Here is a 56,687-nt window from a genome sequence, read left to right on the forward strand (position 1 = left end):
GCGCCGATGTCGAGGTCGCTGGCGGTGAATTCGATGCGGTAGAGGTAGGGTTGGCTGAGGTACTCATGGCCCTCGAAGGCGAGGACGTCGAGGTGGGTGTCGAGTTGGTCGATCTTGAGTTTGTGGCGGCTGTGGTCGTAAAAAGTGCGCAGCGGATTGCTCATGCTCAGTCCTTCCTTGTCTGCGGGGGACGGGCAGAAAAGGCAGTGCTTTCACCCGGGTCCGGGGGGATGAAAGCATTGAAAAATTGGAGAACAGTTGAAATAGGAAGCTTCTGAGGTGTGTGTAGGACGCGTCCAAAAAAGTTGCAGTGCTTGATCTGTAGGGATTTATTCGGCTCTGGGTTTTGTGGCGATGGCACTGGGGCTCTCGCCACAAGGTTCAGCGTTTAGTCCAGCGGCGCGACGTTATCCAGTGCGCGGTTGACGGCCAGGTCCGCCAGCATGATCACCTGCTGAATGCCCAGCAGCATGCTGCGCTGCGGGCCGTCGAGGAAGGTGGCGAAGTCGCTGGCCATCACGCTTGCCGAGGCCAGGGATTCGCAGGCGTGGGCCAGGAGGCTTTCGGTGTCGATGTTGGGGGCGATGACGAACATTGCGCTGGGGTTGTGGGGGATGCTGGGCTTGAGAATGGCGGGTTTGAGGTTGAGGGTATTGGATTCAGGGGGATTGGGGGTGGGTTTGACCATGATGGAGCTCCTTGATTGATGGAGCTGCCACGGTTCGCTGCGAAGCGGAGAAGGTGGCAGCCATACGCAGGTTCGCAGACCGGGAATCAAGGAACCCGGCAGACCGGAGGTCTCCCGCGCATAGCCGCCATAACGCATTACAGTGTGCAAACAAAAGCGCCAACTGAATGGAAACGGTGGCGCTGAGCGCCTTGATTGACCCAGGCTGCGAAACCCGATCGCTGAGTTTTCAGCGACCCGGCGACGATAGAGTCCGGGTCCAAGGCGCACAAGCCGGCGGATTCTGGCGTAGTTGTAGGCAATGGCGCAAGGCGGTGTAGTTACGGTTCTGGTCCTACAGACCGCTCTGATATTTGCCCAAGTGGCGGGAGCGTGCAGGCCGCCATCGCTGGCAAGCCACACACAGGTGAACGGGTCTGCTCACGGAATTCGCGCCCGGCGAAGAACAACTGTAGGAGCCGGCTTGCTGGCGAAGGTCGTCAACGATGACGCTGGGTCCCTGACACCCCGCAGCGCGCCAAGGTTTTTCGCGAGCCTGCTCGCTCCTACAGGGAGTCGGTGTCTGTTCGCGAGTTTTGCGCCTGGCGCTGATCAACTGTAGGAGCGAGCATGCTCCGGGCGGCGTTCCGACGAAGGAGGTTAACGATTACACGGGCATTCCGGGTGCCCTCGGCGCTCTCGGTTTTTTCGCGAGCCTGCTCGCTCCTACAGGGTATGGCGTCAGAAGATGGATTTGGCGTCTGGCGTAGAACAACTGTGGGAGCCTGCTCGCGAAGGATCCGGATTCGCCGCGTTTAGTCAGAATGTCTGCGCTGTGAATCAGCCAATCCCGATCTCTTCCTTGAACTGCTCCAGAAACCCCTTCAAACGATCATGGCGAACATATGCCAAACGTTGTCCCGTAGTGGTCTGGAAACCATCCGCCAAATGCAGCAGCTTGGTCTGAAAATGGTCAATGCAAAACCGTGTGTCGTCGTAGGCGCGGTCGTGGCCTTCGGGGTCCTGTGGGTCGTACAGGGCGCTGCCCATGCGCCCGGCAACATAGAAGGTGCGGGCGACTCCGAGCATGCCCAGGGAGTCGAGGCGATCGGCGTCCTGGATGACTTTCGCTTCCAGCGAGGTTGGAGTGATGTTGGCGGAAAAACTGTGGGCTTCAATGGCGTGGGCGACGGCTGCGATTTTGCTGTCGGACCAAGCCATCTCCGCTAACACCCTCGACGCTTTCTGGGCCGCCAGTTGTGATGCCTGGGAACGCAGCGGCGAGTTCTTTTCAACAGCCACGCAATCATGCAACAGCACTGCGGCCAGCAGCACCTCAAGATCGCCACCTTCTTGTGCCTGAATCAAACGCACGTTGTGCCATACCCGCTGCAGGTGCGACAGGTCGTGAGCACCGTCTCCCGAGGGTTCCAGGGCGTGGGGCAGCAAGGTAGCGGCTAGTGGTTGCATCGGTGCGAAAGCGCTGGTGGTCATCCGGTGTCCTATGGTCTGAACGTACTTTGCCGCGCATGTCGGCCAATCTTGTGAGGAGTCATTGTGGCATGCAAAACCTGGGCTCCCGAAGAAAGATCAAAAGATCGCAGCCTTCGGCAGCTCCTACAGATATCGATTTTTTCGGCATAACCCTTATTGCAAACCAGTCTCCACCCCAATGGCATTCCGTCCGCTCGCTTGCGTCCTATCTGGAGAACCGTGCTGATCGCAACTAGATTTCAATCAGCGCCATACACTCCACAAATGGAAGGACTCGGCCATGAACAGGTTGCTACGTGTTTTATTGGTATTGAAGGTGTTGGTGATGCTGTCCCTCGGCAGTGCTACGGCGTGGGCCGAGTGCGAGAAGCATGAAACCCAGGCTTCGAATGCTCAAGCTGGGCAGGGTGAATTGATGATCGCCGCGTCCGACTCGGAGCCGGGCGACATGGGGCAGGGTGGCAGCGCGGGCAATGATGACGCGACCACCGACGAACCGGATTCCGATGACCCCGACGAAGGTGATAGCCAGACGTAAATAGCTGACAAAAGAAAACCCCTTCTGCCGGATTGCCGTGCAATCGGGCTGGAAGGCGTCAGGACAACAACACAGTCCCTGTGGGAGCGGGCTTGCTCGCGAAGGCGGTCTGTCAGTCGCAGTAATATTGACTGAAATGACGCCTTCGCGAGCAAGCCCGCTCCCACATTTTTTTATGCCGCGCCGTCGAGGAACTGCTCGGCGTAGTGGCAAGCCACCTGGCGGTTGTCGAGCGGGCGCAAGGCCGGCTCTTCAGTGCTGCAGCGCTCGGTCGCGTACGGGCAGCGCTTGTGGAAAGCACAGCCGGGTGGCGGGTTCAGCGGGTTGGGCAATTCGCCGACGATCTTGATCTTCGGCTTGTTCGGGTCCGGGTGAATGGTCGGGGTGGCCGACAGCAACGCCTGGGTGTACGGATGCAGCGGACGCTCATAGATGTCGTTCTTCGGGCCCATTTCCACTGGGCGGCCGAGGTACATCACCATCACGTCATCGGCGACGTGTTGCACCACCGCGAGGTTGTGGGAGATGAACACGTAGGCGGTGTTGAACTCTTGCTGCAGATCCATGAACAGGTTCAGTACCTGCGCCTGAATCGACACGTCCAGGGCCGAGGTCGGTTCGTCCGCCACCAGCACTTTCGGTTGCAGCATCATCGCCCGCGCCAGGGCAATCCGCTGGCGCTGACCGCCGGAGAACATATGCGGATAACGCTGATAATGCTCAGGGCGCAGACCCACTTGCTTCATCATCGCCTGGACTTTTTCGCGACGTTCCGAGGCGCTCAGGTTGGTGTTGATCAATAAAGGCTCTGCCAGCTGATCACCGACTTTCTGCCGTGGGTTCAACGAGGCGTACGGGCTCTGGAACACCATCTGCACGTCTTTGCGCAGCTGTTTGCGCTGGGCTTTGTCGGCGCCGGAAACTTCCTGCCCGGCGATTTTCAAGGAGCCGGAGGACGGCTCTTCGATCAGCGTCAGGGCCCGGGCCAGGGTGGATTTGCCGCAACCCGACTCGCCCACGACGGCGAGGGTCTTGCCGGCTTCCAGTTCGAACGACACGCCGTTCAGGGCGCGTACGGTCGCATGACCCTTGAACATGCCACGGGACACTTCGTAGTGACGGGTGAGGTCGCGGGCGGTAAGTACGACGGCCATTACGCCACCTCCTGGTTCAGCGGGTAGAAGCATCGGGCGAGGCTGTTGCTTTTCGGGTCAAGGGTCGGACGCTGCGCGCGGCAGTTGTCCTGCACATACGGGCAGCGCGGCGACAGCAGGCAGCCTTGTGGACGGTCATAACGACCGGGAACGATGCCCGGCAGGGTCGACAGGCGCGAGGCCCCGAGGCTGTGTTCCGGAATCGCCTTGAGCAGTGCTTCGCTGTAAGGGTGCGCCGGAATGTCGAACAGTTGTGGTACCTGACCGACTTCTACGGCTTGCCCTGCGTACATCACGCACACGCGCTGGGCGGTTTCCGCCACGACGGCAAGGTCGTGGGTGATCAGCACCAGGCCCATGTTCTGCTCTTTCTGCAACGCCAGCAGCAGGTCCATGATCTGCGCCTGAATGGTTACGTCCAGTGCAGTGGTCGGTTCGTCGGCGATCAGCAGCTTTGGTTCGCCGGCAATCGCCATGGCGATCGCGACGCGCTGGCTCATGCCGCCGGACAGTTGATGCGGGTAGGCGTCCATGCGACTGGCCGCGCCCGGGATCTCAACTTTTTCCAGCAGTTCGATGGCGCGTTTGCGCGCAGCCTTGCCGGACATTTTCAGGTGCAGGCGCAGCACTTCTTCGATCTGGAAACCGACGGTGTAGCTCGGGTTCAGCGCGGTCATCGGGTCCTGGAAGACCATCGACAGGTCTTTGCCGACGATCTGCCGACGCTGACGGTTGCTCAGCTTGAGCATGTCCTTGCCGTCAAAGCTGAGGGAGTCGGCGGTGACGATGCCTGGGTGCTCGATCAAGCCCATCAGCGCCATCATGGTCACGGATTTACCCGAACCCGACTCGCCAACGATGGCCAGCACTTCGCCCTTGTCGACTTTCAGGTCGAGGCCGTCGACTACTGGCGTGGCGTTCTTGTCGCCGAAGCGCACATTGAGATTCTTGATTTCTAACAGTGACATTGGAATCTCCTCAGGCGGCGTTCTTGAGTTTCGGGTCCAGCGCGTCGCGCAGGCCGTCACCCATCAAGTTGATTGCCAGCACGCTGAGCAAAATGGTCAAACCAGGCAGGCTCACTACCCACCAGGCGCGTTCGATGTAGTCGCGAGCGGAAGCCAGCATGGTGCCCCACTCAGGGGTTGGCGGTTGTACGCCAAGGCCGAGGAAGCCCAGTGCCGCGGCATCGAGAATCGCCGAGGAGAAGCTCAGGGTGGCCTGAACGATCAGCGGCGCCATGCAGTTGGGCAGCACGGTGACGAACATCAGGCGTGGCAGGCCGGCACCGGCCAGGCGCGCGGCGGTCACGTAGTCGCGGTTCAGTTCGCCCATCACCGCGGCGCGGGTCAGACGAACGTAGGACGGCAGGGATACCACGGCGATCGCGATCACGGTGTTGATGAGGCCTGGGCCGAGGATGGCGACAATCGCCACGGCCAGCAGCAGGGACGGCAGGGCCAGCATGATGTCCATCAGACGCATGATGGTCGGACCGAGCAGGCGCGGGAAGAACCCGGCGAACAGACCCAGCAGGATGCCCGGGATCAACGACATTACCACCGACGACAGGCCGATCATCAAGGACAGACGCGAACCCTGGATCAGGCGCGACAGCAGGTCACGGCCCAGCTCGTCGGTGCCCAGCAGGAACTGCAGTTGCCCACCTTCCAGCCAGGCTGGCGGGGTCAGCAGGAAGTCACGGTATTGCTCGCTCGGGTCATGGGGCGCGACCCATGGAGCGAAGATGGCGCAGAAAATCACCAGCAACATGAACATCAGGCCGGCAACGGCACCCTTGTTGCGGGAAAACGCGTGCCAGAATTCTTTGTACGGAGACGGGTACAGCAGGCTTTGATCGACTGTTACCGCTTGATTTGGAGTTGTAGCTGGAGTGGTCATGGTCATGATCTCAGCGCTGATGACGGATGCGTGGGTTGGCAAAGCCGTAGAGGATGTCCACTACGAAGTTGACCACAATCACCAGGCAGGCGATTAACAGGATGCCGTTCTGCACAACCGGATAGTCCCTGGCGCCAATGGCTTCGATCAGCCATTTGCCGATGCCGGGCCAGGAGAAGATGGTTTCAGTCAGGACCGCACCGGCCAGCAGGGTACCGACTTGCAGGCCGACCACGGTGAGTACAGGGATCAGTGCGTTGCGCAGGCCATGCACGAACACCACGCGTGCCGGCGACAGGCCCTTGGCCTTGGCGGTGCGGATGTAGTCCTCGCGCAGCACTTCGAGCATCGAGGAACGGGTCATCCGCGCGATCACTGCCAGCGGAATGGTGCCGAGCACAATGGCCGGCAGGATCAGGTGGTGCAGGGCGTCGAAGAAGGCGTCCGGCTCGTCGGCCAGCAGCGTATCGATGAGCATGAAGCCGGTGCGTGGCTCGATGTCGTACAGCAGGTCGATCCGCCCGGAAACCGGAGTCCAGCCCAGGCTTACCGAGAAGAACATGATCAGGATCAGGCCCCACCAGAAGATCGGCATCGAGTATCCCGCCAGGGAGATGCCCATCACCCCATGGTCGAACAGGGATCCTCGCTTGAGTGCCGCGATCACCCCGGCCAGAAGGCCCAGGATGCCGGCGAACAACAGGGCGGCCATGGACAGTTCCAGGGTCGCGGGGAACAGGGAAGTGAACTCGCTCCACACGCTTTCACGGGTACGCAGGGACTCACCGAGATCGCCCTGGGCCAGCTTGCCGATGTAGTCCAGGTACTGGGCGTACAGGGGTTTGTTCAAACCTAGGCGTTCCATTGCCTGAGCGTGCATTTCAGGGTCAACCCTGCGTTCTCCCATCATGACTTCCACTGGGTCGCCGGGGATCATGCGAATCAACGCGAAAGTCAGCAAGGTGATGCCGAAGAACGTGGGGATCAGTAACCCCAGTCGGCGGGCAATAAAACTAAACATCGTGTGGTGTACCTCATCAGCCGGTTAGGCGTGCCCGGCATGCCTGGGTCAGCCATGCCGGGAGTTTCTTATCTACTTCACCTGGGTGGTGGCGAAGTTATTAGTGGTGAGTGGGCTAATGTGGTAGCCCTCTACGTTGTTGCGCATTGCGGTGAACATTCTAGTGTGTGCCATGCTGATCCATGGCTGGTCCTGGTTAAAAATAACCTGAGCCTGTTCGTAAAGCGCTGCACGTTCGGCCGGATCGGTTTTTTCCCGGGCCTGGTCGATCAGCGTCTGGAACTTGTCATTGCACCAGCGCGCGTAGTTTTCTCCGTTCTTCGCCGCTTCACAACTGAGCATAGGCGTAAGGAAATTATCCGGGTCGCCGTTGTCGCCCGCCCATCCGGCGGAAACCATATCGTGCTCACCGTTTTTCGCGCGCTTGAGCATTTCACCCCATTCCATCACGCGGATGTCGATCTTGATGCCGACCTTGGCCAGGTCGGCCTGCATCATCTGCGCGCCAAGCATCGGGTTGGGGTTGGTCGGGCCGCCACCGTTGCGAGTGAACAGGGTGAACGTGGTGCCCTCGGGAACGCCGGCTTCCTTGAGCAGGGCGCGGGCCTTGTCCAGATCGCGAGGCGGGTTCTTCAGGTTGTGGTTGTAGCCCAGCAGGGTGTCCGGGTACGGGTTCACCGCCACTGTCGCATTGCCTTTGCCGAACAGTGCGTTGACGTAGGCCACCTTGTCGAAGGCGATGTTGATGGCTTTGCGCACTCGCACGTCGCTCATGTACTTGTGCGTGGTGTTCATGCCGATGTACGAAACGGTCATCGCGTTCAACTCGTCGACCTTCAGGTTCGGGTCTTTCTTGATGCTCGGGATGTCATCCGGTTTCGGATACAGCGCGATCTGGCACTCGTTGGCCTTGAGTTTCTGCAGGCGCACGTTGTTGTCGGTAGCGATGGCCAGGATCAGCGCATCAGCCGGTGGCTTGCCACGGAAGTAATCCGGGTTGGCCTTGAAGCGAACCTGGGCGTCCTTGTTGTAACGCTGGAAAACGAACGGGCCGGTGCCGACAGGCTTGTTGTTCAGGTCGCCGGTCTTGTTGGCCTTGAGCAACTGGTCGGCGTACTCGGCGGAGTAGATCGAGGAGAACGCCATGGCGATGTCGGCCAGGAACGGCGCCTCGCGACGGGTCAGGATGAATTTGACCGTGTTGTCGTCGACCTTCTCGACGCTTTTGAGCAGTTCCTTGAAGCCCATGCTTTCAAAGTACGGGAAGCCCACGCTCGACAGTTTGTGCCATGGATGATTCGGGTCCAGCTGTCGCTGGAAGCTCCAGACCACGTCGTCGGCATTCATGTCGCGGGTCGGCTTGAAGTATTCGGTGGTGTGAAACTTGACGCCTTTGCGCAGGTGAAAGGTGTAGCTCAGGCCGTCCTCGCTGATGTCCCAGGATTCGGCCAGTGCCGGAATCACATCAGTGGTGCCGGGTTTGAAGTCCACCAAACGATTGAAGATGGTCTCGGCCACCGCATCGGCGGTGACTGCAGTCGTGTACTGGACCATGTCGAAGCCTTCCGGACTGGCTTCGGTGCAGACCACCAAAGGTTTGGCCGATACGCCAACCGCAACACTCAGCAACGCAGCCGCGAGGGCCGCACGTAGGGGAAGTATTTTCATCAAGAACCCTCTGCAATCGGTTAGAAGGACAAAAGCCGAACGGCCGATTCGTCACTGAATCAGCCGTTCGACCGGTGCATTACAGGATGTTGAACGGAACCGTGGTCACGAGACGGAACTCATTGATGCTGCCGTCATTCTGGTTTTCACTGGCACGGTGGGCGGTGTAGGTAGCGCGCACAGTGGTGGCCTTGAGCGGGCCACTCTGCACGGCGTAGGTCGCACCGATACCGTATTCATAGTGGTGTTCGCCATCCTGGGCCTGGATGCCGTCGTAACCCTTGCCGGCCACGCCGCCGTTGCCGGTGTAGTGCGTACCGTCGATGCCCCAGCCGCGAGCCTGGTAGATGTTGAATTTCAGGCCTGGCACGCCGTATTCGGCCATGTTCAGACCGTAGGCGACCTGGAAGGATTTCTCGTTCGGGCCGTTGAAGTCCGAGAGCAGGGAGTTGGCCAGGTAGATGCCGTTGGTTTCGTGCAGGTAGTCGAAGTACTCGTTACCGTTCACTTGCTGGTAGGAGAGTGTCAGGGTGTGGGCCAGGTGGGTCAGGCCGAACGACAGGGAGTAGGTGTCGTTGTCGATGTCGCCGATCAGGGCCTTGCCGGTGTCCTGAGTCTTGTAGTAGTTCAGGCCGGTGGTCAGGCTCAGCACCTGGCTGTCACCCATTACGTGGGTGGCGCCGAAGTAGTACTGGTTCCAGATGTCTTCAGCCTGGGTCGCCCAGAGGCTGGTGGTCAGGCTGGCGAGTGGGGTGTAGGTGATGCCGGCGGTGTTGACGTGATCGGTTTCAACGATGCCGTTGGCGTATTCAGTGCGGAATTTGCTCAGGCTTTCTTCGGTACGCGGTGAGTTGCGGTCGAAAGTGGCCAGGTCGAAGGCCAGGTTGTTCAGCTCTTCGCTGTGAATCGCCACACCCTGGAAGCTCGAAGGCAGCGCACGGTTGCCGATGACGTCGACCTGCGGGCTGCTGAAGTTCATGCGGCCGGCGGTCAGGGTGCTGTTGGACACACGGGCCTTGACGTTGGCCAGGCCCAGTTTGCTCCACTGGCCCTGGGCGTCACCGCCTTCTTTGGTCAGCGTACGGTTGTTGCCGGCGCCTGGACGAGTGCCGGGTGCGCCGCCATTGTTGGATGCCAGATCCTTGCGGTCCTGATCCAGGGCGATGGCGTTGTAGGCCGCCACTTCAGTGCTGAAACCAACGGTGCCTTCGGTGAAGCCCGAGTTGTACTTGACGATGGTGCCCTGGACCCAGTTGATCCGGCGATCGGTCGGGGTCGACACGCCGTCTTTCTTGTAGGAAAACTTGGCGCCGCGCTTGAGTTGTTCGTTGGCGTACCAGTTACGGGTAGTGCCGCTGATCGACTGCCCCTCGATGAAGCCGGTCGCTTCGCTCTGGGCGCTTTTATCTTTGACGGTAACCGGGGTGAATTCCTGGCTCTGGGTTTCTGCGTACGCCGTGGCGGTTATGCTGCTGATGGCCAAGGCCAATAACGCGGTGCTACTCAGTTTCATGGTGAAGCTCCTCACTTTCTTTTTGTATTCCGGTCTCTTCTTGTGATCCGGCTTTTTGGTTTAGAACTCATGCATGGCACTGCAAACGTTTGCTATTGGCCAAATTGGCGAATTACGGCAATACGCTTGCATGGGGGCGAAAAATTCGCCCCCCGGCGTTTCTGACAAAACGGTTATTTTTCCAGGCTGACACCCGAGAACACGTTGCGACCGAACGGGCTCACCTTGAACCCTTCGATTTTGGCACTCAACGGCTGGTTGACCGTCGAGTGAGCGACCGGCGTGATCGGCACTTGCTGCTTGAGCAACTGCTGCGCCTGTTTGTAGAGCACGGTGCGCTGGTCGCGGTCGGTGACGACCTTGGCCTGCTTGATCAGCTTGTCGTAAGCCGGATCACACCACATGGAGTAGTTGTTGCCGCCAATGGCATCGCAGCTGTACAGCGTGCCCAGCCAGTTGTCCGGGTCCCCATTGTCCCCGGTCCAGCCGATCAGGCTGACATCATGCTCGCCATTCTTGGTGCGCTTGATGTACTCGCCCCATTCGTAGCTGACGATCTTGACCTTGAGGCCGATTTTCGCCCAGTCGGCCTGGAGCATCTCGGCCATCAACTTGGCGTTGGGGTTGTACGGACGCTGAACCGGCATGGCCCAGAGGGTGATTTCGGTGCCTTCCTTGACGCCGGCGGCCTTGAGCAATTCCCGGGCTTTTTCCGGGTTGTAGGCGGCATCCTTGATGGTCTCGTCGTAGGACCATTGGGTTGGCGGCATGGCATTGACCGCCAATTGGCCCGCGCCCTGGTAAACGGCGTTGAGAATGCCTTGCTTGTTCACCGCCATGTCCAGCGCCTGGCGCACTTCGAGCTGGTCGAATGGTTTGTGGCGCACGTTGTAGGCGATGTAGCCAAGGTTGAAACCGGGCTTTTCGATGAGCTTCAGGGCCGGGTCGCTTTTCAACGCGGTCACGTCGGCAGGGCGCGGATGCAGGGTGATCTGGCACTCGTTGGCCTTGAGCTTCTGTACGCGTACCGACGCGTCGGTGTTGATGGCGAAAATCAGGTTGTCGAGCTTGACCCGGCTCGGGTCCCAGTACTGCTTGTTGCCGGTGTAGCGGATGTTCGAGTCTTTCTGGTAGCTCTTGAACACGAATGGCCCGGTGCCGATCGGTTTCTGGTTGATGTCGCTCGGCTTGCCCTCGGCCAGCAGTTTGTCGGCGTATTCGGCGGACAGGATGGCGGCGAAGCTCATGGCGATATTCTGGATGAACGCGGCATCGACGCTGTTGAGCGTCATGACCACGGTCAATGGCCCGGTCTTTTCGACCTTGGCGATGTTCTTGTTCAGGCTCATGCCGTTGAAGTACGGAAACTCGGTCGGATAAGCCTTGCGGAATGGTTGTTGCGGATCGAGCATGCGATTGAAGGTGAAGAGCACGTCGTCGGCGTTGAAGTCACGGGTCGGGGTGAAGTATTTGGTTGTGTGAAACTTCACGCCTTCGCGCAGGTGGAAGGTGTACTTGAGGCCGTCCTCGGAAATATCCCAGCTGGTAGCCAGGCCCGGTACGACGTTGGTCGCGCCTTTTTCAAACTCTGCCAGGCGGTTGTATAGCGGCTCGGCGGCATCATTATCGGTCGCCGTGGTGTACTGCGCCGTGTCGAAACCGGCGGGGCTGCCTTCGGAGCAGAATACCAGGCTGTTGCTCGCGGCCTGGCTGATGGAGGCGGTGGCCAACAGGCCGGTGCCCAGCAATGCGGATAAAATCAAGGTATGGCGCATAACGCTCCCTTTTTCTCTAAGTGATTAGCAATGAGCCGTCATCCCATCCCTGGACGTAGAGGCATCACTGATCTCAAGCCATACGCGCGGCAATGACCGATGATCCACGCAGTCGCTGGTCAGACCCCGACGGTATGAGTCGTGGGTCCGGCAGTAAATGCGAAAGGTCCTAAAGTCTTGTAGGAAATAGAAACATCGCTAACCCGGTGCCTGTAGCCAGCTGCGGATTGGGATGTAGGCAAATTCCTGCTTTATCGGCAGATATGCAACGGCGACGTCAAAAACGTCGCCGTTGCATAACCTTATTTGCTGACGCTGACGCCGTAGAAGGAGTTCAAGCCAAACGGGCTGATCTTGAAGTCCTGCACGTTGTCGCGCATAGGCTGGAACACCGTCGAGTGAGCGATAGGTGTCATTGGAACTGCATCTTTGAGGACGTGTTGCGCCTGCTTGTACAGTTCGGTGCGCTTGGCCTGGTCGGTTGTGCGCTTGGCTTCCTTGACGATGCCGTCAAATTTCTTGTCGCACCATTTGGAGAAGTTGTTGCCTTCCAGCGAGTCGCAGCCGAACAGCACGTTGAGCCAGTTGTCCGGGTCACCATTGTCACCGCTCCAGCCGATGATCATCGCCTGGTTCTCGCCACCCTTGGAGCGCTTGATGTACTCGCCCCATTCGTAGCTGACAATTTTAACTTTGAGACCGATTTTGGCCCAGTCGGACTGCAGCATTTCAGCCATCAGTTTGGCGTTCGGGTTGTATGGACGCTGCACCGGCATCGCCCACAGAACGATTTCGGTGCCTTCCTTGACGCCAGCTTCCTTGAGCAGCTCTTTGGCTTTCTCAGGGTCGTACTTGGCATCCTTGATGGTGGTGTCGTAGGACCACTGGGTCGGCGGCATGGCGTTTACGGCCAGTTGGCCCGCGCCCTGGTAAACCGAGTCGATGATCTGCTGTTTATTGACGGCCATGTCCAGTGCCTGACGCACTTTCAGCTGGGCCAGCGGGTTCGCCTCGTTGCTGCCCTTGACCTTGTCCATCACGTTATAGGCGATGTAACCCAGGTTGAAACCAGCCTGGTCAGGCACTTTCAGGGCCTTGTCTTCTTTCAGCGCCTTCAGGTCAGCCGGACGCGGGAACAGAGTGATCTGGCACTCGTTCTTCTTCAGCTTCTGTATACGTACCGACGGGTCGGTGGTGATGGCGAAGATCAGGTTGTCGATCTTCACGTCTTCAGGCTTCCAGTAGTCCTTGTTCCCGGTGTAGCGGATGTTGGAGTCTTTCTGGTAGCTCTTGAACACGAACGGACCAGTGCCAACCGGCTTCTGGTTGATGTCGGCGGCCTTGCCTTCTTTCAGCAGCTGGGCTGCATACTCGGCGGACTGCACCGAAGCGAAGCTCATGGCCATGTTCTGGATGAACGCGGCATCAACTTCCTTGAGGGTGAACTTGACGGTTTTGTCGTCGACTTTATCGATCTTGGTGATGTTGGTGTCCATCCCCATGTCGGTGAAGTACGGGAATTCGGTCGGGTACACCTTACGGAACGGATCATCCTTGTTGATCATTCGATTGAAGGTGAACAGCACGTCGTCGGCGTTGAACTCACGAGTCGGCTTGAAGTACGAGGTGGTGTGGAACTTGACGCCTTCGCGCAGGTGGAAGGTGTACGTCAACCCGTCCGGGGAAATGTCCCAGCTGGTGGCCAGACCAGGAACCACGGCGGTGCCGCCGCGCTCGAACTGGGTCAAGCGGTTGAACATGGTTTCTGCAGAGGCGTCGAAGTCGGTTCCGGTGGTGTATTGACCTGGATCGAAACCGGCCGGGCTCCCTTCGGAGCAGAACACCAGGTTAGTCGCAGCTTGAGCGAAAGGTGCGCTGGCCAATAGGCTGGCGCCGACTAAAAACGGAATGACCGCGTGTTTAAGCATGGTGGCCTCAGATTGTTGTCATTTTTCGAATTAGAGGACGACCTCGTGAGTCGTGCCTGCGGATACTTATGCAGGGGCCATACCCAATGCAAGATCCAGAGTGACTACAAGCCTTAAACGGTGGCACGAACGTACCTTAATGTCGCATATGTATAATTTTTGACGCATTTGAACGTTTGCGCGACGTTTTTGCGGTGCAACTCGCGCACTTTTGTCGTGCGTCGCACCCAACGGGATGCTCCCGGTTGGGGCGGGTGTTACTTATTTATACCCTTGGCACTGGGGTGGGTATGGCACAAGTGCGGCTGGTTATTGTTGCACCCGGGTTGCGCAGACAAGTCTGAGTGATACCGGGTACAACCACTGGCTTTGCCAGTACACCTATTCATTTATAGCTCACGGGAAAACCGCTGCAAAAAAAACGGCGATCATTTTCGATGATCGCCGTTTGGGTATTCGAGTCAGCGAATCAAGGCATCAGCACTTCAATAGAGCCGTCTGCGGTCATGCTGACCTGACTGGTACCGGCTTCAACTTCCGGAGTGACCGGTGCGGCATCCATGGCGGCGGCTTTCATCATCATCGGCCCGCGCATATAGGGTTGTGGATAACCGTTGCTGTTGAGGTTCAGGTTGACGATTTTGTAGCTCTTGCCGCCCAAGGCATCGGTGGCCAGTTGAGCACGGGCCTTGAAGGCGCTTACGGCCTCTTTGAGCAGGGCGTCTTCGCTGGCCTTGCGGGTCGGCGTCGCGATGGCGAAGTCCATGCCGCCCATTTTCAGATCGGTGAGCAGTTCGCCGGTCAGTTTCGACAGCGCGGCGAAGTCCGCACTTTCCAGGCGCAGTTCGGCGCGTTCACGCCAGCCGGTGATCTTCTGACCCTTGGTGTCGTAGATCGGGTAGCTGTTGCGGCTGCCCTGGCGCAGCGTGATGTCTTTGACTTGCTTGGCCTGGGCCAGCGCCTTGTTCATGGTGGTGCTGACGTCGGCGGCGAGTTTGGCCGGGTCGCTGTTCTGTTCTTCGGTGTAGAGGGTCACGATCATCAGGTCGCGGGCCACTTCCTGACTGACTTCGGCGCGCAGGGAAATCTGGTTGTAATGAAGCTCGTCGGCCGCCAGGGTCGGGAGGCTGGCGAGGGTGCCAACGCCCAGGGCGAGGAGGGCGGCGCTGCGGCGGAATGTGTACATGAAGGCTCCTTGAAAGGTGCGCAGGGGTATGGTCAGGGCCTGCGTGAAACCATCAGACTCTAGCTTTGATGGTCGGGTTCGCATAGTTACAACTTCTATACAGATGTAACTCAAGTGGCCCTGTGGCGAGGGGGCCGCTGTGGCGAGAGGGCTTGTTGTGGCGAGGGGGCTTGCCCCCGTTGGACTGCGAAGCAGTCCCCCCCCAACCCTGCCGCCGCATTCTATCTGCCGTACCAGGTGAGGCAATCCACGACCGCTTCGCAGCCGAACGGGGGCAAGCCCCCTCGCCACAGTTGTCATCGCCCGGGAAATCATGGGTAGCACTGTGGCCGTTTGCCGCACTTTTGCCTGCCAGCCCCCGCGCTTGGTTATACTCCCAGCGATCCGCCTGGAGCGCTCATCAGGAGAGCTCATGCTCGCCCCCGTTCAAATCACCTCCGCCACTCGCCAGAACCTCTGGCGGCTGACCTTCATCCGCACGTTGGTGCTGGCCGCTCAGGCCGGTTCCGTGGGGCTGGCCTACTGGCTCGAGTTGTTGCCGCTGCCCTGGTTTCAACTGGCCGCTACCCTTGCTTGCTCAATGCTGCTGTGCGCGTTCACGGCAATTCGCCTGCGCACTTCGTGGCCAGTGACCGAGCTTGAATACGCCGTACAACTGGCCTGCGATCTGTTTATCCACAGCGCCTTGCTGTACTTCTCCGGTGGTTCGACCAATCCCTTCGTCTCTTATTACCTGGTGCCGCTGACCATCGCCGCGGTGACGCTGCCGTGGCGCTATTCGGTGATCCTGTCGGGCATCGCGTTGACGATGTACACCCTGCTGCTGGCGCGGTTCTATCCACTGCAAACCTTTCCCATTGCCCGGGAAAACCTGCAGGTGTACGGCATGTGGCTGAGCTTCGCCCTCGCCGCAGCGGTGATCACCTTCTTCGCCGCACGCATGGCCGAGGAGTTGCGTCGCCAGGAGGAACTGCGCGCCATACGTCGTGAAGAAGGCCTGCGTGATCAGCAGTTGCTGGCGGTCGCAACCCAGGCGGCCGGTGCCGCTCATGAATTGGGCACGCCGTTGGCAACCATGAGCGTACTGCTCAAGGAAATGCGCCAGGACCATCACGACCCGATGTTGCAGGACGACCTCAGTGTGCTGCAGGATCAGGTCAAGCTATGCAAGGAAACCTTGCAGCATCTGGTGCGCGCCGCCGAGGCCAACCGGCGTCTTGCCGTGGAAATGCAAGACGTTACCGATTGGCTCGACGAGGCATTGAATCGCTGGCACCTGATGCGCCCCGAAGCCAGCTATCGCTTCCAGCGACTCGGCCAGGGCGCGGTTCCACGCATGGCGCCGCCGCCGGACCTGACCCAGGCCTTGTTAAACTTGCTCAATAACGCCGCCGATGCGTGTCCCGAGGGGCTGCAAGTGACGCTGGACTGGGACGCGGAAAACCTGACCATCAGCATTCGCGACCATGGCGCCGGTGTGCCATTGGCCATTGCCGAGCAAATCGGCAAGCCGTTTTTTACCACCAAGGGCAAAGGTTTCGGCCTGGGCCTGTTTTTGAGCAAGGCCAGCGTGACTCGCGCTGGCGGCTCAGTAAAACTCTACAGTCATGAGGAAGGCGGTACGCTCACCGAGCTGCGCCTGCCCCGTGTCGCCCGAGGAGACGAACATGAGTGACGATATCCAGGTTGAAGGCGAAGAACTGCCGCACTTGCTGCTGGTCGATGACGACGCCACGTTCACCCGCGTCATGGCCCGTGCCATGGCTCGCCGTGGGTTTCGTGTCAGTACGGCCGGCTCTGCCGAAGAAGGGCTGGAACTGGCCAAGGCCGATCTGCCGGACTACGCTGCGCTGGACCTGAAAATGGATGGCGATTCCGGCCTGGTGCTGCTGCCCAAGTTGCTGGAAATGGATCCGGAAATGCGCGTGGTGATTCTCACCGGCTATTCCAGCATTGCCACCGCTGTTGAAGCGATCAAGCGCGGGGCCTGCAACTACCTGTGCAAACCGGCCGATGCCGACGACGTGCTGGCAGCGCTGCTGTCCGAACACGCCGACCTGGACAGCCTGGTGCCGGAAAACCCGATGTCCGTGGACCGCCTGCAGTGGGAACACATTCAGCGCGTTCTGACCGAACACGAAGGCAACATCTCCGCCACCGCCCGCGCCCTGGGCATGCATCGGCGCACCTTGCAGCGCAAATTGCAGAAGCGTCCCGTTCGCCGCTGAACCTGCGCTGAACGAATGCCGGCCGCTGCTCGCGACAAACCGAACCGATCATCTATGATCGGTTCGTGCGTGTACTTTTCTCTATCGAGCCTTTTCCATGAATCAGAACGCTGAGTACTCCGCGGTCAACGATGCTGTGCGCGGGCAGTTTTTTCGCAAAGTGTGGGCGATGATCACGCCTTACTGGCGAAGTGAAGAAAAGGGCAAGGCCTGGACCTTGCTGATCGCTGTGATTGCGCTGTCGCTGATCAGCGTGGGGATCTCGGTGTGGTTCAACACCTGGTACAAGGATTTCTACAACGCCCTGCAGCAAAAAGACGAGGCGGCCTTCTGGCGGCTTATTCTGTATTTCTGCGGGATTGCCGCGGTGGCGATTGTCGGTGCGGTATACCGGCTCTACCTGACGCAGATGCTGACGATCCGCTGGCGGGCGTGGCTCACCGAAAAACACTTCACTCGCTGGCTCGACGACAAGAATTACTACCGGCTGGAGCAGGGCGGTTACACCGATAACCCCGATCAGCGGATTTCCGAAGACCTCAATAATTTCACCTCCGATACCTTGAGCCTGGGCATTGGCCTGCTGCGCAACGTCGTCAGCCTCGTGTCGTTCTCGATCATCCTCTGGGGGGTGTCGGGGAGCATCGAAGTGTTCGGTGTGACCATTCCCGGCTACATGTTCTGGTGCGTACTGGTTTACGCGGTGCTGGGCAGTTGGCTGACGCATTTGATCGGGCGCCGCTTGATCGGCCTGAACAACCGGCAACAACGCTTCGAAGCCGACCTGCGTTTCTCCCTGGTGCGGGTCCGCGAGAATGCCGAAAGCATCGCGTTGTACAACGGCGAGCCGAACGAGAATCGCCGATTGAGCAGCCGCTTCGGCATGGTCTGGCATAATTTCTGGGACATCATGAAAGTGTCCAAGCGTCTCACCTTCTTCACTTCCGGTTACGAACAGGCCGCAGTCATTTTCCCTTTCATGGTTGCCGCGCCACGCTACCTCGCCGGCAAGATCGAGCTCGGTGAACTGATGCAAATCAGCTCGGCGTTCGGCAATGTCCAGGACAGTTTCAGCTGGTTTATCACCGCCTACCAGAACCTCGCCTCGTGGCGTGCCACCTGCGATCGTCTGCTCAGCTTCCGTCAGGCCATGACCGACAACGAGCAGCGTGCACCGGCCATCGACGTGAAAAACACGGGCTCGGTGTTGAAGGTGCATGACTTGGGTCTTGATCTGGCTGACGGTCGTCACTTGCTGACCAGCGCCGACATGACCGTGCAAGAGGGCGAGCGCGTCATGCTCAGCGGCCGTTCCGGCAGCGGCAAGTCCACCTTGCTGCGCGCGATGGGGCACCTTTGGCCGACGGGGCACGGAAGCATTCGATTACCGGCGGCGCGCTACCTGTTCCTGCCGCAAAAACCCTATCTGCCCATTGGCACACTGCGAGAGGCGCTGAGTTATCCACAGCCCGGCGAAACCTACCCGCAAGAGCGTTACGTCCAAGTGCTGGAAACCTGCCGTTTGCCGCATCTGGTGGCACGCCTGGATGAAGCCAACCACTGGCAGCGCATGTTGTCGCCGGGTGAGCAGCAACGCCTGGCCTTTGCCCGGGCTCTGCTGTACGCGCCGCAGTGGCTATACATGGATGAAGCGACGTCGGCTATGGATGAAGAAGACGAGGCTTCGCTGTATCAGGCTCTGATTGATGAGTTGCCGGGGCTGAGTATTGTCAGCGTTGGTCATCGCAGCAGCCTCAAGCGTTTCCATCCAAGGCACATCCGCATCGAGAATGGCCATCTGGTGGATCAGGCCGTGACTGCGTAGCCACTCTTGTTCGCGATTTGTGGCGATGCGGCGTTCCCACAAGCCCCCTCACCACAAGCCAGCTCCTGCAAGGGACGGTGGTGATCGTACAACCCGCTTGAGCTATGATGCACTTTCAGCCGATTCTTTCGAGACAGATGTTCACCATGGAAAACCCGAACGCCGTACCACGCCTCCCTCGCAAGCGCCGCAGCCTCGCTCAGGAACTGGTGACGGTGCTGTCCGAGCAGATCCGCGACGGGCAGCTCAAACGTGGCGACAAATTGCCCACCGAATCGGCGATCATGGATGCCCATGGCGTCAGCCGGACGGTCGTGCGCGAAGCGATATCCCGTTTGCAGGCGGCCGGGCAGGTGGAAACCCGCCATGGCATCGGCACCTTTGTGCTCGACACCCCGAGCCCGAGCGGTTTCCGTATCGACCCGGCGACAGTGGTCACCTTGCGCGATGTGCTGGCGATTCTCGAGCTGCGTATCAGCCTCGAAGTGGAGTCTGCAGGTCTGGCAGCGCAACGCCGCGGCCCCGAGCAGCTGGCGTTGATGCGCGCGGCACTGGACGCGCTGAATGAAAGCGTTTCCCACGCCAGCGATGCCGTGGCTTCGGACTTCCAGTTCCACCTGCAAATTGCCCTGGCGACCGGCAACCGCTACTTCACCGACATCATGACCCACCTGGGCACCAGCATCATCCCGCGCACCCGCCTCAACTCTGCGCGACTGGCCCATGACGACCAGCAGCACTACATGAATCGCCTGAGTCGTGAGCACGAAGAGATCTACGACGCGATTGCCCGCCAAGACTCCGATGCTGCGCGTGCAGCCATGCGCCTGCACCTGACCAACAGCCGCGAGCGGCTGCGCCAAGCCCACGAAGAGGCTGAGGCGCAGCGCGGCTGATGCCAAAAAAGGGTCTGGCGGGGCGTCAGGGTTCGATCCGCACCTCGAGCTGAGCCGAGCTGATTGCCAAGTCCGACTCTCCGCTGGTTTGGTAGCTCAGGCTCACTGACCCGTTCAGGTACTTCTCCAGCTCTTTCTTGGGGATTGGTACGCTCAGGTTCCTCACTCTTTCAATGTCTTCAATTTCTTCGTTCCATTGTCCCACCTGAACCCTGGCGCCGCGCCAGTCCGGGGTTTCTTGACTTTTCCCCAGTATCGCAAAGACATCATTCATCGTTGGTATGTCAGCTTCATTCGGGATGCTGAGATCCACTGGATCCTTTAGTTTCGACAGCGATACAACATCGGTGAATCCTTTGATACTGGGGGCGGGAAGTGCCATGAGATGTCTCCTTAAGCGACGATTGAGCCGTAGTGTTTGCGGTTCACCAGAGCGTTATCGCGCCACATGGCCTTCGTCGAAACTGTAAGAAATAACAGTTTCGACGAGTGGTGCTGGGTGCCTCGTTCTCTCCTCAGGGCCTGGAGCTATCTGCTCTTAGGACAACGTATGTCCTGTGTAGGTTTGCGTCGAAGCAGCAGCCTCTCTCACGCCAATAGCATCCCCCTCGCAGCGGTCGGTCGACGGCCCCTTGTCCAAAATTTTCACCCCTGTCGATGAAATGCAGTTGACGGTTATTTTTTAAGTTGTACGATGACCTACAACTTCAGCGCAGGCTGAACGGTTTTCTCACACATAACGTCGCAACCCAGGGTGTTCGAATAATGAATCCACAAGAACTGAAGTCCATCCTCTCTTCCGGTCTGCTGTCTTTCCCGGTCACCGATTTCAATGCCCAGGGCGACTTCAATCGCGCGGGTTACATCAAGCGTCTCGAATGGCTGGCCCCATACGGCGCCTCGGCTCTGTTCGCCGCAGGCGGTACCGGCGAGTTCTTCTCTCTGGCGGCCAGCGAATATTCGGAAATCATCAAGACTGCGGTCGACACCTGCGCGACCAGCGTGCCGATTCTGGCCGGCGTTGGCGGTTCTACTCGCCAGGCCATCGAATATGCACAGGAAGCCGAGCGCCTGGGCGCCAAAGGCCTGTTGCTGCTGCCGCACTACCTGACCGAAGCCAGCCAGGACGGCGTTGCCGCCCACGTTGAAGCGGTGTGCAAGTCGGTCAGCATCGGCGTCGTGGTCTACAACCGTAACGTCTGCCGCCTGACCGCGCCGCTGCTGGAACGCCTGGCCGAGCGCTGCCCGAACCTGATCGGCTACAAGGATGGCCTGGGCGATATCGAATTGATGGTGTCGATCCGCCGCCGCCTCGGTGATCGCTTCAGCTACCTGGGTGGCCTGCCGACCGCCGAAGTCTACGCCGCTGCCTACAAGGCTTTGGGCGTACCGGTCTACTCCTCGGCGGTGTTCAACTTCATCCCGAAAACCGCGATGGATTTCTACCACGCCATCGCTCGCGAAGATCACGCCACCGTCGGCAAGATCATCGACGACTTCTTCCTGCCGTACCTGGACATCCGTAACCGCAAGGCCGGCTACGCCGTGAGCATCGTCAAGGCCGGGGCAAAAATTGCCGGCTATGACGCCGGTCCCGTGCGTGCGCCACTGACCGATCTGACCGGCGAAGAGTACGAAATGCTCGCCGCGCTGATCGACAAGCAGGGTGCGCAGTAACACACCGATTAATTAAGGCCGCTGAGTGATCAGCGGCCTTTTGCGTGAGGAGAAATTTCCGTGGCAGATGCAAAGCGTTTCGATAACTACATCAACGGCGAATGGGTTGCCGGTGGCGACTATTCGGCCAACATCAACCCGTCCGAACTGACTGACACCATTGGCGATTACGCCAAGGCTGACCTGGCTCAGGTCCACGCAGCCATCGACGCTGCCCGCGCCGCGTTCCCGGCATGGTCGACTTCCGGCATTCAGGCGCGTCATGATTCGCTGGATAAAGTCGGTACTGAAATCCTCGCCCGTCGCGAAGAACTCGGCACCCTGCTGGCCCGGGAAGAGGGCAAGACCCTGCCCGAAGCTATCGGCGAAGTAACCCGCGCCGGCAACATCTTCAAATTCTTCGCCGGTGAATGCCTGCGCCTGTCCGGCGATTACCTGCCGTCGGTGCGCCCGGGCGTCAACGTTGAAGTCACCCGCGAAGCCCTGGGCGTGGTCGGTCTGATCACCCCGTGGAACTTCCCGATTGCGATCCCGGCGTGGAAAATCGCCCCGGCCCTGGCCTACGGCAACTGCGTCGTGCTGAAACCCGCGGACCTGGTTCCAGGTTGTGCCTGGGCCCTGGCTGAAATCATCTCCCGCGCAGGCTTTCCGGCCGGTGTGTTCAACCTGGTGATGGGCAGCGGTCGCGTGGTGGGCGATGCCCTGGTCCAAAGCCCGAAAGTCGACGGCATCAGCTTCACCGGTTCCGTTGGCGTCGGTCGTCAGATCGCCATCAACTGCGTATCGCGCCAGGCCAAGGTCCAGCTGGAAATGGGCGGCAAGAACCCGCAGATCATTCTCGACGATGCCGACCTCAAGCAAGCGGTCGAGTTGTCGGTGCAGAGCGCGTTCTACTCCACCGGCCAGCGTTGCACCGCCTCGAGCCGCTTCATCGTCACCGCCGGGATTCACGACCAGTTCGTCGAAGCCATGGCCGAGCGCATGAAGTCGATCAAGGTTGGCCACGCGCTGAAAACCGGCACCGACATCGGCCCAGTGGTGTCCCAGGCCCAGCTTGAACAGGACATGAAGTACATCGACATCGGCCAGTCCGAAGGTGCTCGCCTGGTCAGTGGCGGTAGCCTGGTGACCTGCGATACCGAAGGCTACTTCCTCGCGCCGACCCTGTTTGCCGACAGTGAAGCTGCGATGCGTATCAGCCGCGAAGAAATCTTCGGCCCGGTGGCCAATGTGGTTCGCGTGGCTGACTACGAAGCCGCGCTGGCTATGGCCAACGACACCGAATTCGGTCTGTCGGCGGGCATTGCCACCACGTCGCTGAAATACGCCAACCACTTCAAGCGCCACTCCCAGGCCGGGATGGTGATGGTCAACCTGCCGACCGCCGGTGTGGATTACCACGTTCCGTTCGGTGGGCGTAAAGGTTCATCCTATGGATCACGTGAGCAAGGTCGCTATGCGCAAGAGTTCTACACGGTCGTGAAAACCAGCTACATCGGCTCGTAAACGCAAAACCCTGTAGGAGCGAGCGTGCTCGCGATGGTCTTGAGGTCGCGGCGGTAAACCTGATGCCCCGCGTCATCGTTGACCACCATCGCCAGCAGGCTCGCTCCTACAGGGAGCAGTAACAGATTCACCCGCGCATAAAAATAATTTGTGGGAGTACATCTACATGCAATCGACCCAAAAGCCGACTCACGTCCGCTATTTGATCCTGCTCATGCTTTTCCTGGTGACCACGATCAACTACGCCGACCGGGCGACCATCGCTATTGCGGGCTCCAGCCTGCAAAAAGACCTCGGCATCGACGCCGTTACCCTTGGCTACATCTTCTCCGCATTCGGCTGGGCCTACGTGGCCGGGCAGATTCCTGGTGGCTGGCTGCTGGACCGTTTCGGTTCGAAAAAAATCTACGCACTGAGCATTTTTACCTGGTCACTCTTCACCGTGTTGCAGGGCTATGTCGGTGAGTTCGGCATGTCCACAGCGGTGGTCGCACTGTTCATGCTGCGCTTCCTCGTGGGTCTGGCCGAAGCGCCATCCTTCCCCGGTAACGCACGCATTGTCGCGGCCTGGTTCCCGACCGCTGAACGCGGCACCGCCTCGGCGATTTTCAATTCGGCGCAATACTTCGCCACTGTATTGTTCGCACCGTTGATGGGCTGGATCGTCTACAGCTTCGGCTGGCAGCACGTGTTCATCGTCATGGGCGTGATCGGCATCATCTTCTCGGGTATCTGGCTGAAGGTGATCTACAGCCCGCGTCAGCACCCGATGATCAACGATGCCGAGTTCAAGCACATTGCCGACAACGGCGGCATGGTCGACATGGACCAGGACAAGGGCAAAGGCAAAAAGGGCGACGGTCCGAAGTGGGACTACATCCGCCAGTTGCTGACCAACCGCATGATGCTCGGCGTGTATCTGGGCCAGTACTGCATCAACGGTATCACTTACTTCTTCCTGACCTGGTTCCCGGTGTACCTGGTACAGGAACGCGGCATGACCATCCTCAAGGCCGGTTTCATCGCCTCTTTACCAGCGATCTGCGGTTTCATCGGCGGTGTGCTCGGCGGGGTGATTTCCGACTATCTGCTGCGCAAAGGCCATTCCCTGACTTTCGCCCGCAAGGCGCCGATCATCGCTGGTTTGCTGGTATCGAGCAGCATCGTGGCCTGCAACTACGTGGACGTTGAATGGATGGTCGTCGGCTTCATGGCCCTGGCGTTCTTCGGCAAAGGCGTGGGCGCATTGGGTTGGGCGGTGGTGTCCGACACTTCGCCAAAACAGATCGCCGGTCTCAGTGGTGGCCTGTTCAACACCTTTGGCAACATCGCTTCGATCACCACCCCGATCGTCATCGGCTACATCATCAGCTCCACGGGTTCGTTCAAATGGGCGCTGGTATTTGTCGGTTGCAACGCGCTGGTGGCAGTGTTCAGCTATCTGGTCATCGTAGGTCCGATCAAACGTGTGGTGCTTAAAGAGCCACCGGTGCGCGGTCCTGAAATCAACAACAAATTGTCTCAAGCGCATTCCTGAGGAGCGGCGTCATGCAGTTGATTGAACATTCCGACTCGCCGCGCTACATCCGCCTGCACGAACGGGACAACGTGGTGATCGTGGTCAACGACCAGGGCGTACCGGCCGGTACCGAGTTTTCCGATGGCCTGGTCACCGTTGACTTCGTGCCACAGAGCCATAAAGTCACCCTGCAAGACATTCCCGAAGGTGGCCAGGTGATTCGTTACGGTCAGGTCATTGGCTACGCTCTGCAGCCGATTCCCCGTGGCAGTTGGGTCAAGGAAGATCAACTGCGCATGCCGACCGCACCACCACTGGACAGCCTGCCGCTGTCCACCGAAGTGCCGGCCACGCAGGCAGCGCTTGAGGGCTTTACCTTCGAGGGGTATCGCAATGCCGATGGCACTGTCGGTACACGGAACATCCTCGGCATTACCACCACTGTGCAATGCGTGACCGGCGTACTGGATCATGCGGTCAAGCGCATCAAGGACGAGTTACTGCCCAGGTATCCGCACGTCGATGACGTGGTGGCGCTGACCCACAGCTACGGCTGTGGTGTGGCAATCACCGCCACCGATGCGTACATCCCGATCCGTACCGTGCGCAACCTGGCACGCAACCCGAACCTGGGCGGTGAAGCCCTGGTGATCAGCCTGGGCTGCGAAAAATTGCAGGCCGGGCAGGTGATGCACGAGAACGACAGTTCGGTGGATCTCAGCGAGCCATGGCTGTACCGCTTGCAGGATTCCAGCCACGGTTTCAGCGAAATGATCGAGCAGATCATGGAACTGGCCGAGACCCGTTTGAAGAAGCTCGATCAGCGTCGCCGGGAAACCGTGCCGGCGTCCGAGCTGATTCTCGGTATGCAGTGCGGCGGCAGCGATGCGTTCTCCGGAATTACCGCCAACCCGGCGCTCGGTTATGCCTCGGACCTGCTGCTGCGGGCTGGCGCGACAGTGATGTTTTCCGAAGTCACCGAAGTGCGCGATGCGATTTACCTGCTGACCTCCCGCGCTCAAACCGAGGAGGTTGCCCGGGAACTGGTGCGGGAAATGGACTGGTACGACCGTTACCTGGCCAAGGGTGAGGCCGATCGCAGCGCCAACACCACGCCAGGCAACAAGAAGGGCGGGTTGTCGAACATTGTCGAGAAGTCCCTGGGCTCGATCGTAAAGTCCGGCAGCAGCGCGATCAACGGCGTGCTCGGCCCTGGCGAGCGGTTCAAGGAAAAAGGCCTGATCTTTTGTGCGACCCCGGCCAGCGACTTTGTCTGCGGTACGTTGCAACTGGCGGCGGGGATGAACCTGCATGTGTTCACCACGGGGCGCGGTACGCCTTATGGACTGGCCATGGCGCCGGTGGTGAAAGTGTCGACCCGGACCGAACTGGCGCAGCGCTGGCCTGATCTGATTGATATCGACGCCGGGCGCATTGCCACCGGGCGCGCATCCATCGAAGAGCTTGGCTGGGAGCTGTTTCACTACTACCTGGATGTGGCCAGCGGCAAGCAGCAGACCTGGGCTGAAAAGCACAAGCTGCATAACGACATCACGTTGTTCAATCCGGCGCCGATTACCTGATACCGCGTCGTCTGCTTCGCGAGCAAGCCCGCTCCCACATTCGACCGCATGTAGCCTGCGCGAATGCGATCAAATGTGGGAGCGGGCTTGCTCGCGAAGGCGATCTCCCAGACGCCGAAGTCCTTGGTGGCTTATCATTAGCCAACTAACGACACCTTCAAGGTTCCCTCCGGCATGCTGGCAATTTTCCTCGAAACCCTGAACATCACCGCCCCGGTGTTCGCCATGCTGTTTCTCGGTGTGTTGCTCAAACGCATCGACTGGATCAACGACAACTTCATCCACACCGCGTCGTCCCTGGTGTTCAACGTCACCATGCCGGCGCTGCTGTTTCTGGGCATCCTGCATGCCGACCTGCACGCCGCGCTGCAACCGGCTCTGCTGATCTACTTCTCTCTGGCGACCCTGGTGTGCTTTGCCATCGCCTGGGGCTGGGCGATTTTCAAGTGCCCGCGGGAGGATCGGGGGATTTATACCCAGGGGGCCTTTCGCGGCAACAACGGTGTGATCGGCCTGGCGCTGGCAGCGAGCATGTACGGCGACTACGGTATTTCCCTCGGGGCGATTCTCGCGGCGCTGGTGATTCTGTTCTACAACACGCTTTCGACCATCGTCCTGGCGGTATACAGCCCGGTGATCAAGTCCGATCCCTGGAGCATCTGCAAAAGTGTTTTCAGCAATCCGCTGATCATCAGCGTGATTGCCGCTGCCCCGTTCGCCTATTTCCAGATCGGCTTGCCTGGGTGGCTGGAAACGTCCGGCCAATACCTGGCGCAAACCACTTTGCCGCTGGCGCTGATCTGCATCGGCGGCACGCTGTCACTGGCGGCGCTGCGCAAAAGCGGCAAGATGGCGCTCAGTTCCAGCCTGGTGAAAATGCTCGGATTGCCGATACTGGCGACGCTGGGCGCATGGTTATGGGGCTTTCGCGGGGCGGAACTGGGGATTCTGTTCCTGTACTTCGGCAGCCCGACCGCCGCAGCCAGTTTTGTCATGGCGCGGGCGGCGGATGGCAATCATGAGCTGGCGGCGGCGATTATCGTCATCACCACGTTGATGGCGGCGGTGACGACCAATATCGGGATCTTTTTGTTGCAGTGGGGTGGGTGGATCTGACTGGCAGTGTTGTGGTGTGCTCTCGGGCCTCTTCGCGGGCAAGCCCGCTCCCACAGGGTTCTTTTGTGTGAATTAAATTTCAGAACCACATAGGAACCTGTGGGAGCGGGCTTGCCCGCGAAGGCGTCAGATCAGGCAACCGGAATCCCAATGACTCACGTGGGTTGTTGGTAACTATCAATCACTTCCTGCGCCGCCCGAAACGCATCGATCGCCGCCGGCACGCCTGCATACACTGCGCAATGCAGCAGCGCCTCGCGAATCTCGTCCACGGTGCAACCGTTGTTCAGCGCACCGCGCACGTGACCTTTCAACTCTTGCGGGCATTTGAGTGCGGTCAAGGCGGCGAGGGTGATCAGGCTGCGGGTCTTCAGCGGCAGGCCTTCGCGATTCCACACGCCACCCCAGGCGTGTTCATTGACGAAATCCTGCAGCGGCTGGGTGAACTCGGTGGCATTGCCCAGTGCCCGGTCGACGAAGGCGTCGCCCATCACTTGGCGGCGGACTTCAACGCCGGGTTTTTTATGCTCGGTCATGGCGATTCCTTTTTATGGTGTTGGCGACGCCAGGCGCGCAGTGACGTGAATAGCAAAAACGCCACCAGCGCCGGCAAAACGAAAAACAGCATCAGGTGCTCAAGCTTGCCGGCCAGGGGCATGCCGGTGGTGAACGACACCACGTGCAGCCCATAGGCCATATACAGGCCCAGAAACAGCAGGCCTTCGGCGCGGGTCACCCGATAGCCGGAATAAAATAACGGCAGGCACAGCACTGCCACGCCGAGCATCACTGGCAGGTCGAAATCCAGGGCATTGGGCGACACCGACAATGGCGACGGCGCCACGAGCGCCGTGAAACCGAGTACTCCCAGAAGATTGAACAGGTTACTGCCAATCACGTTGCCCACGGCGATATCGCGCTGACCACGTAGTGCGGCGATCAATGAAGTGGCCAGCTCGGGCAACGAAGTACTGATTGCGACGATGGTCAGGCCAATGATGCGCTCCGACAACCCCAGATCGGTGGCGACCACCACTGCGGCCCCAAGCAGCAGGTGCCCGGCGTACACCAGCATCGCCAGTCCGGCAACGATCATCAGCAAGCTGCTGAACCAGGGTGCTTGCGTGTTGCGTCCCTGGCTCGATACCGGACGCGCCGAGTGCCGGGACTGGCGCAGCAACAGACCCAGATACAGCGCCAGTGCTATCAGCAGCACCACGCCGTCGGTCCGGGTCAGTTGTTCATTCCAGGCCAGTATGGACACCAGCAGGCTGGCGCCGATCATCAGTGGGATATCCAGGCGCACCAATTGCCGGGACACGCGCAAGGGAATGATCAGCGCAGACAACCCGAGCGTGACGAGGATGTTGAAAATGCTGCTGCCAATCACGCTGCCGACGGCGATGTCGGTGTTGTTGGCCAGGGTGGCTTGCAGGCTGACGGCCATCTGCGGGGCGCTGCTGCCGAGGGCGACGATGGTCAGGCCGATGATCAGCGGGCGCACATGCAAGCGTGCGGCCAGGCGTACGGCGGCGCGCACCATCAGTTCGGCGCCGGCTATCAGCAGGCATAGCCCGCTGAGCAATTCGATCACGCTGATCAGGGGTAGGTCGTCTAATCCGAAAATGGTTGTGGCTCCGTCTATCAGTCGAGGGCTTGCACACGAACCCGCGCGGTACCGCTCTTGACCATGCCCAGGCGTTCGGCGGCTTCGTGGGAAAGGTCGATCAGACGTCCACGGGTGTGCGGCCCACGATCATTGATGCGCACCACACAGGACTTGTCGTTTTTCAGATTAGTGACCTTCACCCGTGTACCGAAGGGTAGCTGGCGGTGGGCGGCGGTCATGGAATTCTTGTCAAAACGCTCGCCACTGGCGGTGCGCTTGCCTTGGTGTTTGGCGCCGTAGTACGAGGCTACGCCAGTTTTGTCGTAGCCATGCGGATCGACGGTGTCGGTGCTGGCGCAACCGGCCAGCAGCGAGAGGAGGGCGCAGGCGCCAAGCAGACGTTTCATTCAAGGTTTTCCCGAAGCTATTGTGGGACAGAGCCAATGTGGCGAGGGGGCTTGCCCCCGTTGGGTTGCGCAGCAGCCCCAATACCTGCATTCGGAGTCTATCTGACACACCGAGTTTTCAAGTATCGGGATTGCTGTGCAACCCAACGGGGGCAAGCCCCCTCGCCACAAAAGCCTGCTCCCACAGGGGGTTGGAGCCAGATTTTAGAGCTGGCTCCATTTGCATCAGCCTTCGAGCTTGCTTTTGAGCAGTTCGTTGACCTGTTGCGGGTTGGCCTTGCCTTTGGAGGCTTTCATGGCCTGGCCGACAAAGAAGCCGAACATTTTGCCGCGCTTGGCTTCATCTGCCGCGCGGTATTGTTCGACCTGCTCGGCGTTGGCCGCGAGCATTTCGTCCAGCACCGCCGAAATGGCGCCGGTGTCGGTAACCTGCTTGAGGCCGCGCTTGTCGATAATCTCGTCTGCGCTGCCTTCGCCGTTGGCCATCGCTTCAAACACGACCTTGGCGATCTTGCCGGAGATGGTGTTGTCCTTGATGCGCAACAGCATGCCGCCCAATTGCTCGGCCGAAACTGGCGACTCTTCAATGTCCAGGCCTTGCTTGTTGAGCAGGCTGCCCAACTCGACCATCACCCAGTTCGCCGCCAGCTTGGCGTCGCCGCCGATGCTCGCGACTTTCTCGAAGTAGTCGGCCTGTTCACGGCTGGTCGCCAGAACGCTGGCGTCGTAGACCGACAGGCCGAACTGCTCCTGGAAGCGCTCGCGCTTTTGCGGTGGCAATTCCGGCAGGGTGGCGCGCACGTCGTCGAGGAACGAGCTTTCGATCACGACTGGCAGCAGGTCCGGGTCAGGGAAGTAACGGTAGTCGTTGGCTTCCTCTTTGCTGCGCATCGGACGGGTTTCGTCCTTGTTAGGATCGTACAGACGGGTCTGCTGGATCACTTTGCCGCCGTCTTCGATCAGCTCGATCTGACGCTGAATCTCGGAGTTGATCGCCTTCTCGATGAAACGGAACGAGTTGACGTTCTTGATCTCGCAGCGGGTGCCAAACTCGACCTGGCCTTTTGGACGGATCGACACGTTGCAGTCGCAACGCAGCGAGCCTTCGGCCATGTTGCCATCGCAAATCCCCAGGTAACGCACCAGCGCGTGGATCGCCTTGACGTAAGCCACGGCTTCCTTGGCGCTGCGCATGTCCGGCTCGGAAACGATTTCCAGCAGCGGCGTGCCGGCACGGTTCAGATCGATGCCACTGGCACCGTTGAATTCTTCGTGCAGGCTCTTGCCGGCGTCTTCTTCCAGGTGCGCGCGGGTGATGCCGACACGTTTGACCGTGCCGTCTTCCAGGGCGATGTCCAGGTGGCCCTTGCCGACGATCGGCAATTCCATCTGGCTGATCTGGTAGCCCTTGGGCAGGTCCGGGTAGAAATAGTTTTTACGGGCGAACACGTTGTGCTGGCCGATCTCGGCGTCAATCGCCAGACCGAACATCACCGCCATGCGCACAGCTTCCTGGTTCAGCACCGGCAACACGCCGGGCATGCCCAGGTCGATCAGGCTGGCCTGGGTGTTCGGCTCGGAACCGAAGGTGGTGGAACTACCGGAAAAGATTTTCGACCGGGTGGTGAGCTGGGTATGAATCTCCAGCCCGATCACGACTTCCCATTGCATGTGTGTCTCCTCAGAAGCCGGTTGGGGTGCGGGTGTGCCAGTCAGTGTTCAGCTGATACTGGTGCGCAACGTTGAGCAAGCGGCCTTCCTGGAAATACGGAGCGAGCAACTGCACGCCGACCGGCAGACCGTCGACAAAACCTGCTGGCATCGACAGGCCCGGCAGGCCCGCGAGGTTGGCGGTGATGGTGTAGACGTCTTCCAGGTACGCAGCGACCGGGTCGCTGTTCTTGGCGCCGAGCTTCCAGGCCGGGTTCGGCGTGGTTGGGCCGAGGATGATGTCGACCTCATTGAAGGCAGCCATGAAGTCGTTCTTGATCAAGCGACGGATCTTCTGCGCCTTCAGGTAGTAGGCGTCGTAGTAACCGGCGGACAGTGCGTAGGCACCGACCATGATCCGACGCTGTACTTCCGGGCCGAAGCCTTCGCCACGGGAGCGTTTGTACAGGTCGATCAGGTTGACCGGGTTCTCGCAGCGGTAGCCGAAGCGCACCCCATCGAAACGCGACAGGTTGGAAGAAGCTTCCGCCGGGGCGATCACGTAGTACGCAGGAATCGCGTGCTGCATGTTCGGCAGGCTGATTTCCTTGATCACGGCGCCGAGCTTTTCCAGCTCCTTGACGCTGTTGTGGATCAGCTCGGCGATGCGCGGGTCGAGACCGGCGCTGAAATACTCTTTCGGCACGCCGATGCGCAGGCCTTGCAGCGAGCCGTTGAGGCTGGCGCTGTAGTCTGGCACCGGCTCATCGATGCTGGTGGAGTCGTTTGCATCGAAGCCTGCCATGCCTTGTAACAAAATCGCGCAGTCTTCGGCGGTGCGTGCCATCGGTCCGCCCTGATCCAGGCTTGAGGCGTAAGCGATCATGCCCCAGCGCGAAACACGACCGTACGTCGGTTTCAGGCCAGTCAGGTTGGTCAACGCAGCGGGCTGACGAATGGAGCCACCGGTGTCGGTGCCGGTAGCGGCAGGCAACAGACGAGCGGCAACCGCGGCGGCCGAACCGCCGGACGAACCGCCCGGAACGTGTTCCAGGTTCCACGGGTTTTTCACTGCGCCGTAGTAGCTCGACTCGTTGGCCGAACCCATGGCGAATTCGTCCATGTTGGTCTTGCCCAGGGTCACGGCCCCGGCAGCGGCCAGCTTGGCGACGACGGTGGCGTCGTACGGAGCCTTGAAGTTGTCGAGCATCTTCGAGCCGCAGCTGGTGCGAATGCCCTGGGTGCAGAACAGGTCTTTGTGGGCGATCGGCGCGCCGAGCAGGGCACCGCTCTCACCATTGGCCCGGCGGGCGTCAGCGGCTTTCGCCTGCGACAGCGCCAGGTCTTCGGTGAGGCTGATGAAACTGTTGAGCTGTGGATCGAGCTGGGCGATACGCGCCAGCAGGACCTTGGTCAGCTCTTCGGAAGAAAACTTTTTATCGGCGAGTCCGCGGGCGATCTCGGCCAGAGTCAATTGATGCATTGCAGGCTCTTTCCCTTTAGTCGATGACTTTCGGAACCAGGTACAGGCCGTTTTCGACCGCTGGTGCGATGGACTGGTAGGCCTCGCGGTTATTGGTCTCGGTCACGACGTCTGCGCGCAGGCGCTGGCTGGCTTCCAGTGGGTGGGCCAGCGGCTCGATACCGTCGGTATTGACCGCCTGCATTTCGTCGACCAGCCCGAGAATGCTGTTTAGGGCCGAAGTGATGTGTGGAAGATCGGCATCATTGAGGCCCAGACAGGCCAGATGAGCGATTTTTTCCACGTCGGAGCGTTCAAGCGCCATTGGGATTCTCCAGTGGAAAACAGAACGGACGGCGTCCGTGTGTTAGATTGTCGGAACACTACCGCACTTCTACGGTCATAAGGCCGCGATTGTGGGGCTTGGTGCACAGAAAAGCGGCCAATTTAACATATTGGCGCCTTGCCCAAAATCCCTGTCGTTGTTAGAGTTTGCCGCACTTTTTTACCCACGCGTTGCCTAGGGTCCCTTTCCCATGTTCAAGAAACTGCGTGGCATGTTTTCCAGCGATCTTTCCATTGACCTGGGCACTGCCAACACCCTTATTTACGTGCGCGAGCGCGGTATCGTCCTGAATGAGCCATCGGTTGTGGCTATTCGGACACACGGTAACCAGAAAAGTGTCGTAGCTGTCGGCACCGAAGCGAAGCGCATGTTGGGCCGAACGCCGGGCAACATTGCTGCCATTCGTCCGATGAAGGACGGCGTGATCGCCGACTTCAGTGTCTGCGAAAAGATGCTGCAGTACTTCATCAACAAGGTTCACGAAAACAGCTTCCTGCAGCCCAGCCCTCGTGTGCTGATCTGCGTTCCATGCAAATCCACCCAGGTTGAGCGTCGTGCCATCCGTGAATCGGCCCTCGGTGCCGGTGCCCGTGAAGTGTTCCTGATCGAAGAGCCAATGGCCGCTGCGATCGGTGCCGGCCTGCCGGTTGAGGAAGCTCGCGGTTCGATGGTCGTGGATATCGGTGGTGGTACCACTGAAATCGCGCTGATCTCCCTGAACGGTGTGGTTTACGCCGAATCCGTACGGGTTGGCGGCGACCGCTTCGACGAAGCGATCATCACCTATGTGCGTCGCAACTACGGCAGCCTGATCGGCGAATCCACCGCCGAGCGCATCAAGCAGGAAATCGGTACTGCCTACCCGGGCGGCGAAGTTCGTGAAGTCGACGTTCGTGGCCGTAACCTGGCTGAAGGCGTTCCACGCGCATTCACCCTGAACTCCAACGAAGTGCTGGAAGCTCTGCAAGAGTCCCTGGCCACTATCGTTCAAGCCGTGAAAAGCGCCCTGGAGCAATCGCCGCCGGAACTGGCTTCCGACATCGCCGAGCGTGGCCTGGTGCTGACCGGTGGTGGCGCCTTGCTGCGTGACCTCGACAAGTTGCTGGCCCAGGAAACCGGTCTGCCGGTGATCGTCGCCGAAGACCCACTGACCTGCGTTGCTCGCGGTGGTGGCCGTGCATTGGAAATGATGGATAAACACACCATGGATCTGCTCTCCAGCGAATAAGTCGCCGGATTGCCTCTATGCTGTTGAGCGCGCAGGCGGCACTTTGCAGTGCTGCCTGTTGGCGTTTATCTTCTGTCACTCTGCATCCAGGCCGGTTTGATGCCGTATGAATAAAGAAAATATTTGCCTGGGAGGAGCGGCTTATTAAACCGCTTTTCACCAAGGGTCCCTCACTGGGCGTGCGCTTGTTGGTGCTGGTCGTGCTGTCGGTCGCGCTGATGGTGTTCGATGCCCGCTTCACACTGCTCAAGCCAGTGCGTAGCCAAATGTCGCTGGTATTGATGCAGTCTTACTGGATCACCGACCTGCCGCAGAGGCTATGGCAAGGTGTCGCCAGCCAGTTTGGCAGCCGGACCGAACTCGTCGCCGAAAACGAAAAACTCAAGACCGAAAACCTGCTGTTGCAGGGGCGCATGCAGAAGCTTGCCGCCCTGACCGAGCAGAACGTTCGGCTGCGCGAGTTGCTCAACTCATCCGCGCTGGTCAACGAGAAGGTCGAAGTGGCCGAGTTGATCGGCATGGATCCCAACCCGTTCACCCATCGCATCATCATCAACAAGGGTGAGCGCGACGGCGTGATCCTCGGTCAGCCGGTGCTCGATGCCCGTGGCCTGATGGGGCAGGTGGTCGAGTTGATGCCGTATACCTCCCGTGTCCTGTTGCTGACCGATACCACCCACAGCATTCCGGTACAGGTAAACCGCAACGGTCTGCGCGCTATTGCCAGCGGCACCGGTAACCCGGAACGCCTGGAGTTGCGCCACGTGGCGGACACCGCTGACATCAAGGAAGGCGATCTGCTGGTCAGCTCGGGCCTGGGTCAACGTTTCCCGGCAGGTTACCCGGTCGCGACCGTCAAGGAAGTGATTCATGATTCCGGCCAGCCATTTGCCATCGTCCGAGCCGTACCGACCGCTGCTTTGAACCGCAGCCGTTACCTGCTGCTGGTGTTCAGCGACACCCGTACCCCGGAAGAACGTGCCAACGACGCCGCCCAGGCCCAGGAAAGTCTGGACGCGCAGGGCGGTGGTCCGGTCATTCCGGCGACCGTGCCGAAACTGGTCAGTCCGGCCGCTGCGGCTACGCCAGCCGCTCCGGCCGCTGCACCTGCTGCTACAGCCCCGGCAGTCACCCCGGCTAAACCGGCTGCCGCCGCTCCGGCGAAGCCACCCGCTGTCGTGAAGCCAGCTGTCAAACCGCCAGTCTCCGCGCCGGCCACTCCAGGGGGAAGAGAATAATGGCTGGTGTCAAAGCATCCCGTAACGGCTGGATAGTCTGGCTGACGTTCGCCGTCGGCCTGTTGCTCAGCGTTTCGCCGTTGCCACAATTCATGGAAGTCCTGCGCCCGCTGTGGCTGGCCTTGCTGCTGGCGTTCTGGGCACTGGCCCTGCCGCAGAAAGTCGGCATGGCGACCGCGTGGTGCCTGGGCCTGGCTGAAGACGTGCTGTACGGCACGCTGCTGGGGCAGAACGCATTGATCCTGACCCTTATCACTTACCTGGTGCTGGCGCTGCAGCAACGACTGCGCATGTTCCCGATGTGGCAACAGAGCCTGGTGATCCTGGTGATTTTCGGCCTCGCGCAGCTGGTTCAGCTATGGCTGAGCGCCTTGACCGGCAACCGTCAGCCAACCCTGGCGTTGGTGCTGCCGGCATTGGTCAGCGCATTGCTGTGGCCCTGGATCAGTTTCGGTTTGCGCGGATTAAGTCGACGCTACAAAATCAATTGATTCGGTCAGGCATTGGCCCGCACCGGTGACGCCGCCAAAAAGGAACAGTATTGGTGAGCAGGGCACTAAACAGGGAGATGTCTCGATGAAACAGCTGTACCTCGCCTCTGGCTCGCCGCGTCGGCGTGAACTGCTCACGCAGATCGGCGTGCCGTTCGCCGCTGTCAGTGCGGACATCGATGAAACCCCCTTGCATCAAGAATCCCCGCCGGCCTATGTCGAGCGTCTGGCGCGCGGCAAGGCCAGGGCCGGATACGATGCTGTGGTGTCTGAAAATCCGTTTTGTGTGCTCGGCGCCGATACCGCCGTGGTGCTCGACGGAAAAATTCTCGGCAAACCGCTGGATGAAGCCGACGCATGCGCCATGCTGATGATGCTGTCCGGTGGTGAGCATCAGGTCTTGACCGCGATTGCCGTACTCGATGGCGAGCGTTGCGAATCCCGGGTGATCACCAGTCAGGTGCGTTTTCGTGACATCAGTCGCGATGAAGCGGCGGCCTACTGGGCCAGCGGCGAGCCACGTGACAAGGCTGGAGGTTACGGTATTCAAGGCCTGGGTGCAGTGTTCGTCGCCGGGCTTGCAGGAAGTTATTCGGCGGTGGTCGGATTGCCGCTGTGCGAAACCTTCGAGTTGCTCGGCCATTTCGGCATACCCTGTTGGCAAACCCTTTAACGCGCGCTGAGCGTCGTACTGACAAGATGCGGCCATTATCGTGAACATGCCTGAGCGAGACCCTGCCATGAGTGAAGAGATCCTGATCAACATCACGCCGATGGAATCGCGTGTGGCGGTGGTCGAAAACGGTGTGCTGCAAGAGGTCCATGTCGAGCGAACGCAGAAACGCGGAATCGTCGGCAATATCTACAAAGGCAAAGTCGTGCGGGTATTGCCGGGTATGCAGGCGGCTTTTGTCGACATCGGCCTTGATCGGGCCGCGTTCATTCATGCTTCGGAAATTTCCCTGCGTGAAGGCCCGGCAGTCGAGAGCATCAGCGCGCTGGTACACGAAGGCCAGAGTCTGGTGGTGCAAGTCACCAAGGACCCAATTGGCTCCAAGGGCGCGCGCCTGACCACTCAGTTGTCGATCCCGTCGCGTTATCTGGTGTATATGCCGCGCACCGCCCACGTCGGCATTTCCCTGAAGATCGAAGACGAAGCCGAGCGCGAGCGCCTCAAGCAAGTGGTCACCGATTGCGTGGCCAAGGAAGGCATCAAGGAAGCCGGTGGTTTCATCCTGCGCACGGCGGCCGAAGGTGCCGGGGGCGATGAAATTCTCATGGACATCCGCTACCTGCGCCGCCTGTGGGACCAGATCAACGCCCAGATCAAAACCATCAGTGCACCGAGCGTGATTTACGAAGACCTCGGCCTGGCGCTCCGCACCCTGCGAGACCTGGTGAGCCCGAAGATCGAGAAGATCCGTATCGATTCGCGGGAAACCTTCCAGAAAACCACACAGTTCGTCGCCGAATTGATGCCGGAAATTGCCGATCGTCTGGAGCACTATCCGGGTGAGCGGCCTATTTTCGACCTGTACGGCGTCGAAGACGAAATCCAGAAAGCCCTCGAGCGCAAAGTCCCGCTCAAGTCCGGGGGCTATCTGGTAGTGGATCCGGCGGAGGCAATGACTACCATTGACGTGAACACCGGGGCATTCGTCGGTCATCGCAATCTCGAAGAAACCATCTTCAAGACCAATCTCGAAGCCGCCACCGCTATTGCCCGTCAGCTGCGCCTGCGCAACCTGGGCGGCATCATCATCATCGACTTCATCGACATGGAAGACGAAGAGCATCAGCGGCAGGTGCTGCGCACGCTCGAGAAGCAACTGGAGCGCGATCACGCCAAGACCAACATCATCGGTATCACCGAGTTGGGCCTGGTGCAGATGACCCGCAAGCGCACCCGCGAAAGCCTTGAGCAAGTGCTGTGCGAGCCATGCAGCTGTTGCCAGGGCCGCGGCAAGCTCAAGACCGCCGAAACCATATGCTACGAAATCTTCCGGGAAATCCTGCGGGAGGCTCGCGCCTATGAGGCGGAAGGCTATCGTGTATTGGCGAACCAGAAAGTCGTCGACCGCCTGCTTGATGAAGAGTCGGGCAATGTCGCCGAGCTGGAAGGATTTATCGGGCGCACCATTCGCTTCCAGGTAGAAACCATGTATTCCCAGGAACAATACGACGTGGTGTTGCTCTGAATCCCTACGTTGCAACCGTTCCACAAAGGCTGGCCTCAGCTTTTTGCAAATTTTTTTGCCATGGGAGCCATCCGACATGGACCGTCTGACACGCATTTTGGCCGCACTGATCCGCTGGGGTCTGGGCCTGTGCGCGTTGGTTTTGGTGGTGATGGCGCTCTATGTCAGCCTCGGGCGAGAGCTGACGCCGCTGGTGGCCGAATACCGTGGCGAAATCGAAACCAGAGCCACCCAAGCCTTGGGCATGCCGCTTCAGATTGGCGAGCTGGAAGGCAACTGGAGCGGGCTCGCCCCCATCCTTTCCGCTCATGATGTGACGGTCGGCGACGGCGCCAACGCACTGCACCTGGAAAAAGTGCGCGCCGTTCCGGACCTTTGGGGCAGCTTGCTGGCGCGTGAAGTGCGGATCGCTCATCTGGAGCTCAATGGCCTGAAAATCAGCCTCAAGCAAGGTGATGACGGTCGGTGGTCCCTGGAAGGCTTGCCGGTGAAGGACGACCAGCCCCTCGACCCGGAACAGTTGCTCAATCGTATGCAAATGATTCAGCGGTTGTCGGTACTCGATAGCCAGATCACTTTGCAGCCGTGGGGAGAATCGCCGCTGACCCTGAAGTACGTCGGCTTGAACCTGAAAACCGGTCCTTCCCGTCAACGCCTGGATGCCCGCTTGACCCTGCCCGATGGTCAGCCGGTAGCCATGAGCCTGCGTACGCGCATTCGTGCCAGCCATTGGAAAGACGGCGAAGCGCAGGTTTATGTGAGCCTGCCGCAAAGCGACTGGTCGAAATGGTTGCCTGAAACCCTGACCCAGCAATGGAATTTCTCCGAGTTCAAGGCTGGCGGCGAGCTGTGGCTGAACTGGAGCGAGGGTGCCATGCAGAGCGGCGCTGTGCGACTGAACGCGCCGCAACTCAAGGGGGCCTACGCCGAACGCAAACCGATCCAGATCCACAATCTGGCGCTCAACGGCTATTTCCAGCGCAGCAGCGAAGGTGTGTTGGTGACCCTCGACTCCCTGGCCATGAACTTTGGCGAGACCCGCTGGGAAACGCATCTGCAGCTCAAGCAAAGCGCCGCCACCGACAAGTCCTTGGAACTCTGGCACCTGCAAGCGGATCGACTCGACCTCACGCCACTCACGCCGTTGCTCAACGCCTTGGCGCCGTTACCAGAGGGGCTGGCCAAGACGGTCGAGCGTCTCAAAGTCATTGGCAGCCTGCGTAACGTGCTGATTGATGTTCGTCCCAATGCTACCGACGACAGCAAGTTCAGCTTTGCCGCCAACCTCGATCAGGTGGGCTTCGACGCCTATCACGGCGCCCCGGCGGCACGAAATGTCACGGGCAGCATCAGCGGTGACCTGGGGCACGGGGAATTGCGCATGGACAGCAAGGATTTCATGCTGCACCTGGACCCGATATTCGCTAAACCATGGCAATACATTCAGGCCAATGCACGGTTGACCTGGAAGCTCGACAAAGACAGTTTCACCCTCGTCGCGCCGTATCTGAAGGTGCTGGGTGAAGAAGGCAAGATTGCCGGCGACTTCCTGATCCGTCTGTTTTTCGATCCCGCCCAGGAAGACTACATGGACCTGCGTGTGGGCATGGTGGAGGGCGATGGTCGCTATACCGCCAAGTATCTGCCGGCAGTCCTCAGCCCGGCGCTGGATGGATGGTTGCGCACAGCGATTCTCAAGGGCGCGGTGGATGAAGGTTTCTTCCAGTACCAGGGATCGTTGAATCACGGCGCGGCGGAAACGGCGCGCAGTATCAGTCTGTTTTTCAAAGTGCACGATGCCGAGTTGGCGTTCCAGCCGGGCTGGCCGCACGTCAGCAAGGTCACAGGTGACGTGTTCGTTGAAGACAGCGGGGTGCGGGTGCTGGCTAGCAAGGGCCAACTGCTCGACACCCAGGTCAGCGACGTTTACGTCAACATTCCCCACGTGCCTGACGGGCAGAACGTTCATTTGTTCCTCGATGGCGGTTTTTCGGGTGGATTGGGCGACGGCCTGAAAATCCTCAAGGAAGCGCCGATCGGAACTGCCGACACCTTTGCCGGCTGGGAAGGCGAGGGTGAACTGCAAGGCAAGCTCAAGCTGGATATTCCATTGGCCAAAGGCGAGGAGCCGAAAATTCTCGTCGACTTCAAGACCGCCAAGGCGCGCTTGAAATTGGCCGAGCCGCCACTGGAATTGACCCAGCTCAAAGGTGATTTCCGTTTTGACAGCACCAAGGGTCTGAGCGGGCAGAACATCAGTGCGAGAGCCTTCGACAAACCGGTGACCGCGCAGATTTTTGCCGATGGCCGCGCCGGCAAGCTTAATACCCGTGTCACCGCTTCCGGTCAGGTCGAGGTGAAGAAACTCAGCGAATGGCTGAGTGTGACCCAGCCGCTGCCGGTCAGTGGCGTGATTCCCTATCAACTGCAACTGACCCTCGACGGTGCCGACAGCCAGTTGATGGTCAATTCCAGCCTCAAGGGGGTGGCGGTGGATCTGCCGGCGCCGTTCGGGCTGGCGGCCGATGCCGGGCGCGATACAACATTTCGCATGACATTGCAGGGCGAAGAGCGACGCTATTGGGTCAACTACGCCGATCTGGCGAACTTTACCTTTGCTGCCCCTGCCGGCAACTTCGGCGATGGTCGCGGGGAGCTTTTCCTGGGCGGTGGCAATGCGGTTTTACCCGGAACAAAGGGCCTGCGGATACGGGGCGAACTGTCTGAGCTGGATGTTGGCCCGTGGAAGGATCTGCTGGACAAGTACGCCGGCCAGGACCCCACCGGCAGTGCCAAGCAATTGCTCAGCGGCGCGGACATCAAGGTCGGCAAGCTCAGTGGCATCGGCACGACCCTCGATCAGGCATCGGTTCAACTGACACGTAAGCCGGCGTCCTGGGCGCTGCAACTCGACAGTCAGCAGGTCAAGGGCAGCGCGGCTGTTCCCGATGCGAGTGGCGCGCCGATTGTGATCAATCTGCAATACGTGCGCCTGCCGGCACCGGACCCGACCGTGCTGGCCGATGAAAACTCACCGGACCCGCTGGCCTCGGTGGACCCGACGAAAATCCCGGCGATGGACATCACCATCAAGCAGTTGTTACAGGGCCAGGACCTGGTGGGCGCCTGGTCACTGAAGATTCGTCCGACGGCCAAGGGCATCGTCCTGAATGCGCTGGACCTGGGCCTCAAGGGAATCATGCTGGCGGGCAGCGGTGGTTGGGAAGGCAAACCCGGAGCGAGTTCCAGCTGGTACAAGGGCCGGATCAGCGGCAAGAATCTCGCCGATGTGCTCAAGGGCTGGGGCTATGCACCGAGCGTCACCAGCCAGGAGTTCCATATGGATGTCGATGGGCGCTGGCCGGGTTCCCCGGCATGGCTGGCGACCAAGCGCTTCTCCGGTACCCTCGATGCTTCGCTCAACGAAGGTCAATTCGTCGAGGTAGAGGGTAGTGCTTCTGCGTTGCGAGTGTTTGGCCTGCTCAACTTCAACTCGATTGGCCGGCGCTTGCGCCTGGACTTCTCCGACCTGTTCGGCAAGGGCTTGAGCTATGACCGGGTCAAGGGCCTGCTGGTGGCGGACAACGGCGTGTACGTCACCCGTGAGCCAATCCGGATGACCGGTCCTTCGAGCAATATTGAACTCGATGGCACCCTGAACGCAGTGGCCGACCGGATCGACGCGAAACTGCTGGTGACCTTGCCGGTCACCAACAACTTGCCGATCGCCGCATTGATCGTCGGCGCACCGGCCATCGGCGGCGCGCTGTTCCTGATCGACAAGTTGATCGGTGATCGCGTGTCCCGTTTTGCCAGTGTGAAATACACCGTCAAGGGGCCCTGGAAAGAACCGCAGATCACCTTCGACAAACCTTTTTGAGAAACCATTTTCCGGACCTATGGAGTAGCATGGTCATAGTCCATCGCTTACCCCTGTAGGAGCGAGCCCGCTCGCGATGGACGTGAACGATTACGCGTGCTACCTGAAACAGCTCAGTTTCAATTTCATCGTCGGACTGCCACCGCGCAACAAGCTCGCTCCTACAGGTATGTAATGATCTCGATAAGGAACAGGCCATGTCGGTAGCGGTGATACAAATGGTCAGTCAGAGCGATGTGCTGGCCAATCTGGCCCAGGCCCGCCGCCTGCTGGAGCAAGCGGCGCAAGGCGGCGCGAAGCTGGCTGTCCTGCCGGAAAACTTCGCCGCCATGGGCCGGCGCGACATCGCCGACATCGGCCGGGCCGAAGCGCTGGGCGAAGGCCCGATCCTGCCCTGGTTGAAACAGACCGCGCGCGACCTCAAGTTATGGATAGTGGCCGGCACCTTGCCGTTGCCGCCGGTGGATCAACCGACGGCCAAGGTGCATGCCTGCTCGTTACTGGTCGATGATCAGGGCGAAATTGTTGCGCGCTATGACAAGTTGCACCTGTTCGACGTGGATGTGGCGGACAATCGTGGCCGTTATCGCGAATCCGATGACTATGCTTATGGCAGCGGGGTAGTGGTGGCGGACACGCCGGTCGGTCGCGTCGGCCTGACGGTTTGTTATGACCTGCGCTTCCCCGAGTTGTATAGCGAATTGCGTGCCGCCGGGGCGGAGTTGATTACTGCACCGTCGGCGTTTACCGCGGTAACCGGTGCGGCGCATTGGGACGTACTGATCCGTGCTCGGGCCATCGAGACTCAATGTTATGTCCTCGCGGCTGCCCAGGGTGGAACACACCCGGGGCCGCGGGAAACCTTCGGGCATGCCGCCATCATCGACCCTTGGGGGCGAGTGCTGGCGCAACAGGACCAAGGTGAAGCCGTGCTGCTGGCCGAGCGTGACAGCAGCGAACAGGCGTCCATCCGGGCGCGGATGCCGGTGTCCAGTCACCGGCGCTTTTTCTCGCAGGGCGCCCGGCGACCTGCATCAGAACGACGAATTTAAGGCGTAAAGCATATGAGCGAGTTGTTGTCCTCAGTCAGTGAACACCTCCTGGCGCCCGGCGGCGTGACGATCGAGAGCTTGCAAGGCGTGCTCGGCGATCTGGCCGGCCCGGGCATCGATGCCGCCGACCTGTATTTCCAGGGGCAGATATCCGAGTCCTGGGCCCTCGAAGACGGCATCGTCAAGGAAGGCAGCTTCAACCTTGACCAAGGGGTCGGCGTGCGCGCGCAATCGGGTGAGAAAACCGGTTTCGCCTACAGCAATGCCATCACGCTGGAAGCCCTCGGGGCGGCAGCGCGAGCGGCCCGTTCGATCTCCCGCGCCGGACAAAGCGGTACCGTCCAGGCCTTCACCACCCAGGATGTGGCCCAGCTGTACGGTCCGGCTAATCCGCTGGAAGTCCTGACCCGCGCTGAAAAAGTCGATTTGCTCAAGCGCGTCGACGCCGCAACCCGCGCCCTGGATCCACGCATCCAGCAGGTTACCGTGAGCATGGCCGGTGTCTGGGAACGGATTCTGGTGGCCTCCACCGACGGCGGCCTGGCGGCGGATGTGCGGCCATTGGTGCGCTTCAACGTCAGTGTGATCGTCGAACAGAACGGCCGCCGCGAACGCGGCGGCCATGGCGGTGGCGGGCGGACCGATTACCGTTATTTCCTCGGCGAAGACCGCGCCATGAGCTACGCCCGCGAAGCGTTGCGCCAGGCACTGGTCAACCTCGAAGCCATCCCGGCACCGGCGGGTACCTTGCCGGTGGTGCTTGGGTCCGGTTGGTCGGGCGTGCTGCTGCATGAAGCCGTCGGCCATGGTCTGGAAGGCGACTTTAACCGCAAGGGCAGTTCCGCCTATAGCGGGCGCATGGGTGAAATGGTTGCGTCGAAACTCTGCACCATCGTCGATGACGGCACTCTGGCCGGTCGTCGCGGATCACTGAGCGTGGACGATGAAGGCACCCCGACCGAGTGCACCACGCTGATCGAAAACGGCGTACTCAAAGGCTATATGCAGGACAAACTCAACGCGCGCCTGATGGGCGTGGCCCGTACCGGCAACGGTCGGCGTGAATCCTACGCGCATCTGCCGATGCCGCGCATGACCAACACCTACATGCTCGGTGGTGAAAGTGACCCGGCGGAAATCATCGCCTCGGTGAAGCGTGGCATCTACTGCGCCAACCTCGGCGGCGGTCAGGTGGACATCACCAGCGGCAAGTTCGTGTTCTCCACCAGCGAGGCTTATCTGATCGAGGACGGCAAGATTACCGCTCCGGTCAAAGGCGCGACCCTGATCGGCAACGGTCCTGAAGCCATGAGCAAAGTGTCGATGGTCGGTAACGACCTGGCGCTGGACAGCGGTGTGGGGACGTGTGGCAAGGACGGGCAGTCGGTGCCGGTGGGTGTCGGTCAGCCAACGCTGAAGATTGATGCGATTACCGTGGGTGGCACGGGCGCATAAGGGGATACCCCTGTAGGAGCGAGCATGCTCGCGATGGACGTCAACGATAACGCTGGCATCCTGACACCCAGCGGTGTCATTGAGTTCATCGCGAGCATGCTCGCTCCTACAGAGGGCGGGGCTCAGCGCAGACCGCGTTGAGTCTCGTCCAGTTCACGGATGTACTTGAAGATTTTACGGCTGGAAGCAGGAGGCTTGTTTTGCGCAACCTCGTGCTGGGCCTGACGGACCAGGGAACGCAATTGCTGGCGATCCGCGTCCGGGTATTCGACGACGAATTTTTCCAGTACCGCGTCGTCGCCGGCAATCAATCGATCGCGCCAGCGCTCCAGGTTATGGAAACGTTCGTTGTATTGGCGAGTGGAGGCATCAAGTTGGTCGAGCAGAACCAGAATGGCGTCAATGTCCTGATCGCGCATCAGTTTGCCGATGAACTGAAGGTGCCGTTTACGCGCGATATTCGCGGTGTGCTTGGGCGCATCGGCCAGAGCCCGGCGCAATGCCTCGGTCAGGGGCAGTTTTGCCAGCAAGTCAGGCTTGAGTGTTGTAAGGCGCTCGCCGAGGTCAACCAGAGCATGCAGCTCGCGTTTAACCTGGGATTTGCTTTTTTCTCCCGTATCGAGGGAGTCATCGTAAGAATCAACCATGGTGGCCGTCCGCAAAGAAACGCCGCCATGATAACCAGTCGGGGGCCGCTTGTCCGGCCCGGTCGCTCGATGACCGTTACCGAAAGCAGAATTTGAGTGGAGAACAGCATGAGTGCAGTTGAAAGCGTCGGCCCACAAGCGTTGCCGGCACTGCAGGAACAAGTCGAGCAGATCATCGCTGAAGCCAAGCGCCAGGGCGCCAGTGCCTGTGAAGTCGCGGTGTCCCTGGAGCAAGGCCTGTCGACCACGGTGCGCCAGCGTGAAGTCGAAACGGTCGAGTTCAATCGCGACCAGGGCTTTGGTATCACCCTGTACGTCGGCCAGCGTAAAGGCTCGGCCAGCACCTCGGCCAGCGGTCCGGACGCGATTCGCGAAACCGTCGCCGCCGCCCTGGCCATCGCCAAACACACCTCGGAAGACGAGGCCTCGGGCCTGGCAGATGCCGCGCTGATGGCCAAGGACCTGGCGGATTTCGACCTGTTCCACCAATGGGATATCACCCCGGAACAGGCCATCGAGCAGGCCCTGGCCTGTGAAGCGGCGGCGTTTGCGGCCGATAGCCGGATCAAGAATGCCGACGGCACCACGCTCAATACCCATCAGGGCTGCCGTGTCTATGGCAACAGCCACGGGTTTGTCGGTGGCTATGCGTCGACCCGGCACAGCCTGAGCTGCGTGATGATTGCCGAGGCCGACGGTCAGATGCAGCGCGACTACTGGTACGACGTCAATCGCCAGGGCAACTTGCTGGCTGACCCGGTGAGCATCGGCCAGCGTGCCGCGCAACGCGCAGCCAGTCGTCTGGGCGCGCGTCCGGTGCCGACCTGCGAAGTACCGGTGCTGTTTTCCGCTGAATTGGCCGGTGGTCTGTTTGGCAGTTTCCTGTCGGCGATTTCCGGTGGCAGCCTGTATCGCAAGTCATCCTTCCTCGAAGGCACCCTGGGCCAGAAGCTGTTTCCGGAGTGGCTGACCATCGATGAGCGTCCACACCTGATGCGTGCCATGGGCAGCGCCGCGTTCGACGGTGATGGCCTGGCGACCTATGCCAAGCCGTTCGTCGAAAAAGGCGAGTTGGTGTCCTACATCCTTGGCACCTACTCCGGCCGCAAGCTCGGCATGCCGAGCACCGCTAACGCTGGCGGCGTGCACAACCTGTTCGTCACCCATGGCGATGAAGACCAGGCGGCCTTGCTGCGCCGTATGGGGCGCGGCCTGCTGGTCACCGAGTTGATGGGGCAGGGACTGAACATGGTCACCGGCGATTATTCCCGTGGAGCGGCGGGTTACTGGGTCGAGAACGGCGAAATCCAGTTCGCGGTGCAGGAAGTGACCATCGCCGGCAACATGCGCGACATGTTCAAGCAGATTGTCGCGGTCGGTAATGATCTGGAGCTGCGCAGCAACATTCGCACGGGTTCGGTGTTGATCGAGCGGATGATGGTGGCGGGTAGCTGATTCCCGGTCGCAACACAAAAGGCGCGTCACCCATCGGGTGGCGCTTTTTTTTAGATCAAAAAATCGCGGCCTTCGTCAGTTCCTGCAAGTAATCCAATGCAGGAGCTGCCGAAGACTGCGATCTTTTGATCTTGATCCTGACTGTTACTCGCCTTCGTCGAAGAAGTTGTTGATCAACGCCACCAGCGCGGCCAGCGCTTCATCTTCCTGCTCGCCTTCAGTACTCAAATGAATCGTTGTGCCTTTGCCAGCCGCGAGCATCATCATGGCCATGATGCTTTTGCCATCGACCATCGATGTGGGTGTGCGACCGGCCCGGATCTGGCACGGGTACTGACCTGCCACCCCAACAAATTTCGCAGAAGCGCGGGCGTGCAGCCCCAGCTTGTTGATGATTTCGATTTCCAGAGCAGGCATCGCGGTGTGAATCCTTTAGCTGAGGTCGCGGTGGCGAACCTGGACGTTCTTCAGAGATTGTTGCAGGACCTGGCCAAGACGTTCGGTCAGGTACACGGAGCGGTGATGCCCGCCGGTGCAGCCAATGGCAATGGTGACGTACGCGCGGTTGCTGGCGGCAAAACGCGGCAGCCACTTTAGCAGATATGTGGAAATATCCTGGAACATCTCTTCGACATCCGGCTGCGCTGCCAGGTATTCGGCAACCGGCTGATCGAGACCGGACTGCTCGCGCAATTCCGGTTTCCAATAGGGGTTTGGCAGACAGCGCACATCGAACACCAGGTCGGCATCCACCGGCATGCCGCGCTTGAATCCGAAAGACTCCACCAGAAACGCGGTGCCGGGTTCCGGCTGGTTCAGCAGGCGCAGCTTGATGGCATCGCGCAGCTGATACAGGTTCAGGCTGGTGGTGTTGATTTTCAGGTCGGCGAGGTCAGCGATGGGCCCGAGCAGAAGGCTCTCGACGCTGATGGCTTCGGCCAGCGAACGGTTGGCATTGCTCAGTGGGTGGCGCCGGCGGGTTTCCGAGAAGCGCTTGAGCAGGGTCTCTTCGTCAGCGTCCAGGTACAGGACATCGCAATGGATATGGCGACTGCGAACTTCCTCGAGCAGGTCGGGAAAGCGCGACAGGTGGCTTGGCAGGTTGCGCGCGTCGATGGATACGGCCACCAGCGGCTGAGTCAGTTCAGTGTGGATCAGCGCTGTTTGCGCGAGTTCCGGCAGCAGCCCGGCAGGCAGGTTGTCGATACAGTAATAGCCGTTGTCCTCGAGTACATCGAGGGCGGTACTTTTACCTGAGCCGGAACGGCCACTGACGATGATCAAGCGCATGATTACTGACCGTTCTGCTCGTCCAGGACAACCTGATACAAGGCTTCGTTGCTTGGGGCGCTACGCAGCTTTTCCCGTACTTCCTTGCGGTCGAGCATGCTGGCGATCTGCCGCAGCAACTCAAGGTGCGCATCGGTAGCGGCTTGCGGGACCAGCAGTACGAACAGCAGGTCAACCGGTGCGCCGTCGATGGCGTCGAAATCGATGGGTGCGTCCAGGTGCATCAAGGCACTGATGGGCGAATTGCAGCCCTTGAGGCGGCAATGGGGAATGGCGATGCCGTTGCCAAACCCGGTGGAACCGAGTTTTTCACGGGCAATCAATGCCTCGAAGACATCTTGCATCTCCATGCCCGGCACTTCGCGGGCGATCAGATTGGCAATTTGTTCGAGGGCTTTCTTTTTACTGCCGCCCGGCACGTTCACCAGGGAACGGCCGGGGGTCAGGATACTTTCAAGTCGGATCATGGGTTGGGAGTGTTAACGACCGGTTGCGCCCTGAAGGAGGCTCTGGGTCTTTTCCTTATGCTTTTTGAGTTGGCGATCCAGCTTGTCGGTGAGTGAGTCGATAGCCGCATACATGTCGTCATGTTCTGCGTTTGCGACTACTTCACTACCGGGAATATGCAAGGTGGCTTCGATTTTCTGCTTCAGCTTTTCGACTGTCATCGTGACCTGCACGTTGGTGATCTTGTCGAAATGCCTTTCCAATCGTTCGAGTTTTTCGCCGATGTAGGTGCGAAGAGGTTCGGTCACTTCCAGTTGGTGTCCACTGATATTGACTTGCATACAGCTTCTCCTTCGTTGCCAGTGCATAAAGCGGTAGATCAGATGATCTACCACTGGAACGCTGTGGCGTGGCTCTACATCAACCGCTTACGTTCGCTCGAAGGCGCGATCCCGAGGGATTCGCGGTATTTGGCGACGGTGCGGCGAGCCACCTGAATGCCTTGTGCTTCCAGTAAACCAGCGATCTTGCTGTCACTCAATGGCTTTTTCTGATTTTCCGCGGCAACCAGTTTTTTGATGATCGCGCGGATCGCCGTAGACGAGCATTCACCGCCTTCGGAGGTGCTGACGTGGCTGGAGAAAAAGTATTTCAGTTCATAGATTCCCCGAGGGGTGTGCATGAACTTCTGGGTGGTGACCCGGGAAATCGTCGATTCGTGCATGCCCACCGCTTCGGCGATGTCATGCAGGACCAGCGGCTTCATGGCTTCATCGCCGTACTCGAGAAAACCGCGCTGGTGCTCGACGATCTGGGTCGCCACTTTCATCAGGGTCTCGTTGCGGCTTTGCAGGCTCTTGATGAACCAGCGGGCTTCCTGCAACTGGTTACGCATGAAGGTGTTGTCGGCGCTGGTGTCGGCGCGGCGCACGAAACCGGCGTACTGGGCGTTGACGCGCAGGCGTGGCACCGACTCCTGATTCAGTTCGACCAGCCAGCGCTCGTTGTCCTTGCGCACGATGACGTCCGGTACGACGTACTCGGCTTCGGTGGACTCGATCTGCGAGCCAGGCCGAGGGTTGAGGCTCTGAACCAGTTCGATCACCTGGCGCAGCTCATCTTCCTTGAGTTTCATGCGGCGCATCAGCTGGCTGTAGTCGCGGCTGCCCAGCAGGTCGATGTAGTCGCTGACCAGGCGCTTGGCCTCGGCCAGCCAAGGGGTCTTGGCCGGCAACTGGCGCAATTGCAGCAGCAGGCACTCGCTCAGGTTGCGGGCGCCGATGCCAGCGGGCTCGAATTGCTGGATGCGGTGCAGGACGGCTTCGATTTCGTCCAGTTCAATGTCCAGCTCCGGATCGAAGGCTTCGAGGATTTCCTCGAGTGTCTCGTCCAGGTAGCCCTGATTGTTGATGCAGTCGATCAGGGTGACGGCTATCAGCCGATCGGTGTCGGACATCGGGGCCAGATTCAACTGCCACAGCAGGTGGCTTTGCAGGCTTTCGCCAGCCGATGTGCGGGTGGTGAAATCCCATTCGTCGTCATCGTTGCTTGGCAGGCTGCTGGCGCTGGTCTGATAAACGTCTTCCCACGCTGTATCGACGGGGAGCTCGTTGGGAATGCGCTCGTTCCAGTCGCCTTCCTCCAGGTTATCCACCGTGGGGGCGCTTTCCTGGTAGGAAGGCTCCTGAATGTCGGTATTGGGCTTCTGTTCGGCACTGTCGGCCAGGGGGTCGGAATTGTCGAAGTCGTCGCCTTCTTCCTGGCGTTCGAGCATCGGATTGGACTCCAGGGCCTCCTGGATTTCCTGTTGCAGGTCCAGGGTCGACAATTGGAGCAGGCGGATGGCCTGTTGCAGCTGCGGTGTCATCGTCAGCTGCTGGCCCATTCTCAAGACTAGCGATGGTTTCATGGCAGGGGCTTAACACCTTATTCGCCGGCGCACATGCGCCATCCACTACAGGGCGCCGAAGCGCCAAACATAAGCAAATTATATGCCCGAAACTGCAGTGTTTGCCTAGAGCGCTGTAACAATAAAAAAGTGTTGATTTTTTATTGAGATAAGCACTCTGGCGACCTGCCAGACACCTCAGCGCTTACAGGCGGAACTCATGGCCCAGGTAAACTTCCTTCACCAGGTCGTTGGCCAGGATGGTCTCGGCGTCGCCCTCGGCGATCAATTGGCCATCGTTGACGATGTAGGCGGTTTCGCAGATATCCAGGGTTTCACGGACGTTGTGGTCAGTGATCAGCACGCCAATGCCCTTGGCCTTGAGGTGGTAGATGATCTGTTTGATGTCGCCCACCGAAATCGGGTCGACGCCGGCGAAAGGTTCATCCAGGAGGATGAATTTCGGGTTGGTGGCCAGTGCCCGGGCGATCTCCACGCGGCGGCGCTCACCGCCGGACAGGCTCATGCCGAGGTTGTCGCGGATGTGGCTGATGTGGAATTCCTGCAGCAGGCTTTCCAGCTCCTTGCGGCGACCGGCCTTGTCGAGTTCCTTGCGGGTCTCGAGGATCGCCATGATGTTGTCGGCCACCGAGAGTTTGCGAAAGATCGATGCTTCCTGCGGCAGATAGCCGATGCCGGCCTTTGCACGGCCGTGCATTGGCTGGTGGCTGACGTCCAGGTCGTCGATCAGCACGCGACCCTGATCAGCCTGCACCAGGCCTACGATCATGTAGAAACAGGTGGTCTTGCCGGCGCCGTTGGGGCCGAGCAGGCCGACGATCTGACCGCTGTCGATGGACAGGCTGACGTCACGTACGACCTGGCGGCTCTTGTAGCTCTTGGCCAGATGCTGAGCTTTCAGAGTTGCCATTACTGGGCCTTTTTCTCGTCGGTTTTCTTCTTCGGCTGGATAACCATGTCGATGCGCGGGCGCGACTCGGTCACCTTGCTGCCGGTAGCGCGACCGGCGCTGGCGAGCTTCTTCTCGGTGTCGTAGACGATTTTCTCGCCCTGGGTGATGTTGTTGTCCTTGTCGACAACTTTGGCCTTGTCGATCAGCACGACGCGATTTTGCGCGGCGTGGTACTGGATCGTCACGCCCCAGCCCTGCACAGGCTTGGTGTCACCAGCCGTTTGCAACTGCTCGAAGTAGGCCAGATTGCCCACCGAGGTCACCACGTCGATGTCACCATTGGGGGTGCGGGTCATGGTTACCTTGTTGCCGGTAACCTTCATCGAGCCCTGGGTGATGATTACGTCGCCGGTGTAGGTGGCAACACCGTTCTTGTCGTCCAGTTGGGCGTCGTCGGCCTGAATGCGAATAGGCTGTTGTTGATCGTCCGGCAGAGCCCAGGCGCTCACGCTTCCCAGTGCTGCGCCCAGACTGAGCAAAATCGGAAGGGTTTTAACGAGCCTCATACTGTCCTCTTACGTTCGATAGCAGGTGTATCCTGCTTTCTTTCAAATACGCTTTCATTCCCTTGCCAGTCGATACACCGCCAGCGCCGTCGATTCTAACGTCTTGCTCGGTCTGCGCATATTCTTGCTGCGGGAACACCGTCATGCGGGTGCTGGTGATCAGGGTTCTTCGGTTTTTCTCGTCGAAGCGGGTGATGCGCACGTCATCGATCAATTCGACTTCCGTGCCGTCCGGGTTTACTTCAGCGCGCAAACTCTGGACATGCCATGGAAACTCCGTACCGCGAAACATATTCAGGTCGGGGTTGGTCAGCAGTGTCACTTCGGTCGCCTTGAGGTGTTCGACCTTGTCCGACGTCATTTCGTATTGCAATCCGCCGTCCGGCAGGAACTGAACACTGTGCGCATTGATGGCGTAATAGTCGATGGCACTTTCATCGACAGGCACAACCGGCTTGTCGAGGAAACGTTCAGGGCTGATGTTCCAATAGCCGACCGCGGCGAATATCGCAGCGATGCAACCGAACAGTAGTGTGTTGCGAAACTTTTTGCTCAGCATAGTGGGCTCACAGGTACGCAGCGTTGGCCGCATCGAGGCGGCCCTGGGCGCGCAGGATCAATTCGCAGAATTCGCGTGCGGCACCTTCGCCGCCACGGGCAACGGTAATGCCGTGGGCGTGTTCGCGCACGAAGCTGGCGGCGTTGGCCACCGCCATGCCCAGGCCTACGCGGCGAATCACCGGCAGGTCCGGCAGGTCGTCGCCAAGATAGGCGACCTGTTCATAGCTTAGATTGAGTTGGGCGAGAAGTTCGTCCAGTACCACCAGTTTATCCTCTCGTCCCTGATAAAGGTGCGGGATGCCGAGGTTCTTGGCCCGTCGCTCGACCACCGGGGTCTTGCGGCCACTGATGATAGCTGTCTGTACGCCGGCTGCCATCAACATCTTGATGCCCTGGCCGTCGAGGGTGTTGAAGGTCTTGAACTCGCTGCCGTCTTCGAGGAAGTACAGGCGCCCGTCGGTGAGGACGCCGTCGACGTCGAAAACCGCCAGTTTGATCTGCTTGCCACGTTGCATCAGGTCAATGGTCATTACATTACTCCTGCGCGCAGCAAGTCGTGCATGTTCAAGGCACCGACCGGGCGGTCGTCGCCGTCGACCACGACCAGCGCGTTGATCTTGTGGTCTTCCATGATTTTCAGTGCTTCGGCCGCGAGCATCTCGGCCCGGGCAGTCTTGCCATGGGCGGTCATGACCTGGTCGATGGTGGCACTGTGGATGTCGATGCTGCGGTCCAGGGTGCGGCGCAAATCACCGTCGGTGAAGATCCCCGCCAGTTTGCCGTCGGCTTCCAGGATCACGGTCATGCCCAGGCCCTTGCGGGTCATTTCCATCAGCGCGTCCTTGAGCAGGGTGCCGCGTTGCACCTGTGGCAGCTCCTGGCCGGCGTGCATGACGTTTTCCACTTTCAGCAGCAGCCGTCGACCCAGTGCACCACCGGGGTGGGAAAAGGCGAAGTCTTCGGCGGTAAAGCCGCGGGCTTCCAGCAGCGCAACAGCCAGGGCATCGCCCATGACCAGTGCTGCGGTGGTCGACGAGGTGGGCGCCAGGTTCAATGGGCAGGCTTCATGCTCGACGTGAACATTGAGGTTGACCTCGGCAGCCTTGGCCAGCGCCGACTCGGGGTTGCCGGTCACGCTGATCAGCTTGATGCCAAGGCGCTTGATCAGTGGCAGCAGGGTGACGATTTCATTGGTGGAGCCGGAGTTCGAGAGCGCCAGAATGATGTCGTCACGGGTGATCATGCCCATGTCACCATGGCTGGCTTCGGCCGGGTGCACGAAAAAAGCCGTTGTGCCGGTGCTGGCCAGGGTGGCGGCGATCTTGTTGCCGACGTGCCCGGATTTGCCCATGCCGACCACCACCACGCGGCCTTTGCTGGCCAGAATCATCTCGCAAGCGCGTACGAAATCCGCGTCGATATGGGGCAGCAGGCCTTGTACGGCCTCTACCTCGAGGCGGATGGTGCGTTGTGCCGATTGAATCAGGTCGCTGGATTGGCTCATGTCTGAAATCGTATAGCCCGATGAAAAGGCGGCGATTATAGCGGTTATGATCGAATCCCTCACGCTAGTTCGTCGCGCATTGTCACTCCTTGTTACCACGAAGCCTCTATAAAGAAGCTTTCAGTCATTCATGTTGTTGCACATGGCCCGGCTTTAGCCTTGGGCGCGTGGCCTTTGCAGTGATATAGTTCGCCGCCTGTTCGGCCTGCCCGGGAGGTATGTGCTTTCGCTGGAAAGCCAGGCGCCCGAGCAAGAGGCTGCATCGCAAGGAGTTTAGATGAGTGCCGATAACGCCTACGCGGTCGAGCTGAAGGGACTGACCTTCAAGCGCGGTGCGCGGAGCATTTTCAATAACGTTGATATTCGCATACCGCGCGGCAAGGTCACCGGCATCATGGGGCCTTCCGGGTGCGGCAAGACCACGCTCCTGCGTTTGATGGGCGCCCAGTTGCGGCCTACCAGCGGCGAAGTCTGGGTCAATGGGCAGAATTTGCCGGAGCTTTCGCGCAGCGACCTGTTCGATGCGCGCAAGCATATGGGCGTGCTGTTTCAGAGCGGCGCATTGTTTACCGACCTCGATGTGTTCGAGAACGTCGCCTTTCCGCTGCGGGTCCACACCCGGCTGCCGGAAGAAATGATCCGCGACATCGTTCTGCTCAAATTGCAGGCCGTGGGCCTGCGTGGCGCTATCGACCTGATGCCCGACGAACTGTCCGGTGGCATGAAGCGTCGTGTCGCGCTGGCCCGGGCGATTGCCCTGGATCCGCAGATCCTCATGTATGACGAGCCCTTTGTCGGCCAGGACCCTATCGCGATGGGCGTTCTGGTGCGCCTGATCCGCTTGCTCAACGATGCGCTGGGTATCACCAGCATCGTGGTTTCCCACGATCTGGCCGAGACCGCGAGCATTGCCGACTACATCTATGTGGTGGGCGATGGCCAGGTGCTGGGGCAGGGCACGCCAGACGAGTTGATGAACTCGGATGACCCACGGATTCGCCAGTTCATGACCGGTGAGCCTGATGGGCCGGTGCCGTATCACTTTCCAGCGACGGATTACCGCGCAGATCTTCTGGGGAAGCGCTGATGCGCAAAACTTCATTAATAGAACGTGTACGCCGGTTCGGCCACGCAGCCATTGATGCGCTGGCGGTGTTCGGGCGTGCGACGCTGTTCCTGTTTCATGCCCTGCTCGGTCGCGGTGGCATTGGCGGCGGTTTCGGGTTGCTGATCAAGCAGCTGCATTCGGTGGGCGTCATGTCCCTGGTGATCATCGTGGTCTCCGGGGTGTTCATCGGCATGGTGCTGGCCCTGCAAGGCTTCAACATCCTGTCCAGCTATGGTTCCGAGCAGGCTGTCGGGCAGATGGTTGCGCTGACGCTGTTGCGTGAACTGGGGCCGGTGGTGACGGCCTTGCTGTTCGCCGGGCGTGCCGGTTCGGCGTTGACAGCCGAAATCGGCAACATGAAATCCACCGAGCAGTTGTCCAGTCTTGAAATGATCGGGGTCGACCCGCTCAAGTACATCATTGCCCCGCGCCTGTGGGCCGGCTTCATTTCCCTGCCGGTGCTGGCGATGATTTTCAGCGTGGTGGGCATCTGGGGTGGTTCGTGGGTGGCGGTGGACTGGCTGGGCGTCTATGAGGGCTCCTACTGGTCGAACATGCAGAACAGCGTGACATTCGCCGATGATGTCCTGAACGGGATCGTCAAAAGTGTTGTCTTTGCCTTTGTCGTGACCTGGATCGCCGTATTCCAAGGCTATGATTGTGAACCCACTTCCGAAGGGATCAGTCGTGCCACTACCAAGACCGTTGTGTACGCCTCGTTGGCTGTACTCGGCCTGGACTTTATTCTGACCGCCTTGATGTTTGGAGATTTCTGATGCAAAACCGCACCCTGGAAATCGGTGTCGGCCTTTTCCTGCTGGCTGGCATCCTGGCTTTGTTGTTGCTGGCGTTGCGGGTCAGCGGCCTGTCGCCGAGCCCGAGCACTGACACTTATAAACTTTACGCATATTTTGACAATATCGCCGGTTTGACGGTCAGAGCGAAGGTGACCATGGCCGGTGTAACCATCGGCAAGGTGACCGCGATCGATCTGGATCGCGACAGCTTTACCGGTCGGGTGACCATGGAGCTGGAAAAACGCGTCGATAACCTGCCGTCTGACTCCACCGCCTCTATCCTGACTGCGGGCCTGTTGGGCGAGAAGTACATTGGCATCAGTGTCGGCGGGGAAGAAAGTCTGCTCGCGGATGGCGCAACCATCCACGACACCCAGTCGTCGCTTGTGCTGGAAGACCTGATCGGTAAATTCCTGCTCAACACCGTTAGCAAAGAAGCTAAATGAGGAACTGTTAAATGATCTCTATCTTGCGACGTGGCCTGTTGGTAATGCTCGCGGCGCTGCCGTTGGTGGCCAACGCAGTGGCGGCGCCTTCGGCACACGATCTGGTACAGGACACTACCAATCGTATGCTTGCCGATCTGGCGGCCAACAAAGAAAAGTACAAGCAGGATCCGCAGGACTTTTATGCGGCGCTCGACAGCATTGTCGGTCCTGTCGTGGATGCCGAGGGTATTTCCAAGAGCATCATGACGGTCAAGTACTCGCGCAAGGCCACGCCTGCGCAGATGAAAACCTTTGAAGAGAACTTCAAAAAAGGTCTGTTTCAGTTCTATGGCAATGCCTTGCTGGAGTACAACAATCAGGGCATCACCGTTGACCCGCCCAAGGACGAGTCGGGCGACCGCACCAGCGTCGGCATGACGGTCAAGGGCAGCAGCGGCGCGATCTACCCGGTTTCCTACACGCTGGAAAAGATCAATGGCGAATGGAAACTGCGCAACGTGATCATCAATGGCATCAACATTGGCAAACTGTTCCGTGACCAGTTCGCCGACGCGATGCAGCGCAATGGCAATGATCTGGACAAGACCATCAATGGTTGGGCCGGAGAAGTTGCCAAGGCCAAGCAGTCCACCGAGAAACAAAGCCAATGAGTGAGTCCGCCGTTCAAATGAACGAGGCTGGCGAGCTACAGCTCAGCGGTGTGCTGGATTATCGCAGCGGCCCGGGCCTGCGCGAGCAGGGCCAGGCGCTGATCAAGGCGAGCAAGGCTGCTGCGCTGGTGGTTGATTGTTCGGCGGTGACGAAGTCCAGTAGCATCGGCCTGTCGCTGCTGCTGTGCTTCATGCGCGAT

53 protein-coding genes (1 of these 53 running past the window's edge) are annotated in these 56,687 nt (G+C 59.7%); 24 read left to right on the top strand and 29 right to left on the bottom strand.

Going from position 1 to position 56,687, the window contains the following annotated elements; all coding sequences use genetic code 11:
- Window positions 1-388: 388 nt before the first annotated feature.
- Both ASE98_RS19360 and ASE98_RS19365 read right to left on the bottom strand, forming a co-directional pair.
- A complete protein-coding gene (locus tag ASE98_RS19360) occupies window positions 389-688 on the bottom strand; it encodes a DUF6124 family protein (protein WP_060542941.1) in 300 nt (99 codons plus the stop codon).
- An 819-nt stretch (window positions 689-1,507) separates the two neighbouring features.
- A complete protein-coding gene (locus tag ASE98_RS19365) occupies window positions 1,508-2,161 on the bottom strand; it encodes an HD domain-containing protein (RefSeq protein WP_060542942.1) in 654 nt (217 codons plus the stop codon).
- A gap of 280 nt (window positions 2,162-2,441) precedes the next feature.
- Here ASE98_RS19365 and ASE98_RS19370 point away from each other — a divergent pair, with 280 nt between their 5' ends.
- Window positions 2,442-2,699 carry a hypothetical protein gene (locus ASE98_RS19370; RefSeq protein ID WP_060542943.1) on the top strand — a complete coding sequence of 86 codons (258 nt, stop codon included), beginning with the start codon at window positions 2,442-2,444 and terminating at the stop codon, window positions 2,697-2,699.
- 173 nt (window positions 2,700-2,872) lie between these two features.
- Here ASE98_RS19370 and ASE98_RS19375 read toward each other — a convergent pair whose 3' ends face one another.
- The 9 genes from ASE98_RS19375 to ASE98_RS19415 form a co-directional block, all read right to left on the bottom strand.
- Complete coding sequence (locus ASE98_RS19375; RefSeq protein ID WP_060542944.1) at window positions 2,873-3,853, bottom strand: peptide ABC transporter ATP-binding protein; 981 nt, start codon at window positions 3,851-3,853, stop codon at window positions 2,873-2,875.
- The gene (locus ASE98_RS19380; RefSeq protein ID WP_060542945.1) at window positions 3,853-4,821 is read right to left on the bottom strand and encodes an ABC transporter ATP-binding protein; all 969 of its coding nucleotides are present in this window, start codon (window positions 4,819-4,821) and stop codon (window positions 3,853-3,855) included. Before ASE98_RS19380 ends, ASE98_RS19375 begins: the two co-directional genes overlap by 1 nt.
- 10 nt (window positions 4,822-4,831) lie before the next feature.
- Window positions 4,832-5,755: an ABC transporter permease subunit gene (locus ASE98_RS19385; RefSeq protein ID WP_060542946.1), complete on the bottom strand. Its 924-nt coding sequence runs from the start codon at window positions 5,753-5,755 to the stop codon at window positions 4,832-4,834.
- Between the two features lie 10 nt (window positions 5,756-5,765).
- Entirely contained in the window at window positions 5,766-6,776 is a 1,011-nt protein-coding gene (locus tag ASE98_RS19390) for an ABC transporter permease subunit (protein WP_060542947.1), read from the bottom strand.
- 72 nt (window positions 6,777-6,848) lie between these two features.
- Window positions 6,849-8,444 carry an ABC transporter substrate-binding protein gene (locus ASE98_RS19395; RefSeq protein ID WP_060542948.1) on the bottom strand — a complete coding sequence of 532 codons (1,596 nt, stop codon included), beginning with the start codon at window positions 8,442-8,444 and terminating at the stop codon, window positions 6,849-6,851.
- Between the two features lie 79 nt (window positions 8,445-8,523).
- Window positions 8,524-9,957, bottom strand: coding sequence for an OprD family porin (locus ASE98_RS19400; RefSeq protein WP_060542949.1), 1,434 nt, complete (start codon window positions 9,955-9,957; stop codon window positions 8,524-8,526).
- A gap of 173 nt (window positions 9,958-10,130) precedes the next feature.
- Window positions 10,131-11,732 (bottom strand): ABC transporter substrate-binding protein, encoded by a 1,602-nt coding sequence (locus tag ASE98_RS19405; protein ID WP_060542950.1) that lies wholly within the window; start codon window positions 11,730-11,732, stop codon window positions 10,131-10,133.
- A 302-nt stretch (window positions 11,733-12,034) separates the two neighbouring features.
- Window positions 12,035-13,660, bottom strand: coding sequence for an ABC transporter substrate-binding protein (locus tag ASE98_RS19410; protein ID WP_060542951.1), 1,626 nt, complete (start codon window positions 13,658-13,660; stop codon window positions 12,035-12,037).
- Window positions 13,661-14,129: 469 nt separating this feature from the next.
- Window positions 14,130-14,846: an SIMPL domain-containing protein gene (locus ASE98_RS19415; protein WP_060542952.1), complete on the bottom strand. Its 717-nt coding sequence runs from the start codon at window positions 14,844-14,846 to the stop codon at window positions 14,130-14,132.
- A gap of 412 nt (window positions 14,847-15,258) precedes the next feature.
- Between ASE98_RS19415 and ASE98_RS19420 the strand changes: the two genes are divergently transcribed.
- The 4 genes from ASE98_RS19420 (at window position 15,259) to ASE98_RS19435 (ending at window position 19,795) form a co-directional block, all read left to right on the top strand.
- Window positions 15,259-16,521 carry an ATP-binding protein gene (locus ASE98_RS19420; protein ID WP_060542953.1) on the top strand — a complete coding sequence of 421 codons (1,263 nt, stop codon included), beginning with the start codon at window positions 15,259-15,261 and terminating at the stop codon, window positions 16,519-16,521.
- Window positions 16,514-17,074: a response regulator transcription factor gene (locus ASE98_RS19425; RefSeq protein ID WP_060542954.1), complete on the top strand. Its 561-nt coding sequence runs from the start codon at window positions 16,514-16,516 to the stop codon at window positions 17,072-17,074. The genes ASE98_RS19420 and ASE98_RS19425 overlap by 8 nt, the downstream gene beginning before the upstream one ends.
- 97 nt (window positions 17,075-17,171) lie before the next feature.
- Window positions 17,172-18,899, top strand: a complete 1,728-nt coding sequence (locus ASE98_RS19430; RefSeq protein WP_060542955.1) for an ABC transporter ATP-binding protein/permease — start codon at window positions 17,172-17,174, stop codon at window positions 18,897-18,899.
- 146 nt (window positions 18,900-19,045) lie between these two features.
- Window positions 19,046-19,795, top strand: coding sequence for a FadR/GntR family transcriptional regulator (locus tag ASE98_RS19435; protein WP_177336987.1), 750 nt, complete (start codon window positions 19,046-19,048; stop codon window positions 19,793-19,795).
- 25 nt (window positions 19,796-19,820) lie between these two features.
- Here the strand turns inward: ASE98_RS19435 and ASE98_RS19440 are convergent, their stop codons facing one another.
- Window positions 19,821-20,177: a hypothetical protein gene (locus ASE98_RS19440; protein WP_060542956.1), complete on the bottom strand. Its 357-nt coding sequence runs from the start codon at window positions 20,175-20,177 to the stop codon at window positions 19,821-19,823.
- Between the two features lie 383 nt (window positions 20,178-20,560).
- On the opposite strand from ASE98_RS19440, the gene kdgD reads away from it, so the two are divergent.
- From kdgD to ASE98_RS19465, 5 genes are all read left to right on the top strand, one after another.
- Window positions 20,561-21,472 carry a 5-dehydro-4-deoxyglucarate dehydratase gene (gene kdgD / locus ASE98_RS19445; RefSeq protein ID WP_060542957.1) on the top strand — a complete coding sequence of 304 codons (912 nt, stop codon included), beginning with the start codon at window positions 20,561-20,563 and terminating at the stop codon, window positions 21,470-21,472.
- Window positions 21,473-21,532: 60 nt separating this feature from the next.
- Complete coding sequence (locus tag ASE98_RS19450; protein WP_060542958.1) at window positions 21,533-22,978, top strand: aldehyde dehydrogenase family protein; 1,446 nt, start codon at window positions 21,533-21,535, stop codon at window positions 22,976-22,978.
- A 166-nt stretch (window positions 22,979-23,144) separates the two neighbouring features.
- Window positions 23,145-24,515 carry an MFS transporter gene (locus tag ASE98_RS19455; protein WP_060542959.1) on the top strand — a complete coding sequence of 457 codons (1,371 nt, stop codon included), beginning with the start codon at window positions 23,145-23,147 and terminating at the stop codon, window positions 24,513-24,515.
- An 11-nt stretch (window positions 24,516-24,526) separates the two neighbouring features.
- Window positions 24,527-26,080 carry a galactarate dehydratase gene (gene garD / locus ASE98_RS19460; protein WP_060542960.1) on the top strand — a complete coding sequence of 518 codons (1,554 nt, stop codon included), beginning with the start codon at window positions 24,527-24,529 and terminating at the stop codon, window positions 26,078-26,080.
- A gap of 174 nt (window positions 26,081-26,254) precedes the next feature.
- A complete protein-coding gene (locus ASE98_RS19465; RefSeq protein WP_060542961.1) occupies window positions 26,255-27,196 on the top strand; it encodes an AEC family transporter in 942 nt (313 codons plus the stop codon).
- 155 nt (window positions 27,197-27,351) lie between these two features.
- Here ASE98_RS19465 and ASE98_RS19470 read toward each other — a convergent pair whose 3' ends face one another.
- From ASE98_RS19470 to gatC, 6 genes are all read right to left on the bottom strand, one after another.
- The gene (locus ASE98_RS19470) at window positions 27,352-27,732 is read right to left on the bottom strand and encodes a carboxymuconolactone decarboxylase family protein (RefSeq protein ID WP_060542962.1); all 381 of its coding nucleotides are present in this window, start codon (window positions 27,730-27,732) and stop codon (window positions 27,352-27,354) included.
- Entirely contained in the window at window positions 27,729-28,790 is a 1,062-nt protein-coding gene (locus ASE98_RS19475; RefSeq protein ID WP_060542963.1) for a calcium/sodium antiporter, read from the bottom strand. Before ASE98_RS19475 ends, ASE98_RS19470 begins: the two co-directional genes overlap by 4 nt.
- Window positions 28,791-28,840: 50 nt before the next feature.
- Window positions 28,841-29,212, bottom strand: a complete 372-nt coding sequence (locus ASE98_RS19480) for a septal ring lytic transglycosylase RlpA family protein (protein WP_060542964.1) — start codon at window positions 29,210-29,212, stop codon at window positions 28,841-28,843.
- Window positions 29,213-29,437: 225 nt separating this feature from the next.
- On the bottom strand, window positions 29,438-30,883 hold the full coding sequence (gene gatB / locus ASE98_RS19485; RefSeq protein WP_060542965.1) for an Asp-tRNA(Asn)/Glu-tRNA(Gln) amidotransferase subunit GatB: 1,446 nt from the start codon (window positions 30,881-30,883) through the stop codon (window positions 29,438-29,440).
- Window positions 30,884-30,893: 10 nt separating this feature from the next.
- Window positions 30,894-32,345: an Asp-tRNA(Asn)/Glu-tRNA(Gln) amidotransferase subunit GatA gene (gene gatA, locus ASE98_RS19490; RefSeq protein ID WP_060542966.1), complete on the bottom strand. Its 1,452-nt coding sequence runs from the start codon at window positions 32,343-32,345 to the stop codon at window positions 30,894-30,896.
- 16 nt (window positions 32,346-32,361) lie between these two features.
- A complete protein-coding gene (gene gatC, locus ASE98_RS19495; RefSeq protein WP_007976465.1) occupies window positions 32,362-32,649 on the bottom strand; it encodes an Asp-tRNA(Asn)/Glu-tRNA(Gln) amidotransferase subunit GatC in 288 nt (95 codons plus the stop codon).
- Window positions 32,650-32,860: 211 nt separating this feature from the next.
- Between gatC and mreB the strand changes: the two genes are divergently transcribed.
- The 8 genes from mreB (at window position 32,861) to tldD (ending at window position 44,212) form a co-directional block, all read left to right on the top strand.
- Window positions 32,861-33,898, top strand: a complete 1,038-nt coding sequence (gene mreB / locus ASE98_RS19500) for a rod shape-determining protein MreB (protein ID WP_002555108.1) — start codon at window positions 32,861-32,863, stop codon at window positions 33,896-33,898.
- Between the two features lie 143 nt (window positions 33,899-34,041).
- Window positions 34,042-35,136 (top strand): rod shape-determining protein MreC, encoded by a 1,095-nt coding sequence (mreC, locus tag ASE98_RS19505; RefSeq protein WP_082457587.1) that lies wholly within the window; start codon window positions 34,042-34,044, stop codon window positions 35,134-35,136.
- Window positions 35,136-35,627 carry a rod shape-determining protein MreD gene (gene mreD, locus ASE98_RS19510; protein WP_060542968.1) on the top strand — a complete coding sequence of 164 codons (492 nt, stop codon included), beginning with the start codon at window positions 35,136-35,138 and terminating at the stop codon, window positions 35,625-35,627. The genes mreC and mreD overlap by 1 nt, the downstream gene beginning before the upstream one ends.
- An 85-nt stretch (window positions 35,628-35,712) precedes the next feature.
- The gene (locus tag ASE98_RS19515; RefSeq protein WP_060542969.1) at window positions 35,713-36,300 is read left to right on the top strand and encodes a Maf family protein; all 588 of its coding nucleotides are present in this window, start codon (window positions 35,713-35,715) and stop codon (window positions 36,298-36,300) included.
- A 67-nt stretch (window positions 36,301-36,367) separates the two neighbouring features.
- Window positions 36,368-37,825 (top strand): ribonuclease G, encoded by a 1,458-nt coding sequence (rng, locus tag ASE98_RS19520; RefSeq protein ID WP_060542970.1) that lies wholly within the window; start codon window positions 36,368-36,370, stop codon window positions 37,823-37,825.
- A gap of 76 nt (window positions 37,826-37,901) precedes the next feature.
- Entirely contained in the window at window positions 37,902-41,705 is a 3,804-nt protein-coding gene (locus ASE98_RS19525; RefSeq protein WP_060542971.1) for a YhdP family protein, read from the top strand.
- 197 nt (window positions 41,706-41,902) lie between these two features.
- On the top strand, window positions 41,903-42,757 hold the full coding sequence (locus ASE98_RS19530) for a carbon-nitrogen hydrolase family protein (RefSeq protein ID WP_060542972.1): 855 nt from the start codon (window positions 41,903-41,905) through the stop codon (window positions 42,755-42,757).
- Window positions 42,758-42,769: 12 nt separating this feature from the next.
- Window positions 42,770-44,212 (top strand): metalloprotease TldD, encoded by a 1,443-nt coding sequence (gene tldD, locus ASE98_RS19535; protein ID WP_060542973.1) that lies wholly within the window; start codon window positions 42,770-42,772, stop codon window positions 44,210-44,212.
- A 122-nt stretch (window positions 44,213-44,334) separates the two neighbouring features.
- On the opposite strand, the gene yjgA is transcribed toward tldD, so the two are convergent.
- The gene (gene yjgA / locus ASE98_RS19540; protein ID WP_060542974.1) at window positions 44,335-44,859 is read right to left on the bottom strand and encodes a ribosome biogenesis factor YjgA; all 525 of its coding nucleotides are present in this window, start codon (window positions 44,857-44,859) and stop codon (window positions 44,335-44,337) included.
- A gap of 108 nt (window positions 44,860-44,967) precedes the next feature.
- Between yjgA and pmbA the strand changes: the two genes are divergently transcribed.
- Window positions 44,968-46,314, top strand: a complete 1,347-nt coding sequence (gene pmbA / locus ASE98_RS19545) for a metalloprotease PmbA (RefSeq protein WP_060542975.1) — start codon at window positions 44,968-44,970, stop codon at window positions 46,312-46,314.
- Window positions 46,315-46,458: 144 nt separating this feature from the next.
- Here the strand turns inward: pmbA and ASE98_RS19550 are convergent, their stop codons facing one another.
- The 10 genes from ASE98_RS19550 to ASE98_RS19595 form a co-directional block, all read right to left on the bottom strand.
- Entirely contained in the window at window positions 46,459-46,731 is a 273-nt protein-coding gene (locus ASE98_RS19550; RefSeq protein ID WP_060542976.1) for an HPr family phosphocarrier protein, read from the bottom strand.
- A 15-nt stretch (window positions 46,732-46,746) separates the two neighbouring features.
- Window positions 46,747-47,604 (bottom strand): RNase adapter RapZ, encoded by an 858-nt coding sequence (rapZ, locus tag ASE98_RS19555; RefSeq protein ID WP_060542977.1) that lies wholly within the window; start codon window positions 47,602-47,604, stop codon window positions 46,747-46,749.
- Between the two features lie 2 nt (window positions 47,605-47,606).
- Entirely contained in the window at window positions 47,607-48,071 is a 465-nt protein-coding gene (gene ptsN, locus ASE98_RS19560) for a PTS IIA-like nitrogen regulatory protein PtsN (RefSeq protein ID WP_060542978.1), read from the bottom strand.
- Window positions 48,072-48,083: 12 nt separating this feature from the next.
- Entirely contained in the window at window positions 48,084-48,392 is a 309-nt protein-coding gene (gene hpf / locus ASE98_RS19565) for a ribosome hibernation-promoting factor, HPF/YfiA family (protein ID WP_060542979.1), read from the bottom strand.
- A 74-nt stretch (window positions 48,393-48,466) separates the two neighbouring features.
- Window positions 48,467-49,960, bottom strand: a complete 1,494-nt coding sequence (locus tag ASE98_RS19570; protein ID WP_060542980.1) for an RNA polymerase factor sigma-54 — start codon at window positions 49,958-49,960, stop codon at window positions 48,467-48,469.
- A 184-nt stretch (window positions 49,961-50,144) separates the two neighbouring features.
- Window positions 50,145-50,870: an LPS export ABC transporter ATP-binding protein gene (gene lptB / locus ASE98_RS19575; protein ID WP_007970262.1), complete on the bottom strand. Its 726-nt coding sequence runs from the start codon at window positions 50,868-50,870 to the stop codon at window positions 50,145-50,147.
- Window positions 50,870-51,418: a lipopolysaccharide transport periplasmic protein LptA gene (gene lptA / locus ASE98_RS19580; protein WP_060542981.1), complete on the bottom strand. Its 549-nt coding sequence runs from the start codon at window positions 51,416-51,418 to the stop codon at window positions 50,870-50,872. Before lptA ends, lptB begins: the two co-directional genes overlap by 1 nt.
- Window positions 51,405-51,977, bottom strand: a complete 573-nt coding sequence (gene lptC, locus ASE98_RS19585; protein WP_060542982.1) for an LPS export ABC transporter periplasmic protein LptC — start codon at window positions 51,975-51,977, stop codon at window positions 51,405-51,407. Before lptC ends, lptA begins: the two co-directional genes overlap by 14 nt.
- A 7-nt stretch (window positions 51,978-51,984) precedes the next feature.
- Window positions 51,985-52,509 carry a KdsC family phosphatase gene (locus ASE98_RS19590; RefSeq protein ID WP_060542983.1) on the bottom strand — a complete coding sequence of 175 codons (525 nt, stop codon included), beginning with the start codon at window positions 52,507-52,509 and terminating at the stop codon, window positions 51,985-51,987.
- Complete coding sequence (locus ASE98_RS19595) at window positions 52,509-53,483, bottom strand: KpsF/GutQ family sugar-phosphate isomerase (RefSeq protein WP_060542984.1); 975 nt, start codon at window positions 53,481-53,483, stop codon at window positions 52,509-52,511. Before ASE98_RS19595 ends, ASE98_RS19590 begins: the two co-directional genes overlap by 1 nt.
- 277 nt (window positions 53,484-53,760) lie before the next feature.
- On the opposite strand from ASE98_RS19595, the gene ASE98_RS19600 reads away from it, so the two are divergent.
- The 5 genes in view from ASE98_RS19600 to ASE98_RS19620 are tightly spaced (at most 11 nt apart) and all read left to right on the top strand, a layout consistent with a single transcriptional unit that may run on beyond the window.
- Window positions 53,761-54,570 (top strand): ATP-binding cassette domain-containing protein, encoded by an 810-nt coding sequence (locus tag ASE98_RS19600; RefSeq protein ID WP_060542985.1) that lies wholly within the window; start codon window positions 53,761-53,763, stop codon window positions 54,568-54,570.
- A complete protein-coding gene (gene mlaE, locus ASE98_RS19605; RefSeq protein ID WP_060542986.1) occupies window positions 54,570-55,367 on the top strand; it encodes a lipid asymmetry maintenance ABC transporter permease subunit MlaE in 798 nt (265 codons plus the stop codon). The genes ASE98_RS19600 and mlaE overlap by 1 nt, the downstream gene beginning before the upstream one ends.
- Window positions 55,367-55,834, top strand: a complete 468-nt coding sequence (gene mlaD, locus ASE98_RS19610; RefSeq protein WP_060542987.1) for an outer membrane lipid asymmetry maintenance protein MlaD — start codon at window positions 55,367-55,369, stop codon at window positions 55,832-55,834. Before mlaE ends, mlaD begins: the two co-directional genes overlap by 1 nt.
- 11 nt (window positions 55,835-55,845) lie before the next feature.
- Window positions 55,846-56,487, top strand: coding sequence for an MlaC/ttg2D family ABC transporter substrate-binding protein (locus ASE98_RS19615; protein WP_060542988.1), 642 nt, complete (start codon window positions 55,846-55,848; stop codon window positions 56,485-56,487).
- Window positions 56,484-56,687, top strand: partial view of an STAS domain-containing protein gene (locus ASE98_RS19620; RefSeq protein ID WP_060542989.1) — the 5' portion only. Its footprint extends 102 nt past the window's final position; only the first 204 of its 306 coding nucleotides appear in the window; the start codon lies at window positions 56,484-56,486; its stop codon lies beyond the right edge, outside the window. The genes ASE98_RS19615 and ASE98_RS19620 overlap by 4 nt, the downstream gene beginning before the upstream one ends.

The organism is Pseudomonas sp. Leaf48 (genome assembly GCF_001421885.1).
Classification (GTDB): Bacteria; Pseudomonadota; Gammaproteobacteria; order Pseudomonadales; family Pseudomonadaceae; genus Aquipseudomonas.

Excerpts from the sequence above, each read along its gene's own strand:
- ASE98_RS19360 (WP_060542941.1), bottom strand. The coding sequence starts at position 688 with ATGGTCAAACCCACCCCCAATCCCCCTGAATCCAATACCCTCAACCTC.
- ASE98_RS19365 (WP_060542942.1), bottom strand. The coding sequence starts at position 2,161 with ATGACCACCAGCGCTTTCGCACCGATGCAACCACTAGCCGCTACCTTG.
- ASE98_RS19370 (WP_060542943.1), top strand. The coding sequence starts at position 2,442 with ATGAACAGGTTGCTACGTGTTTTATTGGTATTGAAGGTGTTGGTGATG.
- ASE98_RS19375 (WP_060542944.1), bottom strand. The coding sequence starts at position 3,853 with ATGGCCGTCGTACTTACCGCCCGCGACCTCACCCGTCACTACGAAGTG.
- ASE98_RS19380 (WP_060542945.1), bottom strand. The coding sequence starts at position 4,821 with ATGTCACTGTTAGAAATCAAGAATCTCAATGTGCGCTTCGGCGACAAG.
- ASE98_RS19385 (WP_060542946.1), bottom strand. The coding sequence starts at position 5,755 with ATGACCACTCCAGCTACAACTCCAAATCAAGCGGTAACAGTCGATCAA.
- ASE98_RS19390 (WP_060542947.1), bottom strand. The coding sequence starts at position 6,776 with ATGTTTAGTTTTATTGCCCGCCGACTGGGGTTACTGATCCCCACGTTC.
- ASE98_RS19395 (WP_060542948.1), bottom strand. The coding sequence starts at position 8,444 with ATGAAAATACTTCCCCTACGTGCGGCCCTCGCGGCTGCGTTGCTGAGT.
- ASE98_RS19400 (WP_060542949.1), bottom strand. The coding sequence starts at position 9,957 with ATGAAACTGAGTAGCACCGCGTTATTGGCCTTGGCCATCAGCAGCATA.
- ASE98_RS19405 (WP_060542950.1), bottom strand. The coding sequence starts at position 11,732 with ATGCGCCATACCTTGATTTTATCCGCATTGCTGGGCACCGGCCTGTTG.
- ASE98_RS19410 (WP_060542951.1), bottom strand. The coding sequence starts at position 13,660 with ATGCTTAAACACGCGGTCATTCCGTTTTTAGTCGGCGCCAGCCTATTG.
- ASE98_RS19415 (WP_060542952.1), bottom strand. The coding sequence starts at position 14,846 with ATGTACACATTCCGCCGCAGCGCCGCCCTCCTCGCCCTGGGCGTTGGC.
- ASE98_RS19420 (WP_060542953.1), top strand. The coding sequence starts at position 15,259 with ATGCTCGCCCCCGTTCAAATCACCTCCGCCACTCGCCAGAACCTCTGG.
- ASE98_RS19425 (WP_060542954.1), top strand. The coding sequence starts at position 16,514 with ATGAGTGACGATATCCAGGTTGAAGGCGAAGAACTGCCGCACTTGCTG.
- ASE98_RS19430 (WP_060542955.1), top strand. The coding sequence starts at position 17,172 with ATGAATCAGAACGCTGAGTACTCCGCGGTCAACGATGCTGTGCGCGGG.
- ASE98_RS19435 (WP_177336987.1), top strand. The coding sequence starts at position 19,046 with ATGGAAAACCCGAACGCCGTACCACGCCTCCCTCGCAAGCGCCGCAGC.
- ASE98_RS19440 (WP_060542956.1), bottom strand. The coding sequence starts at position 20,177 with ATGGCACTTCCCGCCCCCAGTATCAAAGGATTCACCGATGTTGTATCG.
- kdgD (WP_060542957.1), top strand. The coding sequence starts at position 20,561 with ATGAATCCACAAGAACTGAAGTCCATCCTCTCTTCCGGTCTGCTGTCT.
- ASE98_RS19455 (WP_060542959.1), top strand. The coding sequence starts at position 23,145 with ATGCAATCGACCCAAAAGCCGACTCACGTCCGCTATTTGATCCTGCTC.
- garD (WP_060542960.1), top strand. The coding sequence starts at position 24,527 with ATGCAGTTGATTGAACATTCCGACTCGCCGCGCTACATCCGCCTGCAC.
- ASE98_RS19465 (WP_060542961.1), top strand. The coding sequence starts at position 26,255 with ATGCTGGCAATTTTCCTCGAAACCCTGAACATCACCGCCCCGGTGTTC.
- ASE98_RS19470 (WP_060542962.1), bottom strand. The coding sequence starts at position 27,732 with ATGACCGAGCATAAAAAACCCGGCGTTGAAGTCCGCCGCCAAGTGATG.
- ASE98_RS19480 (WP_060542964.1), bottom strand. The coding sequence starts at position 29,212 with ATGAAACGTCTGCTTGGCGCCTGCGCCCTCCTCTCGCTGCTGGCCGGT.
- gatB (WP_060542965.1), bottom strand. The coding sequence starts at position 30,883 with ATGCAATGGGAAGTCGTGATCGGGCTGGAGATTCATACCCAGCTCACC.
- gatA (WP_060542966.1), bottom strand. The coding sequence starts at position 32,345 with ATGCATCAATTGACTCTGGCCGAGATCGCCCGCGGACTCGCCGATAAA.
- gatC (WP_007976465.1), bottom strand. The coding sequence starts at position 32,649 with ATGGCGCTTGAACGCTCCGACGTGGAAAAAATCGCTCATCTGGCCTGT.
- mreB (WP_002555108.1), top strand. The coding sequence starts at position 32,861 with ATGTTCAAGAAACTGCGTGGCATGTTTTCCAGCGATCTTTCCATTGAC.
- mreD (WP_060542968.1), top strand. The coding sequence starts at position 35,136 with ATGGCTGGTGTCAAAGCATCCCGTAACGGCTGGATAGTCTGGCTGACG.
- ASE98_RS19515 (WP_060542969.1), top strand. The coding sequence starts at position 35,713 with ATGAAACAGCTGTACCTCGCCTCTGGCTCGCCGCGTCGGCGTGAACTG.
- rng (WP_060542970.1), top strand. The coding sequence starts at position 36,368 with ATGAGTGAAGAGATCCTGATCAACATCACGCCGATGGAATCGCGTGTG.
- ASE98_RS19525 (WP_060542971.1), top strand. The coding sequence starts at position 37,902 with ATGGACCGTCTGACACGCATTTTGGCCGCACTGATCCGCTGGGGTCTG.
- ASE98_RS19530 (WP_060542972.1), top strand. The coding sequence starts at position 41,903 with ATGTCGGTAGCGGTGATACAAATGGTCAGTCAGAGCGATGTGCTGGCC.
- tldD (WP_060542973.1), top strand. The coding sequence starts at position 42,770 with ATGAGCGAGTTGTTGTCCTCAGTCAGTGAACACCTCCTGGCGCCCGGC.
- yjgA (WP_060542974.1), bottom strand. The coding sequence starts at position 44,859 with ATGGTTGATTCTTACGATGACTCCCTCGATACGGGAGAAAAAAGCAAA.
- pmbA (WP_060542975.1), top strand. The coding sequence starts at position 44,968 with ATGAGTGCAGTTGAAAGCGTCGGCCCACAAGCGTTGCCGGCACTGCAG.
- ASE98_RS19550 (WP_060542976.1), bottom strand. The coding sequence starts at position 46,731 with ATGCCTGCTCTGGAAATCGAAATCATCAACAAGCTGGGGCTGCACGCC.
- rapZ (WP_060542977.1), bottom strand. The coding sequence starts at position 47,604 with ATGCGCTTGATCATCGTCAGTGGCCGTTCCGGCTCAGGTAAAAGTACC.
- ptsN (WP_060542978.1), bottom strand. The coding sequence starts at position 48,071 with ATGATCCGACTTGAAAGTATCCTGACCCCCGGCCGTTCCCTGGTGAAC.
- hpf (WP_060542979.1), bottom strand. The coding sequence starts at position 48,392 with ATGCAAGTCAATATCAGTGGACACCAACTGGAAGTGACCGAACCTCTT.
- ASE98_RS19570 (WP_060542980.1), bottom strand. The coding sequence starts at position 49,960 with ATGAAACCATCGCTAGTCTTGAGAATGGGCCAGCAGCTGACGATGACA.
- lptB (WP_007970262.1), bottom strand. The coding sequence starts at position 50,870 with ATGGCAACTCTGAAAGCTCAGCATCTGGCCAAGAGCTACAAGAGCCGC.
- lptA (WP_060542981.1), bottom strand. The coding sequence starts at position 51,418 with ATGAGGCTCGTTAAAACCCTTCCGATTTTGCTCAGTCTGGGCGCAGCA.
- lptC (WP_060542982.1), bottom strand. The coding sequence starts at position 51,977 with ATGCTGAGCAAAAAGTTTCGCAACACACTACTGTTCGGTTGCATCGCT.
- ASE98_RS19590 (WP_060542983.1), bottom strand. The coding sequence starts at position 52,509 with ATGACCATTGACCTGATGCAACGTGGCAAGCAGATCAAACTGGCGGTT.
- ASE98_RS19595 (WP_060542984.1), bottom strand. The coding sequence starts at position 53,483 with ATGAGCCAATCCAGCGACCTGATTCAATCGGCACAACGCACCATCCGC.
- ASE98_RS19600 (WP_060542985.1), top strand. The coding sequence starts at position 53,761 with ATGAGTGCCGATAACGCCTACGCGGTCGAGCTGAAGGGACTGACCTTC.
- mlaE (WP_060542986.1), top strand. The coding sequence starts at position 54,570 with ATGCGCAAAACTTCATTAATAGAACGTGTACGCCGGTTCGGCCACGCA.
- mlaD (WP_060542987.1), top strand. The coding sequence starts at position 55,367 with ATGCAAAACCGCACCCTGGAAATCGGTGTCGGCCTTTTCCTGCTGGCT.
- ASE98_RS19615 (WP_060542988.1), top strand. The coding sequence starts at position 55,846 with ATGATCTCTATCTTGCGACGTGGCCTGTTGGTAATGCTCGCGGCGCTG.